This is a genomic window from Nocardia sp. NBC_00511, assembly GCF_045161165.1.
Taxonomy (GTDB): Bacteria; Actinomycetota; Actinomycetes; order Mycobacteriales; family Mycobacteriaceae; genus Nocardia.
In genome coordinates this window covers 4,652,940-4,709,069 of sequence record NZ_CP107849.1, presented here as the reverse complement: position 1 = coordinate 4,709,069, position 56,130 = coordinate 4,652,940, and the positions used below count along the sequence as shown (strand labels likewise).

The 56,130-nt window shown below is 68.1% G+C and carries 54 protein-coding genes (2 of these 54 running past the window's edge); 34 read left to right on the top strand and 20 right to left on the bottom strand.

From position 1 onward, the window contains the following. Window positions 1-907: the 3' portion of a cyclase family protein gene (locus tag OG300_RS22090; protein WP_405484479.1), read on the top strand. It extends 77 nt beyond the left edge of the window; the window shows 907 of its 984 coding nt (coding positions 78-984); its start codon lies beyond the left edge, outside the window; it ends in the stop codon at window positions 905-907. A gap of 3 nt (window positions 908-910) precedes the next feature. On the opposite strand, the gene OG300_RS22085 is transcribed toward OG300_RS22090, so the two are convergent. Then, the gene (locus tag OG300_RS22085; protein WP_405484477.1) at window positions 911-1,345 is read right to left on the bottom strand and encodes a DoxX family protein; all 435 of its coding nucleotides are present in this window, start codon (window positions 1,343-1,345) and stop codon (window positions 911-913) included. 98 nt (window positions 1,346-1,443) lie between these two features. On the opposite strand from OG300_RS22085, the gene OG300_RS22080 reads away from it, so the two are divergent. Both OG300_RS22080 and OG300_RS22075 read left to right on the top strand, forming a co-directional pair. Beyond that, a complete protein-coding gene (locus OG300_RS22080; protein ID WP_405484475.1) occupies window positions 1,444-2,025 on the top strand; it encodes a TetR/AcrR family transcriptional regulator in 582 nt (193 codons plus the stop codon). Between the two features lie 74 nt (window positions 2,026-2,099). Then, window positions 2,100-2,963: an AraC family transcriptional regulator gene (locus OG300_RS22075; RefSeq protein ID WP_405484473.1), complete on the top strand. Its 864-nt coding sequence runs from the start codon at window positions 2,100-2,102 to the stop codon at window positions 2,961-2,963. A 34-nt stretch (window positions 2,964-2,997) separates the two neighbouring features. Here OG300_RS22075 and OG300_RS22070 read toward each other — a convergent pair whose 3' ends face one another. After that, the gene (locus OG300_RS22070) at window positions 2,998-3,432 is read right to left on the bottom strand and encodes a MarR family winged helix-turn-helix transcriptional regulator (protein WP_405484471.1); all 435 of its coding nucleotides are present in this window, start codon (window positions 3,430-3,432) and stop codon (window positions 2,998-3,000) included. 58 nt (window positions 3,433-3,490) lie between these two features. Between OG300_RS22070 and OG300_RS22065 the strand changes: the two genes are divergently transcribed. Both OG300_RS22065 and OG300_RS22060 read left to right on the top strand, forming a co-directional pair. After that, window positions 3,491-4,357: an alpha/beta hydrolase family esterase gene (locus OG300_RS22065; RefSeq protein ID WP_405484469.1), complete on the top strand. Its 867-nt coding sequence runs from the start codon at window positions 3,491-3,493 to the stop codon at window positions 4,355-4,357. Window positions 4,358-4,383: 26 nt separating this feature from the next. Beyond that, window positions 4,384-4,947 carry a YbhB/YbcL family Raf kinase inhibitor-like protein gene (locus OG300_RS22060; RefSeq protein WP_405484467.1) on the top strand — a complete coding sequence of 188 codons (564 nt, stop codon included), beginning with the start codon at window positions 4,384-4,386 and terminating at the stop codon, window positions 4,945-4,947. Window positions 4,948-5,021: 74 nt separating this feature from the next. Here the strand turns inward: OG300_RS22060 and OG300_RS22055 are convergent, their stop codons facing one another. Beyond that, window positions 5,022-5,807 carry a hypothetical protein gene (locus tag OG300_RS22055; RefSeq protein ID WP_405484465.1) on the bottom strand — a complete coding sequence of 262 codons (786 nt, stop codon included), beginning with the start codon at window positions 5,805-5,807 and terminating at the stop codon, window positions 5,022-5,024. A gap of 63 nt (window positions 5,808-5,870) precedes the next feature. Next, window positions 5,871-6,437, bottom strand: coding sequence for a lipoprotein LpqH (locus tag OG300_RS22050; protein WP_405484463.1), 567 nt, complete (start codon window positions 6,435-6,437; stop codon window positions 5,871-5,873). A gap of 150 nt (window positions 6,438-6,587) precedes the next feature. On the opposite strand from OG300_RS22050, the gene OG300_RS22045 reads away from it, so the two are divergent. The 5 genes from OG300_RS22045 to OG300_RS22025 all read left to right on the top strand — a co-directional run bounded on the left by OG300_RS22045 (window position 6,588) and on the right by OG300_RS22025 (window position 13,311). Then, window positions 6,588-8,009 (top strand): hypothetical protein, encoded by a 1,422-nt coding sequence (locus tag OG300_RS22045; protein WP_405498629.1) that lies wholly within the window; start codon window positions 6,588-6,590, stop codon window positions 8,007-8,009. Beyond that, the gene (locus OG300_RS22040; RefSeq protein WP_405484461.1) at window positions 8,006-9,031 is read left to right on the top strand and encodes a hypothetical protein; all 1,026 of its coding nucleotides are present in this window, start codon (window positions 8,006-8,008) and stop codon (window positions 9,029-9,031) included. The genes OG300_RS22045 and OG300_RS22040 overlap by 4 nt, the downstream gene beginning before the upstream one ends. Further along, window positions 9,032-10,573 (top strand): tetratricopeptide repeat protein, encoded by a 1,542-nt coding sequence (locus OG300_RS22035; RefSeq protein ID WP_405484459.1) that lies wholly within the window; start codon window positions 9,032-9,034, stop codon window positions 10,571-10,573. 43 nt (window positions 10,574-10,616) lie between these two features. After that, entirely contained in the window at window positions 10,617-11,888 is a 1,272-nt protein-coding gene (locus OG300_RS22030; RefSeq protein WP_405484457.1) for a hypothetical protein, read from the top strand. Between the two features lie 97 nt (window positions 11,889-11,985). Further along, window positions 11,986-13,311 carry a serine hydrolase domain-containing protein gene (locus OG300_RS22025; protein ID WP_405484455.1) on the top strand — a complete coding sequence of 442 codons (1,326 nt, stop codon included), beginning with the start codon at window positions 11,986-11,988 and terminating at the stop codon, window positions 13,309-13,311. 15 nt (window positions 13,312-13,326) lie between these two features. On the opposite strand, the gene OG300_RS22020 is transcribed toward OG300_RS22025, so the two are convergent. Both OG300_RS22020 and OG300_RS22015 read right to left on the bottom strand, forming a co-directional pair. Next, window positions 13,327-13,977 carry a double zinc ribbon domain-containing protein gene (locus OG300_RS22020; protein ID WP_405484453.1) on the bottom strand — a complete coding sequence of 217 codons (651 nt, stop codon included), beginning with the start codon at window positions 13,975-13,977 and terminating at the stop codon, window positions 13,327-13,329. A gap of 123 nt (window positions 13,978-14,100) precedes the next feature. Next, a complete protein-coding gene (locus OG300_RS22015) occupies window positions 14,101-14,823 on the bottom strand; it encodes an SDR family NAD(P)-dependent oxidoreductase (protein ID WP_405484451.1) in 723 nt (240 codons plus the stop codon). Between the two features lie 109 nt (window positions 14,824-14,932). Between OG300_RS22015 and OG300_RS22010 the strand changes: the two genes are divergently transcribed. From OG300_RS22010 to OG300_RS21995, 4 genes are all read left to right on the top strand, one after another. Next, entirely contained in the window at window positions 14,933-15,568 is a 636-nt protein-coding gene (locus tag OG300_RS22010; RefSeq protein ID WP_405484449.1) for a TetR/AcrR family transcriptional regulator, read from the top strand. A gap of 99 nt (window positions 15,569-15,667) precedes the next feature. After that, entirely contained in the window at window positions 15,668-15,979 is a 312-nt protein-coding gene (locus tag OG300_RS22005; RefSeq protein WP_405484447.1) for a hypothetical protein, read from the top strand. An 86-nt stretch (window positions 15,980-16,065) separates the two neighbouring features. Beyond that, entirely contained in the window at window positions 16,066-16,518 is a 453-nt protein-coding gene (locus OG300_RS22000) for a hypothetical protein (RefSeq protein WP_405484445.1), read from the top strand. 110 nt (window positions 16,519-16,628) lie between these two features. Next, window positions 16,629-17,015, top strand: a complete 387-nt coding sequence (locus OG300_RS21995) for a hypothetical protein (protein ID WP_405484443.1) — start codon at window positions 16,629-16,631, stop codon at window positions 17,013-17,015. 8 nt (window positions 17,016-17,023) lie between these two features. On the opposite strand, the gene OG300_RS21990 is transcribed toward OG300_RS21995, so the two are convergent. Further along, complete coding sequence (locus tag OG300_RS21990; RefSeq protein ID WP_405484441.1) at window positions 17,024-17,653, bottom strand: TetR/AcrR family transcriptional regulator; 630 nt, start codon at window positions 17,651-17,653, stop codon at window positions 17,024-17,026. 179 nt (window positions 17,654-17,832) lie between these two features. Here OG300_RS21990 and OG300_RS21985 point away from each other — a divergent pair, with 179 nt between their 5' ends. Further along, window positions 17,833-19,170: a DHA2 family efflux MFS transporter permease subunit gene (locus OG300_RS21985; RefSeq protein WP_405484439.1), complete on the top strand. Its 1,338-nt coding sequence runs from the start codon at window positions 17,833-17,835 to the stop codon at window positions 19,168-19,170. Between the two features lie 879 nt (window positions 19,171-20,049). Here the strand turns inward: OG300_RS21985 and OG300_RS21980 are convergent. Further along, on the bottom strand, window positions 20,050-21,516 hold the full coding sequence (locus OG300_RS21980) for a DUF222 domain-containing protein (RefSeq protein ID WP_405484437.1): 1,467 nt from the start codon (window positions 21,514-21,516) through the stop codon (window positions 20,050-20,052). A 289-nt stretch (window positions 21,517-21,805) separates the two neighbouring features. Between OG300_RS21980 and OG300_RS21975 the strand changes: the two genes are divergently transcribed. Both OG300_RS21975 and OG300_RS21970 read left to right on the top strand, forming a co-directional pair. Beyond that, on the top strand, window positions 21,806-24,280 hold the full coding sequence (locus tag OG300_RS21975) for a heavy metal translocating P-type ATPase (protein WP_405484435.1): 2,475 nt from the start codon (window positions 21,806-21,808) through the stop codon (window positions 24,278-24,280). Between the two features lie 453 nt (window positions 24,281-24,733). After that, on the top strand, window positions 24,734-25,387 hold the full coding sequence (locus OG300_RS21970; protein WP_405484433.1) for a DUF3159 domain-containing protein: 654 nt from the start codon (window positions 24,734-24,736) through the stop codon (window positions 25,385-25,387). On the opposite strand, the gene OG300_RS21965 is transcribed toward OG300_RS21970, so the two are convergent. Next, window positions 25,373-25,957: a QsdR family transcriptional regulator gene (locus OG300_RS21965; RefSeq protein WP_405484431.1), complete on the bottom strand. Its 585-nt coding sequence runs from the start codon at window positions 25,955-25,957 to the stop codon at window positions 25,373-25,375. The two genes, OG300_RS21970 and OG300_RS21965, sit on opposite strands and share 15 nt — an antisense overlap. Next, window positions 25,954-26,928: a patatin family protein gene (locus OG300_RS21960; RefSeq protein ID WP_405484429.1), complete on the bottom strand. Its 975-nt coding sequence runs from the start codon at window positions 26,926-26,928 to the stop codon at window positions 25,954-25,956. The genes OG300_RS21965 and OG300_RS21960 overlap by 4 nt, the downstream gene beginning before the upstream one ends. A 76-nt stretch (window positions 26,929-27,004) precedes the next feature. Here OG300_RS21960 and OG300_RS21955 point away from each other — a divergent pair, with 76 nt between their 5' ends. The 5 genes from OG300_RS21955 (at window position 27,005) to OG300_RS21935 (ending at window position 32,923) form a co-directional block, all read left to right on the top strand. After that, the gene (locus tag OG300_RS21955; protein ID WP_405484427.1) at window positions 27,005-28,171 is read left to right on the top strand and encodes an acyl-CoA dehydrogenase family protein; all 1,167 of its coding nucleotides are present in this window, start codon (window positions 27,005-27,007) and stop codon (window positions 28,169-28,171) included. A gap of 9 nt (window positions 28,172-28,180) precedes the next feature. Beyond that, window positions 28,181-29,305: an acyl-CoA dehydrogenase family protein gene (locus OG300_RS21950; RefSeq protein ID WP_405484425.1), complete on the top strand. Its 1,125-nt coding sequence runs from the start codon at window positions 28,181-28,183 to the stop codon at window positions 29,303-29,305. Continuing rightward, on the top strand, window positions 29,305-30,417 hold the full coding sequence (locus tag OG300_RS21945) for a zinc-binding dehydrogenase (protein WP_405484423.1): 1,113 nt from the start codon (window positions 29,305-29,307) through the stop codon (window positions 30,415-30,417). The genes OG300_RS21950 and OG300_RS21945 overlap by 1 nt, the downstream gene beginning before the upstream one ends. 106 nt (window positions 30,418-30,523) lie before the next feature. Then, a complete protein-coding gene (locus OG300_RS21940; RefSeq protein ID WP_405484422.1) occupies window positions 30,524-31,840 on the top strand; it encodes a hypothetical protein in 1,317 nt (438 codons plus the stop codon). A gap of 132 nt (window positions 31,841-31,972) precedes the next feature. Further along, window positions 31,973-32,923: an ARPP-1 family domain-containing protein gene (locus tag OG300_RS21935; protein ID WP_405484420.1), complete on the top strand. Its 951-nt coding sequence runs from the start codon at window positions 31,973-31,975 to the stop codon at window positions 32,921-32,923. A 202-nt stretch (window positions 32,924-33,125) separates the two neighbouring features. Here the strand turns inward: OG300_RS21935 and OG300_RS21930 are convergent, their stop codons facing one another. Then, complete coding sequence (locus OG300_RS21930; RefSeq protein WP_405484418.1) at window positions 33,126-33,482, bottom strand: hypothetical protein; 357 nt, start codon at window positions 33,480-33,482, stop codon at window positions 33,126-33,128. Window positions 33,483-33,706: 224 nt separating this feature from the next. Between OG300_RS21930 and OG300_RS21925 the strand changes: the two genes are divergently transcribed. From OG300_RS21925 to OG300_RS21910, 4 genes are all read left to right on the top strand, one after another. Next, entirely contained in the window at window positions 33,707-34,840 is a 1,134-nt protein-coding gene (locus OG300_RS21925) for an LLM class flavin-dependent oxidoreductase (RefSeq protein ID WP_405484416.1), read from the top strand. A gap of 8 nt (window positions 34,841-34,848) precedes the next feature. Continuing rightward, window positions 34,849-35,505, top strand: coding sequence for an FMN reductase (locus OG300_RS21920; RefSeq protein WP_405484414.1), 657 nt, complete (start codon window positions 34,849-34,851; stop codon window positions 35,503-35,505). A 74-nt stretch (window positions 35,506-35,579) separates the two neighbouring features. Continuing rightward, window positions 35,580-36,578 carry a DUF5996 family protein gene (locus OG300_RS21915; RefSeq protein WP_405484412.1) on the top strand — a complete coding sequence of 333 codons (999 nt, stop codon included), beginning with the start codon at window positions 35,580-35,582 and terminating at the stop codon, window positions 36,576-36,578. A gap of 111 nt (window positions 36,579-36,689) precedes the next feature. Continuing rightward, window positions 36,690-38,063, top strand: coding sequence for a bifunctional lysylphosphatidylglycerol flippase/synthetase MprF (locus OG300_RS21910; protein WP_405484410.1), 1,374 nt, complete (start codon window positions 36,690-36,692; stop codon window positions 38,061-38,063). 5 nt (window positions 38,064-38,068) lie between these two features. On the opposite strand, the gene OG300_RS21905 is transcribed toward OG300_RS21910, so the two are convergent. The 3 genes from OG300_RS21905 to OG300_RS21895 are packed head-to-tail and all read right to left on the bottom strand — an operon-like array spanning window position 38,069 to window position 40,068. After that, on the bottom strand, window positions 38,069-38,821 hold the full coding sequence (locus OG300_RS21905; RefSeq protein WP_405484408.1) for an alpha/beta fold hydrolase: 753 nt from the start codon (window positions 38,819-38,821) through the stop codon (window positions 38,069-38,071). 59 nt (window positions 38,822-38,880) lie between these two features. Beyond that, window positions 38,881-39,630 (bottom strand): SDR family oxidoreductase, encoded by a 750-nt coding sequence (locus OG300_RS21900; RefSeq protein WP_405484406.1) that lies wholly within the window; start codon window positions 39,628-39,630, stop codon window positions 38,881-38,883. A 57-nt stretch (window positions 39,631-39,687) separates the two neighbouring features. Continuing rightward, window positions 39,688-40,068 carry a hypothetical protein gene (locus OG300_RS21895; protein WP_405484404.1) on the bottom strand — a complete coding sequence of 127 codons (381 nt, stop codon included), beginning with the start codon at window positions 40,066-40,068 and terminating at the stop codon, window positions 39,688-39,690. Window positions 40,069-40,195: 127 nt separating this feature from the next. Here OG300_RS21895 and OG300_RS21890 point away from each other — a divergent pair, with 127 nt between their 5' ends. The 7 genes from OG300_RS21890 to OG300_RS21860 all read left to right on the top strand — a co-directional run bounded on the left by OG300_RS21890 (window position 40,196) and on the right by OG300_RS21860 (window position 50,178). Next, on the top strand, window positions 40,196-40,753 hold the full coding sequence (locus OG300_RS21890) for a sigma-70 family RNA polymerase sigma factor (protein WP_405484402.1): 558 nt from the start codon (window positions 40,196-40,198) through the stop codon (window positions 40,751-40,753). Window positions 40,754-40,846: 93 nt separating this feature from the next. Next, entirely contained in the window at window positions 40,847-41,293 is a 447-nt protein-coding gene (locus OG300_RS21885; RefSeq protein ID WP_405484400.1) for a ubiquinol-cytochrome c reductase iron-sulfur subunit, read from the top strand. A gap of 269 nt (window positions 41,294-41,562) precedes the next feature. Further along, window positions 41,563-43,152 carry an N-acetylmuramoyl-L-alanine amidase gene (locus OG300_RS21880; protein ID WP_405484398.1) on the top strand — a complete coding sequence of 530 codons (1,590 nt, stop codon included), beginning with the start codon at window positions 41,563-41,565 and terminating at the stop codon, window positions 43,150-43,152. Window positions 43,153-43,411: 259 nt separating this feature from the next. Next, window positions 43,412-44,437, top strand: coding sequence for an Hsp70 family protein (locus tag OG300_RS21875; RefSeq protein ID WP_405484396.1), 1,026 nt, complete (start codon window positions 43,412-43,414; stop codon window positions 44,435-44,437). 175 nt (window positions 44,438-44,612) lie between these two features. Next, a complete protein-coding gene (locus OG300_RS21870) occupies window positions 44,613-45,620 on the top strand; it encodes a diiron oxygenase (RefSeq protein ID WP_405484394.1) in 1,008 nt (335 codons plus the stop codon). A gap of 15 nt (window positions 45,621-45,635) precedes the next feature. Further along, the gene (locus OG300_RS21865) at window positions 45,636-47,222 is read left to right on the top strand and encodes an FAD-dependent oxidoreductase (protein ID WP_405484392.1); all 1,587 of its coding nucleotides are present in this window, start codon (window positions 45,636-45,638) and stop codon (window positions 47,220-47,222) included. A gap of 580 nt (window positions 47,223-47,802) precedes the next feature. After that, window positions 47,803-50,178 carry an Hsp70 family protein gene (locus tag OG300_RS21860; RefSeq protein WP_405484390.1) on the top strand — a complete coding sequence of 792 codons (2,376 nt, stop codon included), beginning with the start codon at window positions 47,803-47,805 and terminating at the stop codon, window positions 50,176-50,178. Between the two features lie 524 nt (window positions 50,179-50,702). On the opposite strand, the gene OG300_RS21855 is transcribed toward OG300_RS21860, so the two are convergent. Continuing rightward, window positions 50,703-51,467 (bottom strand): SDR family NAD(P)-dependent oxidoreductase, encoded by a 765-nt coding sequence (locus OG300_RS21855; protein ID WP_405484388.1) that lies wholly within the window; start codon window positions 51,465-51,467, stop codon window positions 50,703-50,705. Window positions 51,468-51,582: 115 nt separating this feature from the next. Further along, window positions 51,583-52,230 (bottom strand): HAD family hydrolase, encoded by a 648-nt coding sequence (locus OG300_RS21850; RefSeq protein WP_405484386.1) that lies wholly within the window; start codon window positions 52,228-52,230, stop codon window positions 51,583-51,585. 122 nt (window positions 52,231-52,352) lie between these two features. Between OG300_RS21850 and OG300_RS21845 the strand changes: the two genes are divergently transcribed. Further along, entirely contained in the window at window positions 52,353-53,054 is a 702-nt protein-coding gene (locus tag OG300_RS21845) for a TIGR00266 family protein (protein WP_405484384.1), read from the top strand. A gap of 31 nt (window positions 53,055-53,085) precedes the next feature. On the opposite strand, the gene OG300_RS21840 is transcribed toward OG300_RS21845, so the two are convergent. The 4 genes in view from OG300_RS21840 to cysD are tightly spaced (at most 31 nt apart) and all read right to left on the bottom strand, a layout consistent with a single transcriptional unit that may run on beyond the window. Then, window positions 53,086-53,385, bottom strand: a complete 300-nt coding sequence (locus tag OG300_RS21840; protein ID WP_405484382.1) for a hypothetical protein — start codon at window positions 53,383-53,385, stop codon at window positions 53,086-53,088. A 31-nt stretch (window positions 53,386-53,416) separates the two neighbouring features. Then, window positions 53,417-54,325 (bottom strand): sirohydrochlorin chelatase, encoded by a 909-nt coding sequence (locus OG300_RS21835; RefSeq protein WP_405484380.1) that lies wholly within the window; start codon window positions 54,323-54,325, stop codon window positions 53,417-53,419. Between the two features lies 1 nt (window position 54,326). Further along, on the bottom strand, window positions 54,327-55,628 hold the full coding sequence (locus tag OG300_RS21830; protein WP_405484378.1) for a sulfate adenylyltransferase subunit 1: 1,302 nt from the start codon (window positions 55,626-55,628) through the stop codon (window positions 54,327-54,329). Beyond that, window positions 55,628-56,130 carry the 3' portion of a sulfate adenylyltransferase subunit CysD gene (gene cysD / locus OG300_RS21825; RefSeq protein ID WP_405484376.1) on the bottom strand. Its footprint extends 424 nt past the window's final position, so the window shows 503 of its 927 coding nt (coding positions 425-927); the start codon falls outside the window, past its right edge — the gene reads right to left on this strand; the stop codon is at window positions 55,628-55,630. The genes OG300_RS21830 and cysD overlap by 1 nt, the downstream gene beginning before the upstream one ends.

Genomic DNA, 56,130 nt, shown 5'->3' with positions numbered 1-56,130 from the left:
GCTGAACCTGATCACCCCCGCCCGAATCGCCGCCGGCGCCGCCTGCGCGCGGGCCGGGCGCAGCATCCCGCTCGGCATTCCTTTCGACGCCTACGGACCGCAGGGCGCGAGCGGCTTCCGCCGCAACCCCATCCACCTCATGGCCGTAGACGGCGGCGACGCGAACTTCGCGGCGAACCTCGAGGGCTGGGGCGGACACACCGAAGCGCAGATCGCGGGAATGTACGCCGCCGGTCCCATGCGCTTCAACGACGACTACATCATGATGCCGTTGCAGTCGGCCACCCAGTGGGACGCGCTGTCGCACGTGTACTACGACGGGCTGCTCTACAACGGCGTCCCGGCCGCCGCCGTCACCAGTTTCGGAGCGACGAAGCTGGGGATCGAGCACTTCGCCGATCGCGGCGGAATCATCGGCCGCGGCGTACTGCTGGATGTCGCAAGACATTTCGGGGTCGAGCGGCTGTCGGCCGGGACGGTCATCACGCCGCAGGATCTCCAGGCTGTGGTGGATGCCCAGGACGTCGAGCTGGCGGGCGGCGACATCCTGGTGATCCGAACCGGCTGGTGGACAAGGTTTCTGGAAACCCACAAGCATTCGGAGTGGTTCGCGGGCAGTCCCGGACTGAGCTGGCGCTGCGCACAGTGGCTGCACGAGAACGAGATCGCGGCCGTCGCGGTGGACAATCCGGCCGTCGAGGTGATGGTGCCCGAGGACGGGGTGCTGCTGCCCCTGCACATGATCGCACTGCGCGATATGGGCACGCCGCTCGGGGAGATCTGGGACCTGGAAGCCCTCGGCCGGGACTGCGCCGAGGACCAGATCTACGAATTCCTGCTCTGCGCACCGGTTCTGAAGATCCCGGGGGCCGTCGGATCCCCGATCAGCCCCGTCGCGATCAAATAGCCTTCAGAACGCGGCCAGTACGCAGGCCCCGACGAACATCATCTGAACCGCGGCGCGCAGGGGCAGCGGCATCGACTTGACGCCGACATCCTCGCGCGCGGCCCGGATGTTCGCGGGGAACATCAGCATCAGCATCAGCGCCAGGCAGGTGGCGGCCAGCGGTGCGGCCCAGGGGACGAGAAGCCCGGCGGCACCGGCCAATTCGAGCACGCCGGTGGCGGTCACCAGAGCGGTCGGGTTCGGCAGCCGGGGCGGGACCATGGCGATCAGGCCGTCACGGCGCGGCGACAGGAAGTGCGCGGAGGCGGTGAGGGTGAACATGGCCGCCAGCCCGATGCGGGCGGCGTGCGGCCAGGAGTTCAGCCAGTCGGTGGCGTGCAGCCACCCGGCCAGCCGTGCCAGCCCGGTGACGACGATGAGAACGATGAGCGGTGCCATCAGTGCGGCTCCTGTGCGATCGAGCAATCTAGACAGTGGCCAGATTAGGTCCGGCCAGGAAACTTGTCAACGTCTAGATTCTGGGCCACCATCGAGGCATGACCAAGAGCGTGTACCACCACGGAGACCTGCGAGCGACGCTGCTGAACGCGGCCGCCGAGCAGATCGCGGCCGAGGGCGTCGACTCGGTATCGCTGCGAGCCCTGGCCCAGCGCGCCGGGGTCTCGCACGCCGCACCCGCCCACCACTTCGGCAACCGGCAGGGCCTGCTGACCGAACTCGCCATCGCGGGCTTCGACCTCCTCGATGCCGAACTGCGCGCCGCCACCGGCGATTTCCGCGAGGTCGCGGTCGCCTACATCCGCTTCGCCCGCAACCATCCGGGACATTTCGACGTCATGTTCCGGCACGATCTGGTGCGCGCCGACGACGAGCGGCTGATCACCGCCCGCCGCAACTCCGGTACCGAATTACGTTCCGGTATAGCCGGACTCGGCGTCGCGGCCAGCTCCGCCCCGGCCGCCGAACTGGCGGCCTGGTCGGTGGTGCACGGCTTCGCCACCCTGTGGCGTGAAGGGGCCCTGGCGGATTCGGAAATCGGCGACGGCGACCCCGAGCAGCTGGCCCGGGCCACCATCGCCGCCATCGATTTCACCGCCGCGACCGCTGGTCATAAGTGACTATCCGGCCGCGGAGGCGAGTCCGCCGTTTTGGATCCGCACCGGGGTCGGACGGCGTATTCTGACCACCGGTCATGGTAAAAAATGGACAAGAAATCCGAAGCCTGTGCTACGCGCCGAGTGCCGCCACGCCCCTCGGGCTGGAAGTGCTGACCTTCGATCAGCTGCGCACCATGCCGGTCGCGCACGGTCAGGTGGTGCGCGGAGACTTCCACGTGCTCGCCCACTGCACCACCGGAACCGGTCGCCTGACCGTCGATTTCGTCACCAGGGACCTGGTCCCCGGCACCGTCGCCTGGGTGCGACCCGGCTGGACCCACCGCTGGGACGACATCACCACGGTCGACGGCCACCTCATGCTCTGCCGACCCGAACTGGTGCCCGCCGCCGCGGTGGGTCACGCGCCCGCACCGTCGACCCCGCCCCTCTCGCCCGCGGACCTGTTGACGGACCTGGCCTTCGAGCACCTGGTGCGTGAGTACGCCGCCGTCGCGCCGGTGGAATCGATCCTGCGGCACCTGGTCAGCGCCCTCACCCTGCGGGTCGCCGCGGCCCTGCCCGCCCCGGCCGCCGCCACCGACCTGTTCGATCGCTTCGCCCGGCTGACCGAGCGCTACCACACCGAAACCCGCGAAGTCTCCTGGTACGCGGCCCAACTCGGCTACTCGCCGCGCACCCTCACCCGCGCCGTCCACCTCACCACCGGCCGCAGCGCCAAGCAGTACCTCAACGACCGCGTGGCCCTCGAGGCCAAACGCCTACTGGCGCAAGCCCCGCCGCTGCCCACCGCCACCTGCGCCCGCCGGCTCGGTTTCGAGGACGCCGCCAACTTCACCAAGTTCTTCCGCACCCACACCGGCACCACCCCCACCCGCTTCCGCCGCGCCAATACCAACGGCGTGGTCGAAGAGCCAGTCGAGGAACCGGTCCTCGTCTGATCCCGGTTCCGTTGCACCGCAGTCGGATTCGGGGTCACTCGAGCAGGCGGTGCAGTAAACCCAGCGATTCGGTCAGCTGCCGCTGCTCGGCGTCGGTGAGGTGTTCGGCGAGCAGGGTGGCGAGCCGTCCGGAACCGGCCTCCCGGCGTTCGTCCAGCAGGGCGCGACCCGCCGGGGTGATCTCTAGAACCTTGCGGCGCTGATCCGCGGGATCGGCGGTGCGGCACAGCAGTTCGCGCTCGGCGAGCACCGCGACGGTCGCGGCGACGGACTGGTGGCGGATCTTGTCGGCGCGGGCCAGTTCCGCGACGGTCGTGGGGCCTTCGCGGTCCAGTCGCTTGAGGACCGACACCTGTGACAGCGACAGCTCGCGGTCCGGGGATGCTGCCCGCATGCGACGCACCAGCGCGCCGACCACCGCCTGCAAATCCTCTGCGAGGGCTTCGATTTCACTTGTCGGATCCGTCATGACTCATTAAAGTACAGGATGCCTGCGCAGTTGGCCTGTATATCTGGGAGGGATGACGATGAGCGATCAGCTGATCGAAGCGAAACTGATGGTCGACGGCCGCGAACGCACCTTCGCCGTGCGCCCGCCGAACCGGCAGGACGCCCCGCTCGTGTTGGCATTGCACGGAAACCACGGGCAGCCGGTCAATCGAATGATGGTGGACATGACGAGCTTCGCGGCCCACGCCGACAGCTGGGGCATCGCGGTCGCCTACCCGGACGGCTGGGGTGGCTGCTGGGCGGACGGGCGCGGGGCCACCACCGCCGACGACGCGGGGGTCGACGACGTCGCCTTCCTGCGGGCGGTGATCGAGTGGTGCGAGCAGCAATACGGCACTGACCCCGAACGCACGGTCGTCGCGGGGATATCCAACGGGGCGTTCATGTCTCACCGGCTCGCGCTGGAGGCCGCCGACCGGGTCGCCGTCATCGGGGCGGTCGCGGGTGGGATGGCGCGAGCGCTGGCCGAGGTCCGGCCCACCCACGCGGTGTCGGCCCTGCTCATCCACGGCGACGGCGACATCACGGCACCGATCACCGGGGGACACTCGCGCCACCGCGGCCCGAACGGTGAAATACGCGGTCACGTCATGGGATTGGACGACACCGCTCGCCGCTGGCGCGAAGTCGACGACTGCGCCGGAGAGCTCGAGACCGTGACCACCGCGGAAACCAGCCGCGTCACCGCACGCGACGGCGTGGGTGGTACCGCGGTCACCGCCTGGACCGTATCCGGCGGCGGCCACACCTGGCCGGGCACACCGATGCCCGAAGAATGGGCGAGCCGACCCGGTACCGGCGTCACCATGGAATTCGATGCGGCCGAAGAGATCTGGCGCTTCGCCGAACCGCTGCTGTGCCCCGCCGCAGACCGCAAACTCTGACCACCCCGATAGCCGAGGAGAACACGATGGCATTGCTGGGACGAATCCTGAAGAACCGCCGGGCCGGGGAAAGCAAGATGGCCTGGAACCTGCCGAATCTGGCGGGGGACACCGTCTTCGAGATCACCAGCCCCGACTTCACCCACGAGACCACCCTCGACCGTCGTCACGCCTCGAAACGTGCGGGCGGGGAAGACCTCTCACCGGCGCTGGCCTGGACCGGCCTGCCCGAAGCCGCACAGCTGCTGCTGGTCGTCGAGGATCCGGACGCGCCGTCGGGCGCACCCTTCGTGCACTGCGTCGCACTGCTGGATCCCGATGTGAAGGAATTGCCCAGGGGCGCACTGGCTTCCGGCACCGTCACCACCGGCGTCCGGATCCTGCGCTCCGGCTGGGGGCGCGGCTACATGGGCCCCGCGCCGATCGTGGGTCACGGCCCGCACCGCTACGTCTTCCAGCTCTTCGCCCTGACCGAACCCCTCGAATCGGCAGGCGGGAAGCCGCTGGAATCGGCGAAGCCCGCGCAGGTCCTCGCCGCTGCCAAAGCCCACGCCCGCGGTCGCCTGGACGGATTCTACGAACGCCAGTGACCCACTGAAACACTGAGAGCCGCCGGCGACAACGCCTGCGGCTCTTCGTTTTCCGTGCCCTGCGGGGACCGACATCAGTTGGTGTTGACCGGTAGCGACAGCACCACCTCCTGCTCGTTCTCCGGCAGGTAGTGCACCCCGATCACCCGGCCCACCTGGACCAGCGACACCGCGGTCGGCGGCAGGAACTTGTCGGTGCGGGCCTCGAAGGTGGTGCCGTCCGGGCGGGTCACCACCAGCACCAGATCCAGTCGTGAATACCCGTCGCGGATCTCGCCGGGCACCGACAGCGACCGCACCACCGCCTGCGCGGGGACACCGCGCCGTGCGATATCGATCTTGGCCTGGGTGGTGAAACCCTTGCGGATCATGGCCGCGTTCATGGCATCCTGCGCGGCGGAGTTGTCGCCCGACAGGTCCACCTCGACGCGATCGGTGCGATCGGGCAGGTAGCGGACCGGCAGCACCACGCCGGGACGCAGCAGCGCCAGCTGGGTGAGCGGCACGATCATCTTGGCGTGCGACGGGAAGACCTTGCCGTCCGAGCCCTCGACCCGGAAATCCACCCGGACCTGCGGCTGCTCATTGAGGTAGACGCCGGTCTGCCGGACACCCTCGACGGTGCCCAGCCCGACCAGACCGTTGCGGAAAGCCGAACTGTTGTTGCCGGTCATCGCCGACATGATGCCGTCGCCAGTGAACGCGAAGGCGATGGGAACGATGGTCGCGGCGATGATCGGCAGCGCCATCTGCGGGCCGACCCAGCCGAACACATCGTTCGAAGTGAGCCCGTGCCAGACGTAGTAGCCCACACCCAGCACCGCGAGAACGACGACGGCGAGGCGGATTTGATTCTTCATTTGTATTCCAGAAGGTCGAAGGGCCCGCTCATGCCCGAGCGGCACGAGCGGGTGAGCGGGCGACTAGGAACCGACGACGGTCGTGCAGGCGAAGACGATCTCGAACTTGGAGCTCTTCGGGCCCGCGGTCGGGTTGGTGAGATCGGGGGTGCCGACGCCGGTGCCGCTGACGGTGTAGGTGTTGCCGGACTTGGTGACGCTGGCCGAACCACCGGGCATGCCGTTGCCGAAGCCGATCGCGTAGGGCTGGCCGTTGTCGCCGCCCTTGGTGCCGGTGATGCCGACCGCCTGCACGGTGCTGTCGCCGGTGATGGTGGCGCTCGCGGCCAGGGTGCCGTAGGTGGAGTTGCTCTGATCGGTCAGCGCCAGCGCCAGATTCCCGGCCTGCTTGGCGCAGGTGGTGGTGAAGTTGGCGGTGATGGCCTTGCCGTCGACCGACGCCTTCGAGCTGCCCCCGGCGGGAGCGGCGGAGGTGGCGCCACCGGTGGACGCGGCCGAGGTGGTGGCCGGGGCGGCGGCGGTGCTGCTGGAACCCGAGCTGGAGTTGCTGCTGCAACCGGTCACCAGCAGGGCGGCCGCGGCGGTGGCGGCGAAGGCAGCGGCGGTCAGGCGGATCGGCTTGCTGTTCATGGTCTTTCCTCGTTCTCTTCTCGGCTGGTTCCGCGGTGGAACCGATGCCAGAACAGTAGGAATCGATACCCGCCCTACCGATCCCAACTTCCTGTCGCGCCGAACCCCTCGAACCTGGGTTAACCTGGGCGAATGCGACGAGCGCGGGCCATGGTGCTGGATGAGGTGTGGCGCCGCCTCGACGGTGTCGAGGCGCTGAGCGGACCACACGGTGGTCCGCTGCGCCGCACCGTCAAACTCGTGCTGGACCCGCTGGTCATCCGCCCGGTACAGCACCCGCTGTGCGCGGGCTCGGTGCTCTCCGCCGACGGCGCGGTGCTGCTCGCCGCCCGGGTGCACGCCGCCTCGGATGTGCTGCGCGCCACCGCCGCCTGGTTCAACCTGCTCAAGCAGACCCGCCGCGCCCTGCGCATCACCGAGGGCAACGCGCAGGACCTGTACTTCCAGCGCTGCTTCGAACTCGCGACCGTGCTCGGCACCCCCGATCCGGCCCGCGACCGGGTGGCCGCCGAAACCGCGCTGCGCGAGATCCACGGCGTCACCGCGGGCCGGACCACCCAGGCGCTCAAGGAGTACCTGGCCGACCCGCCGCGCGCCGCCGAACTGACCGAGCTCATCCACACCGCCTGGCGTCGTCGCCCGCTCACCGAGACACCCGACCACGCGCACGCCCTGGTCGAACTGCTGAACGCCTGCGCCGCAACCCGATCCGACGAACCGGTCGACCCGGCCGACATCGACGAGGCGATCGCCGCATCGCTGGGCACCCACACCGGAATTCGACTGTGGCGCTCCGAAAAGGGCGCTACCGCACAGGAACTCGGGCTCACCCACGCGCCCCTGCCCGCGCCGCCCCGCATCGGTGCGTCGGCGGCCACCGCCACCCTGGGCCTGCCCTTCGACCGCACCATCCACGAACGCGTGTTCACCGTGCTGCAGGCCTCCGCCGAACGCTCCGATCTACCGGTCATCGCCGAACTCGTCGCCGCCGAGATCGCCCGCTCCTGCGCGCCCTGGGCCCTGCTCGATGAGTCCCTGCGACTGGCCGCCGCGGCCGGGGCCACCCTGGCGCTGGGTTTGAACCCGCTGGGCACCGCACCAGCCTCGGATACCGCTGCGCGACAAGCCCTTCCCGCGCTCGGGCGCACCCCGGGGCTCACCGTCGGAGCCATCGGACCTGTGGGCGGGGCGGCCGAGTCCCCGCTGGCCGCGGACCACGCCGTCCCCGGCATTCGCGAGTCCGCGGCGGCCCGGTTGATCAACGGCCGCTGGCAGCGCGAGGCATACGTCCTGCAAGCCCGCCGCATGACCGTGCGCGCCGACGCCACCACCGGTCCGCTCGCCGCCGTCGCCGCCGACCTGCGGGTGCCGTGGCAGCCCTACGTGCGGCGACTATGGGCCCGGCTGCACGGCCGGGACGTGCGCGAACTACCGGTCTACGCGGCCGACGAACTCTGGGATCTACTCGACGGCGTCGCCCGATCGGTGATCCTGGACCATCGAATGCGGGTCAAACGCGCCCTGGCGGCCACCGCTGTCGAGGCCGACGCACAGGAATCGAGGGCGGGATGACGAACCCTGCGGTGACCATTCACCGATACCCCGACGGCGTACGCGGCATCGTCCCCGCGGGCGCGCCCACCGTGCTCGACGGCGACGTCGGCGCCGACACCATGGTGCTCGAGGTCGTGGGCGGCCACCTCACCTGGAATGTGCTTGCCGGACAGGAACTCCCGGCCGCCGTGATCGCCGACGTCGATCTCGCCCAGGAGTGGGTGTGGGCCATCTACGGCGAACCTATCGCCCTGGCCCTCGACGACGACCTGGCCGTCGAGGTCCCCGCCACCCCCGGCCTGCCCGCCCTCGCCGTCAGCGCGCGCCGACTCGCGTACGCGCACTGGGCTTCCCGCTGGTGGCCCGCCTCCACCCTGGACGGCATCGCCACCCTCGACCCGGCCCTGCTGGACCGTGACATCGCCACCCTCACCGAGGCCTGCGAAGCCCTCGTCGACGGCGCGGACGCCGAACCGCCGGTGGTCCGTGCCGAAATCCTCGGCCGCGCCTCGGATTACGCCCTCGCAGCCGGTGACGAACCCGAATCCCCGGGCGCGCTGGTGCTGGCGCGCGGCACCGGCGGCTGGGACTGGCGGCACTGCCCGCCCGGCCTCGTCGACGCCTCCGAGCAGGCCGTGGCCTGGCAGCTGATCCGCGACGCGGGCACCACCACCGTCGCCGTCCGCGTCGCCGCCCACCCGGCACTGCCCGCCGACCTCCCCGCCCACCTGCGCCCCTGGGCCCGCATCGAGACCGGAGGTGGCAGTATCGAATCCGAGCTGCACGCCTACGGCGACACCTGGTTCGCCGAAGCCCACCTCACCACCGCGCCCGCCACCGTCACGGTCACCATTCACCTGCCCGGCTTCGGCCCCGAACCAGCCCCGGACGCCGGCCCCGGCACCGAACTGCGCCGCCGCGTCCGCGAATTCGCCACCGCCCGCCTGCGCGACTCCGGTAATCTCAGCGATCCGGACCGCGACGCCTTCTCCCCACTCCTGGCCGAGATCGCCGCCGCGGCAGAGGACTCGGACTTCTAGATGCAGGACCCGCCACCGGGCAACGACGCCCACCCGATCGACCCCGCGCTACGCGGGACAGAGCTGTTGCAGGCGGGCGCGACGGCCATGGAATCCGGGGAACTGCGCGAGGCCCTGCGGATCTTCGAGCACGCCGTGACGGTCGAGACCGGAGACCTGCGCGTGTGCGCGATCGTGGACGCCGCCGTGGTCATCGATCGGCTCGGCGACCACGCGGCCGCGGTCTCCCGTTTCCAGGAAGCGCTGGGCCAGATGCCATCCCATGCGCCGCGACTACATCCCGGTGCGCTGATCGGCATGTCGCAGGCGCTACAGAACCTCGGCGACCTCGACGGCGCGCAGGACGTACTAGAACAGGCCCGCCGACTGCTGTCCGTCGCGGACGCCCCTGAGGACCTGCGACTGGCCTGCCTGGTCTCCTCCACCGCGGTCGCCCTGCACCGCCAGCAGTGGTCGCACGCCATCGACCTGGCCAACGAATCCCTCGATGCCGCAACCCGATTCGCCCCCGAACTGGCGGGACACCCGTTCATGAACCTGGCCGCCGCGCACTTCGAGACCGGCCGCTGGGAACTGGCCCTGGACTTCGCCAACCAGGCACTCGCGGCGTTCGACGCCGCCGAGGACCCCGTCGGCGTCGCCGAAACCCAGCAGAACCTCGCCCTGATGTACACGCGCTCCGGACTTTTCGACGACGCCGAACCGCTACTGACCGCCTCCCAGCGCCACTTCGACGAGGCGGGCGTCGCCCACCGCGCCGGAATCGGCCTGAAGGTCATGGGTTTCATCGCCGACCATCGCGGCAGCGCGGCCGAGGCGAACCTGAACTACCGCGCGGCCCTGTCCCGATTCGAGGAATCCGGCGCGGTCATCGACGCCGCCGACGTCCGAATCCGACTGGCCTCCAGCGCCTTCGCCGCCGGGCGCTACGACGAAGGCGAAGCCGAGCTGGCCTCCGCCCGCGCCACCTACGCCGCCCACGGCCTGGGCCTGCACTGCGCCCAACTCGACTTCTGGCATGCCGGACTGCTCGAACCCCTGGTCACCAACGTCCCCGGATTGCTCGCCAAGGCAGTGGATCTGGCGGTCCCCGCCGCGCTCGCCCTGGACGCCATCCGCTGTGAACTACCCGACGGCGCGCAACGCGACACCTGGAATCGCCGCGTCGTGGACCCCGCGCTGCGCCTCGCGTTCCGCTACTCCTACCTGGCCGGTGACGCCGGACTCGTCGCCGACCTGATCGAAAACCAGTGCGCCGGAACGACCCTGGACATCACGCGGCTGCCCACCGCCCCGGCTCCCGCACCCCTGGACCTGGTCGACCCGCCGACTCCACCCTTCACGGCTTCCGGCCCCGTTCACGCCGCACTGCAACTCGGCACCGCCATGGCGGCGGTGGCGGCCGGTGCGGGCCTGCCGGTCACCCCGCCGCCCCGGGTATCCGTCCCACCCGACGGCCACATCGCCCTCGCGGCCTGGCTGGACGCGGCCGAGTCGCGCTACGGCCGCCGCCTGCGCACCGACCGGGTGATCTCCGCGTGACGGGCCCGCGCCGGGACTCGCTGCCGCCCAGGAGGTCTCGTTGATGGCCGAGCGTCCCACCGTCTTCCTCCGCATGGCCGACGCGGGCGACCTCTACCTCACCTGGCGCTGGATCGACTCCGATGCCGCCCCCGGCGTCGGACTCATCCCCGAGGCACAGGTCGAAGCCGCCGTGGCCCGCTTCGCCGCCGCGCTGCCCGCCCCCGGTGTTCCCGGTGGACTCGAATCCGCGCTCACCACCGGCGAATTGGTGTCCTACCAATCCGAAAACGCCCTCGCACAGTTTCTTTCGTCGGTCTTCCTGCCCTACAACCTCGCCGTTCAACTGCACGAACTCCACCTGACCGGCGTCCGCCCGCGCATTCGCATCCAACCGTCACCCCGCACCGCCCAAATCCCTTGGGAACTACTGGCTCCCGACCCAGACCTGAGGCTGCTCGACCTCGCCGACCTCAGCGTGCTCGCCGCCCCCGGTGTCGTCCACGCCCCCGCCCGTCAGGTCCGCTCCTGGTCGGCGACCCGTCACCTGCCGGTCGTCGCCGTCCTCGACCCGCGCGTCCCCGGCTTCCGCGCCGACTCCGCCCTCGGATCTGTGCTGGGCCGAATGGATTCCGCCGCCCCGCTCACCGAACTCGTCGCCACCCACGCCGCCCGCGATCACCTGACCCCCGCCGTCACCGACCCCCTCGACGCGTTCCGCCGCACCGATCTCGACCGTGACTGGCTCGGAACAGCCCTGCGCGCGGGCGGCTCGCGCCTGCTCTACGTCGGCCACGTCACCGCCGCCGCCCCCGAATCCGGCCGCAGCGAATCAGCCACCCTGCATCTGTCCTGCACCGCCGCCACCCGCGGCTTCGCCCCCGCCCAACGCGACCACCGCCCGCTCTCCGCCCGCGATCTGCTGCTCGGCACCCACGGCCTGCCCGGCGAATCCGCCGACGCCCGAACCGGTCCCGAGCTGTGGCCCATCCCCAGCCGGGTCGCCCTCATCGCCTGCGAGAGCGGCGGCGACCTCCGCTTCGCCGAACCCCTCGGCCTGGTCGCCGCCATGATCACCGGCGGCGCGGAACTCGTCACCGCGGGCCGCTGGCCACTGCCCACCGACCTCGCCTTCCACCGCCTGGCCGGGGTCCCGGCCGACATCCGCCCCTTCCAGACCGCGGTCTGCGCCATCGACGCCGCCCACGAGTCACCCGACCCCGTCGCCGACCTCAACCACTGGCAGCGCACCCGCCTCGACGCCTGGCGCACAACGGGATCCGCCGACCATTCCCCGATCACCTGGGCGGCCTTCGCGACCGTCGACACCCGCTGACACCGAAACCTCCGCCCCAGCAATTCGGGGCTCAGCAACGGATAACGGCGCGACACCACCTCCGATGAGCTGGACGGAAGTTCAGAGCGGAGGATCGATGTCCCGAATCGTGACAAGCCTGGTAGCGGCGGTGCTGACCGTCGCCACCCTGCTGATCACCGCACCGGCCGCGCATGCCGCCCCGGATGCGCTGCGGCACTGCGACGTCGTCGACGGCAGGCAACCGCAGACCGCGACACCCGAAGAGGTGGGCGTGGATTCGGCCGCACTGCACCGGGCGGTCGACTTCGCCGCCAACGATCCCACCCGATTCACCGTGCAGGTCTTCCGCAACAACTGCCTGATCGCCGGGAGCCCCAACAACCAGCGCGCGGGCGGGGTGGCGTGGAACCTGTGGAGCGGCACCAAGAGTGTGGTGTCGCTGGTCGCGGGCCTCGCCGTCGACGACCATCTGTTGTCGGTCGACGACCCGATCGACCGCTACCTGCCCGCCGGGCTCGGTGACGCCGCGCATCGCGCGATCACCGTGCGCAGCCTGCTCACCGAGACCTCCGGCATGGAGATCGCCATCGCCTCCGAGGGCGTCACCGGTCTGGCACAACTGGATCCGAACGTGGTGGCACAGGCGCTGGGCATGCCGATACAGCATCCGCAGGGGACCACCTGGCAGTACAGTCAGCGCGCCGTCGACCTGTTGGTCTACGTGGTGCAGCAGGCGATCGGCGAGGATTTCCAGGCGTACGCGCAGCGAAGGCTGTTCGACCCCTTGGGAATCCATCGATCCGACTACTACTGGGCGCGAGACCGCAGCGGCAACACCTACGGCCACGCCCACCTGGTGATGCCGCCCGACGACTACGTCAAACTCGGGCTGCTGCTGGTGAACCGCGGCAACTGGCATGGGGTACAGGTGGTTTCGACCGACTACCTGACCCAGGCCCTCACCCCCGTCGAGCCCAACCCCTGCTACGGCTTCCTGATCACCGTCAACGGCCCGACCTGCGACGACCTGTTCCCCGGCCTACCCTCGGACGCCATGCAGATGGCGGGCATGATGCGCCAGGACAACTTCATCGTGCCCAGCCTCGGACTGCTCGTCAGTTGGACCGGCGTCACGGTTCCCGGTGGCGCGGTGAGCTTCCCGCACGATGTGCTGCGCGGCATCACCGCCGCGTTCCGGCAGCCCACGCTGCCCGACCCGGGACCGTACGTGGCGCGCCCGGACACCAGCATCACCGATCCCATGCTGATCAACCCGGACGCCACACTCGCCGCACTCGGGCTCGGACCGATGTCCTATCCCGGTTGCGGGCTGTTCGCCTGCCTCGGAAAACCGCTCTACCCGCCGTTCGGCAACTGGCCGGCGGGCTGTTTCATTCTCGGTTGCACGGGCCCGGACCCGGCGACTCCCGGCATTCGGTAGCCGCCGGACCCGGCACTACTGCGGCTGTCCGCAGTGCCCGCAGAACGGCTGACCGACCTGCGTCTGATGCCCGCAGCCGGTGCAGTGCGCGGCCAAAGCCAAAGCGCTGCCGCAGGTGCCGCAGAAACGGCCGCCCGTGGTGTTGGCATTGCAGGTGGGGCACGTCACCCGCGCCGGGGTCGCCACATCATGCTGACTCGCCCAATCCTGGCGGTAGGCCGCTTCCCGGATCTGCACCCCGCGCGCCTCGGCCTGCGCCTGCGCGATCTGATGCCCCACCTGCGGCGAGCATTCGGTGCACTGGCCGACCTGATCGTTCCAGCAGATCCGGTTGCACACCCACTTGCCGCAGCCCGCGCACAGTGCGAAATCATTCTTGACCTGCTCGACGGCGCGCGCGAACGCCTTGTCCTTGGTGCTGGAAGACGAACCGCCCCAATGGTTGGAGTAGCTCTCGGCGGCATTGGAGATCTTGTCGATGGCGCGGACCTGATCGCCGAAGAGGTCGCGCAGCACGCGCAACGCGCCCCGGCCGCGCGAGAAGTAGTTCTGCTCGAACGGGGACTTGTACGACGTGCTGCAACGATCACATCGGAAGTCCCACTGGAATCCGTCGTCGTTGGATTCGTCGTGGTAGAAGGAGGTGAAGACGACCGGTGCGGACATGGGCGTGTCAATCCTTTACGGCTCAACGGAACTCTGCGAACTAGGCGAGCCCGGAACCCCCCGGACCGCGTTTCGTCAGGTTCTTATCGTATGACTCACCCGGTCCGCAACACATCCCACGAATCATTCCGAGAAGCCGACCTCCACTTCAGTGCGGTCGCGGTTGGTGTACATGCCCCAATACCAGCCGCCCAGTTCGTCATTGGTCATCCGAGGTATCTCCACACCGGGCGGCACCAGATCCGGGCGAGTGTCGACGATCCGTTCCGCCTCGCTGTCCCCGATGAGGACGCCGATGTTCAACAGGCCCACGTACACACCGGTATCCCGCAACTCTTCAGCAAGCTGGAGTAGGTACTCGCGCTGAGCCGCCAGCGCCACACCGAAATTCGACAGATACGGCAGCACGACGCTGGGTGAGGAACCCGAGGAGTACAGCAGCGTGCCCTCGCCGCGCGCGATCATCGCGGGCGTGAGCGCGCGGGTCATGAGGATGGGGGAGTAGACCTTCAGGGCCAGGGGGACAGCGAGATCCGGGACCTCGACGGCCAGGGTGGTCGGAATGCGGTCGGACATCTGCCCTGCCGCGCCGTGCAGGGCGACATCGATGCGCCCGAAGGTCTGCTCGATGGTGGCGACCGTATCGGTGAGCTGTGCCGCGTCGGTGACATCCGCGGGGAAGGCCGCCGCCTCGATGCCCTCGGCCTTCAGATCCGCCACATGCCGCGCGGCCTTCTCCGGATCTCGCCCGATGACCGCGACCCGGAAACCCTCCCGGCCGAACCGTCGTGCCGCACCCATGCCCAGGCCGGGGCCGAATCCGAAGATCGCGATGGTGTTCGTCATGCTCTCGCCTCACTAAGTTGAGCAGTGGTTCAAGTTACGGATCGACGGTAGCAGGTAACTTGAACCCATGCTCAACTTAGAATCCGCGCCCGATTTGTAGGATCGGCGCATGTCCGCGAACAAACCCCTGCGCCTCGACGCGCGCCGCAACCGCGACGCGCTGGTCATCGCGGCGCGGGAGGTGTTCACCGAACGCGGACTCGACGCGCCGCTCAAGGAGATCGCCGCGCGCGCGGGCGTCGCCATCGGCACGCTCTACAACCGCTTCCCGGACCGCGACGACCTGATCGCCGCCGCCGTCGAAGACCGGATCGAAGCGGGCGGGCGAATCGCGGAAGACGCACTGGCTCTTGATGATCCGTGGGAGTCCTTCGTCTACCTCGTCGAAAAAGTCTGTGAGCTACAGGCTTCCGACCGACTGCTCAACGAACTCGCACTGCGGGCCGCGCCCAGCCCGGCCATTGCCGCACAACGCGAGCACGGGCACGCGGTGATGCGCGAAATCATCACGCGCGCACAGGAAGCCGGAGTGCTGCGCGCCGACTGGGCGCTCGAGGACATCGCCTTCATCACCTGGTCGCACACCCGCGTCGTCGAGCAGACCGTGCGCGTCGCCCCGGATGCGTGGCGGCGCAATCTGGCGCTCATGCTCGACGGCCTGCGCGCGGCCGCCGCACATCCGCTGCCGGTGCCGCCGATCACCGAGGAACAACTGAATCAGGCTCTGCCCGTGGACCGTCGCTAGCGCTGCCCCGAAAAAACGGCGGAAGCGACTCCGGTTACCGTCGGGGTTGTTCGATTGTTCATCTGTGTTGGAGGTAGTGCTGTGTCGAAGGCAGTGAAAATGGCTGGGATTTCCGCGGTACCGACGTCGCTGCTCGCGGCCGGTGGACTCACCGGCGGGTTCGCACTCGCCCAGGCCACCAAACAGCGGCAGCTCGGCGGCGCGGTCTTCGCCGCGGGCACGGCGGCCGCCTTCCCGCGCTGGCGCAAGGCCGTCGGCACCGGCGGCGCTGCCGCCCTGACCGGTCTCGCCATCGGGGCCATGGGCGCCTCGCATCCGCTGGCCAAGAAGATCGGCGCCTGGCCGTCGGTGGCCGTGGTGTCGAGCGTGGTCGCGGTGGCCGCCTGGGCCGCCGTCGACCGGCGCGCGTGATTCGCTGACCCGAATACGCCACCCGGCGCGGAGAACCGTTTGGTCTCATTCCGTGCCGGGTGGCCGGAAGCGCAATACCGTGGGTTATGCGCACTTTCGTTCATCTGCTGCTGTTCGTCGCCGCCATCGTGATCGCAGTGGGTGCGTTCGGCCCACTGGTCGGATCGGTCGACGCCCGCAATGTTCAATTCGACGACATCCGTAACGGTTTCACCAACGGATGGTCACTGGATCAGATCGGCTCGCACACAGGTGCGTTCCCGACCTCCCTGGCGATCGTGCTGCTCGGCGTCGCCGTCGTCATCCTGCTCGCCGCCCTCTTCGGCTCCCGCCTAGCGGGCTGGGTCGGCGTCCTGGTGGGCCTCGCCACCCTCGGCGTCCTGGCCTGGCGCCTGGACGACCACTTCGACCACCAACTCCGCACCGACTACCACCACCTGCTGCTGAGCGACACCTGGGGGCTCTACCTGGTCGGCGGCGGCCTCGTCGTCACCCTCCTGCTCCTGCTGGTGCCTCGTGAACGCCGCCGTGCCATATAACGATCCGGACGCCCCGTGCCTGTAATGCATTCCGCCCCATGCTGATTCGATCTTGCAGGCGAACCGCGGTGTAACCCGTCGACGTATTCAGTGCGAACTAGGAGGTTCGTATGAATACCAGACAAACACTCACCGCAATCCGGAAACCGCTGACCTGTCTACTCATCGCCGGAGCGCTGGCCGGGGCCGCCACCGGCGTCGCATCCGCGGAACCCCGAGGCCGCGACAACGGCTCCGGCATCGGCGCCGGAGGCTCGCCCACCAGCCCGTCGACCCAGCACAGCCCGACCATCACCTACTCGACCGACCCCTACGGAACCTATTCCTACACATACCAATACACCGAACCCATCGCCCCGGCCCCCGCCTCCACTCCCGTCACGGACCCCCGCACCGCGACCAGCGGTGGCCGCGAAGCCCACACCTGGATCCGGGTCCCTCGAGCCGACGGCCAGGGCTGGGTGGTCTGCCCGGCCGGTAGCGTGCAGTGCGGCTGACCGAGCTGTCACCTCCCGAGCAGTCGCACCAACTCGCGCAGCTGCGCCTCGTAGTACTCCGCGAATTCCGTTGACCCAGGCACCTTCCCAGTAGCCTGCAATGCCGTCTCGGGCAACATGACCGGCGCCAGAATCGCACCCATCAACGCCATGCGAACAAACGCCGGATCGAGCCCCGCCGCGATCTCCCCGCGCTCCTGAGCGCGCCCCAGATTCGCGAGATCGGCATCAACCGTCTCCGCGCCTTCGAGATAGTCGGCTTCCGCACCGGAACCGGTCAGCCCGCGCCACACCAGCAGGCGGGCCGGACGCGGATCATCCAGAATGGCTGCCAGATACCGAGCGGCAGTCTCTGCCAGTGGAAGATTCGGATCGGCCCGCTCGGCCTCGGTAGCAGGCCAGGAACGCTGAATCTCTTGATACAGCCCCTCTTTGCCGCCGAAATAGTAGGTGATCAACTGCTTGTTGACCCCTGCCCGGTCGGCGATCTCCTGTACTCGGGCACCGTCGAATCCCTTGGCGGAGAACTCATCCAACGCCGCGTCCAGCAGTGCCTGCCGTGACCGTTCGGCATCACGGCGGCGCTCGGCGGCGGTGGGTGCTCGGCGCGGACTCCTGGACGGGCCTTCGGTCGTCATGCCGACATGCTACGTCGATGGATGACTGGGTCATCCACCTGTCCACTTTGTCACCCAACTGGATGTCATCCAAGTGGTTGACGTAATTGTATGTGTGGATGACACTACGGAATGTGAATGCCCCCAACGCATCCGGCCAGATCCTCGACCGCCCCGGGCTCACTCCCGAGGCGCGCCGAGTGGTCGTGGTCGTCCTCGTCGGCGCGATCCTCGCGTTCCTCGACGCCACCGTGGTGAACGTGTCCTTGAAATCGCTGTCAACCGACCTGGGAGGTTCGCTCGATACTGTTCAATGGGTCGTCACCGGCTACCTGCTCGCCCAAGCTGCCGTACTCCCCGCAACCGGCTGGGCGGTCCGGCGAGCCGGAGCCAAACGGCTCTACATCGCCGCACTCCTGACTTTCGTCCTTGCGTCTGCGGCCTGCGCGGCAGCCAATTCCATCGAAATGCTCATTGCCGCACGCGTTTTACAAGGACTCGGCGCGGGCGTGATGGTCCCCGCCGGGCAGATCCTCATGGTCACCACCGCGGGCAAACAGGGTATGGCCAGAGCCATGGTCGCCGCGGGCATCCCGATGATGCTGACCCCGGTCATCGGCCCCACCATCGGCGGCCTACTCCTCGAATACGCGGGCTGGCAATGGATCTTCCTGATCAACCTGCCGATCGGCGCACTGGGCCTCATCCTCGCCTGGCGGCTGCTGCCCCGAACCGCACGCGACGAACTCTCCGGTGCACTCGACCTGGTCGGCCTGACCCTGGTTGTCCTCGGCATGATCGGACTCACCTACGGGCTGTCCGAAGCCGCCGACCACGGCCTGAACCAGCCGGGAGTACTCGTACCCCTGTGTGGCGGAATAGCTTTGACGGCCGCATTCATAGCCCACTCTCTTCGAGTCCCACATCCCCTCCTGGACCTGCGCCTGTGGCGAGACCGCTTCTTCGCCCTCGGCGCCGTCACAACCGCCGCCCTCGGCACGGTGACGTTCGGAGCAATGATCCTGCTGCCCTTGTACTTCCAACTGATCCGCCACCTGGACGCCGCGCACACGGGAATGCTGATGGCTCCCCAGGGCATCGGAGCAGCCGCAGCGCTGGCCCTCTCGGCCCCCATATACGAGAAGATCGGCCCCTTGGTCTGCGTCGTGGGCGGCCTACTTTGCTGCGCGGCAACCATCCCATTCCTGTTTCTCGCAGCAGACACGCCCTACTGGGCCCTCGGATCCGCGATGGTCGTAAGAGGACTCGGAATCGGACTCGCGGCAATGCCTGCGATGACGGTTGCCATGCGAGACCTCTCGCCCGGGCAGATCGTTGATGCGACGCCGCAATTGCATGTGTTGCAAAGGATCGGCGGGTCGGTCGGGACTGCGGTGTTTGTTGTTGTGCTGCAACAGCATTTGGTGGGTGGGGGAGTTCGAGGGTTCGACGTCAGCTTCTCTTGGGTGTTGGGGGCGTCTGTTCTGGCGGTGGTTCCGGCGGCGGGGATGGGGGTGCTCTGGTGGCGGCGGACGTGATAGTCGCTGGGCGAGGTTCGCCCTCCTACCCCTGGATAAACCCAGCACCGGTTCACAATGCAGGCTCAGAGATTTAGTTCAGCGTGGTTACCTCGCCTGCCCTACCGGGCTTTGGCTGACGCGACTTGGGAGCCGTGACCCTCGGTCCCGGCCCACGGACTGCACGCATCACCTTTCAAGACCAAGACCGCCCGGACAAGAACAAGCAAAATCAAGACCCTCGAGACAGAACCCGAAAAGACAAAAGCCCCAGGCACTTTCGCCGTGCAGACCTCGCACCCTCGAACATTGATACCGCGGTACGCGAACCTGCGGAGGCGGCGCGGAGCGGACAATCCCGGCGATGGACGAGCTGCTTCCCGGATCGAATGCCGGTGGGAGGGATTGGTGGAACGTAATGCGTGCAGTCCCTGGGCTGGGACGAGAGGATGCGGCTCCCAACCTGGCGTCAGCCCCAGTCCGGTAGGGCACCCGACGCGACCACGCTTCCCTGATCTTTGTGCCTGCATTGTGAACGAGAGTTGGGTTTATAACAGGGTACGAGCTGGCTCGATCGCTGATGCGGAGTGTGCCACAGGGCATTAGGGAGTTCGGTAGTGCCGGAACCGAGGCAGGCTCGGCTGCTCTATTCAGTAGAAGGTTCTTGATCGGGGACTCGTGTGTGGGTGATTGTCCGACGCACAGTCTCGGTACTCCGCGACTGTATGGCCCAAGTTGGTCCTGGCGGTGAGTGATGCGTACCTGACGCGGAGTTGTGGGTTCGGCTGGCAGGCAACGATTCTCCGAGATACCCGGAGCAGTCGAGCCCCACGCACCGGGCAGCCTTCAGTACAGCGGGTGCTGTACTTGGATGTGGCGAGTCGAGCCCGGAAGGACTCTCTACTCCGGTGCGCGGTGGGCGATCCGCGCTTGATAAGCCAGGCGGGCGCGCCGATTGTGGCTGCGTGCCACCGATTGCGCGATCTGCTCCGCCTTGTGATGGAGATGATTCACGCGTGGAGTTTGCGTCGGATCGACATGCACAGGCTTGATCCACCCGGTCCGCCCAGCGAACGGGGAATCCTTACCCATCACAATCGTTTTCCACCCATTCGGGCCGTTGTTCACCAGGGCGTGGCAGTGATCGCACGCCAAGGTCAGGTTCCGCAGGTCCGTGGGTCCGCCCTTGGCCCAGTCGGTGACATGGTGCACGGCGCACATGCTCGGTGGTGCGTCGCATCCCGGTCGGGTGCACCCCTTTTCGGAGGCAATGAGGGCGAGACGCTGTGCGGAGCTGGCCAGGCGGCGAGCGCGACGCAGGTGCAGCGGCATGCCGTGCCGGTCGAAAATCGCCAGAATCGGCTTGGTGCCCGCCGCCATCTTCAACGCCTCGTTGATCGAAAGCTGCGTACCGGTCGCGGTGTTGGCGATACCCGTCCCGTTCTCCAGGTCTTCGAGGCTCATGGTGATGACGGCCTGCACGAGCAGCCCGCGGTGCTTGCCGAGCTTGGCGGCGTCGATGTCCGGGTTCAGGATCATCGCCAGAGCGTCATGAACACGCATCGCGGCAGTACGGGTGTCACGGCGTGCGGCAGCCTCGAGGACAGCCTTGTCGACTTTGCCGTAGAACAGGTTCGGGCTCTGAGGGTCGTCGAGGTTGCAGACGCCAGGGCGCGCGTACTTCGAAATGATTACATCCCACACCGTGCGAACAGTAGGCAGGATCCAGCCTTGAACCCACGACATTCCGTCGGCGCGCTGGCGTCCGATTGTGAGGCCCCGCATACGCTTACGATCCGCATCCGTGGTCAAAGAACCATCCGGATCCAAACGGGCGGTGATTTCACGCCCGATACGCGGCAGGTCATCCGGCCAACCCTCACGTGAATAGTCGAGCAACTGGGTTTCGACCTCGGTACGCGTTTCCGCGTCCACGGCGTCGGGCAGCTGGTGCAGTACTTCGACGATGTTGCGGACATGGTCACGCGAGATCTCACCGATCTCGTAGGCGTGCGCGGTAGCCGCCAACGCAGGCTCGCGCAGATGCCCTGTGGGGTCACGGAATTCACCGACCTGCTCGGTCACCTTCACCCGGCAGGTGGCGTCGTATTTGGTGAGCCGCAACGTATCCCGCAGATACCGAACCACCCCACCCGCACCGGAAGTCTGCGGCATGGACCGGTCGGAGACCTCGATGATCAGGCGTGAATCCATCGCCGACAACACACGCTTGCACATCTCGCACTGCTGCAAGAACTCCGTGAGCTCGTCCTCGGAGAAGTGGGTGAAATCGGTGGAGGCGACAACATTCACCGCGGCGACCAGGTCGGCCATACCGCTCATGTTGGATGATTCCCCCGAATTCATACCCCCATTCTACTCCTCAAATAGGCAATAGAACAGTGAAATATATTGCAGTATAAGGAAATTGGGCATTTCTGAAATTGGAAGACTGAGCATTTCGGGTAGTAGATCGTCCGTGTTCGGCGCGGGGTAGTTCGAAGGGCTTTGCTGGTGGAGCTGGACTGCCCTGATCGGGTCTGCGGGCTGTCCTGGCTGAGAGGTGTGTCCAACCCGTTGCTCCTGGCTAAGTACCCCTACTGGGTATATGGTCGGCGGGAAGGTTCGAGGTTCGCGCTAGTGGAGGAGCTGCGGGATGGGTGAGACTGGCGGATACGGTACTGCGGTACTGGATGTGCGGGGGCTGCACTGGGCCAGCCAGCAGGGGACTGTCACTGCGGTGCTCGGGCGGCGGCCGGGGGTGGTTTCGGTGGAGGCCAATCCGGTTTCGCAGACGGCTACCGTGGTGTTCGATCCGGCTCGGACTTCCGTTGCTGACCTGCGGGAGTGGGTGCGGGAATGTGGGCTGCACTGCTCGGGGCAGTCGGTGCCGAACCATTTGTGCGATCCGATGGCTGAGCCGGTGCGCGATGAATCGCGGCACGCTGCACATTCCGCTGGTGAGGGTGGTGGCAAGCATGCGCACTCCGACCACTCCGGGCACGAGGCCATGGACCACGCCGCTATGGATCACGAAGCCATGAATCACGGTCCCGATATCCACGAACCTATGGATCATGCGGCCATGGATCACGCGTCCATGGGCCACGGTGGTCATGCCGGGCATGCGGGAATGTCCATGGAGGGTATGGCTCGGGATATGCGTAACCGGTTCCTGGTTGCGGCGGTTTTCTCGGTGCTCGTGATGCTCTGGTCGCCGATGGCTACCGATATGTTCGGGTGGCATTTGCCGGTGCCGTTCGGGATGCGGTCGGACATCTGGGAATTGGTGCTGAGCCTGCCCGTGATCGGGTATTCGTCGACGATTTTCTTCACCGGTGCGTGGCAGGCGTTGAAGGCTCGCACGCTGGACATGATGGTGCTGGTCGCGGTGGGGATCGGGGCGGGGTGGCTGTATTCGCTCGCGATCACGCTGAGCGGTGGGGGTGAGGTCTTCTACGAGGCGTCGACGATGTTGGCGACGTTCGTGCTGCTCGGGCACTGGTTCGAGATGCGGGCCCGGGGCGGGGCGAACGACGCGATTCGGACGCTGCTGGATTTGGCTCCGCCTCAGGCCGTGGTGATCCGCGACGGGCAGGAGGTCGAAATCCCCACGGCTGAAGTGGAAGTGGGGGATCTGCTGCTGGTTCGGCCGGGCGCCAAGATCGCGGTGGACGGAACGGTGGAGGAGGGGACCGGCGAGGTCGACGAATCCATGGTGACCGGGGAGAGCCTGCCGGTGCACAAGGAGCCGGGGGCGGCGGTCATCGGGGCGACGCTCAACAAGAACGGGACGCTGCGGGTTCGGGCCACCAAGATCGGGTCGGATACCGCGCTGGCGCAGATCGTGAATCTCGTTCAGCAGGCACAGAATTCGAAGGCGCCGGGGCAGCGGCTGGCGGATCGGGCCGCCTTCTGGCTGGTGCTGGTGGCGTTGGTCGGTGGTGCGCTCACGCTGGTGGTGTGGTTGCTGGCGGGGGCGACGTTCGCCAAGGCCATGCTGTTCGCGATCACCGTCGTGGTGGTCACCTGCCCGGACGCGCTCGGGTTGGCCACGCCGACCGCCATCATGGTGGGTACGGGGCTCGGGGCGAAACGCGGTGTGCTGTTCAAGAATGCGATGGCGCTGGAGAGTTCGGCTCGGATCCGGACCGTTGTGATGGACAAGACTGGAACCCTCACCAAGGGGGAACCCGATGTCACCGAGATCGTCATGGCCGCAGTCGCTTCCGAGGAGGAATTGCTGCCGCTGCTGGCGGCGGTCGAGCGAGAATCCGAGCATCCGCTGGCGGAGGCCGTGGTGCGCTACGCGGAATCCCTTGGTGGGCAGACGATTCGGGCCGAGAACTTCGAGAATGTGCCCGGTCACGGTGCTATCGCCACGGTGAGCGGCCGCCGCGTCGTCATCGGAAACCGTCGCCTGTTCGAGCGTGAAGGCATCGAACTGGGTGAGTTGGCGGAGGCTCGGGAGCGGGTCGCGGGTGCGGGGCGGACTGCCGTGCTGGCCGCTGTGGACGGTAAGGCCGCCGCGGTCATCGGGATCGCCGACGCGGCGCGGGAGACCTCCGCCGCGGCCGTCGCCGACCTGCACGACATGGGCATCGAGGTCGTCATGCTCACCGGCGACAACCAGGCCACCGCGGAACGCATCGCCGCCGAACTCGGGATCGACACCGTGATCGCCGAGGTGCTGCCAGGTGACAAGGCGGCCAAGATCCTCGAATTGCAGTCGGGGGGAAAGAAAGTCGCCATGGTGGGCGACGGAGTGAACGACGCTCCCGCGTTGGCGCAGGCCGATCTGGGGATCGCGATCGGTGCGGGCACGGATGTCGCCATCGAGACCGCCGACCTGGTGCTCATGCGGTCGGATCCCCTGGACATCCCGACCGCGCTGCGCATCGGCCGCGGGACGCTGCGCAAGATGCATCAGAACCTGACGTGGGCGGTCGGCTACAACAGCCTCGCGTTGCCGATCGCGGCCGGCGTGTTCGAGCCGGCCTTCGGGTTCACGCTGCGGCCGGAGATCGCGGCCATGACGATGTCGGGATCCAGCATCATCGTCGCGCTCAACGCGGTGTCGCTGAAGCGGTTGCGGCTGGTGGACCACGAAAGTCGGCACAAATCAGTGTGATTGGGGTCACGGTCCACTCGTTCCGTGGCTGGTCTCATGATGCGGGCGAGCGGCGTGTCTACCTACCGTGGGAACTGATCTCTGTTCCCCGTTAGAAAGACAGGACGTTATGCCGATCATCAACCTCGGTTCCGCCGCCATCGACCTCGCGAACACCCTCACCGGGCTCGCCGCGAACGTCACCTACCTGCTCAAGGCGTGGGGCCTGGCCTGATTCCAGCTTGCGAACTCCCGCCCGCCGATCCGAAAAGGACCGGCGGGCGGAGTCGTTTTCGGGGGACTTCCGGGAGATATCCGCACCCGGGTGGCCCGCCTCACGCCCTCCGCCGTGCGAGTTTCACGTCATAAGCCGATTGCCCGGGGTGTCGATCTTAATTACAGTGAGACTGCAATAGCGACTCTGAACCCAGGTCGACGTCAGGAAGGCGGGCCCGCGTGGCTACAGGAGTGATTGTGAAGACCAGGACACCCCGGCACGCTGCGACTCCGGATCAGCGCTCGGGCATCGCGGAAGTGTGGGGCAAGTTCAGGGCGCTCGGTGGCCCACAGCATCTGCTCGACGGTGCGGCCCCGGCGATCGGGTTCCTCGTCGGATACGCGAGCACCGATGCTGAGACCGGTGTGCTGATCGCGCTCACGGTCGCGGTCCTGCTCGGTGGGTACCGGCTGCTGAAGGGTGACTCGGTGAAGGTGGTGGCCATCTCGGTCGCCGTCGTGGCCGTTTTCTCGCTGTTCGTCGGCATCACCGGGGAAGGGCGCGCCTTCTATCTCCCCGACCTGATGTTCTGTGTGGCCGGGACGCTCGCCTTCGGGCTGACGCTGCTCACCGGTCGTCCGCTCACCCACTGGATCTGCCGTCGCATCGGCCTCGAACCCGCCGAGCATGCCGACCGGGCGCAGCGAATTCGATTGCACCGCAAGGTGAGTCTGGCCTGGTTCGCGTTCTGGGTGGTGCACCTGGTGATCATGGTGCCGCTCTACGTCGGGAACAAAGTGGTGCTGCTCGGGTCCGTGGCGTTGGTGCTGGGCAAGCCCGCGCTGGTGGTGATGATCGCGGTCACCTGGTTGTGGGTACGGCGGTCGCTGGCGCAGTCACGCGCGCAGTAGCGCGGTTTGAACCTGTTGCAGGCGTTCGACATCGCCGCGGAAACCGGCGACGGCGTCGTTGTAGAGGAACGCCTCCCACAGCCGGACCAGCGCGTAGGACAGCGTGTTCCGTTCGATCGGCGGGTGATAGCCCTCGGTCTCGGCGCGGGCGATGAAACGGTCCACGATGGCGACCGCGTGCTGATGCACCTCGCCGTCACCGCGGGTGACCAGACGCAGCGCCGCGGTCGACTCGTTGTCGAAATAGCTTCGCAGCGCGTCGTTTTCGACCAGCAGGTGGATGGTTCGGTCGAGTATTTCGATGAGCCGGTCGCCGCCGGTGCCGTGGCAGCGGCGGTCCGCGTGGGAGACCACGCGATCGAGCTGCTGGGCGATGGCCGCGCCCAGCAGTCCGTCGCGGGAGCCGAACCAGCGGTAGATGCTGGCCCGTCCCACTCCCAGCTGCGCGGCCACGGCGTTCACGTCGATCCGCTTGCCTTCCAGGAACACCGCGATGGCGGCCTCGAGGACATCCTCGCGGCTGGCCGAGGACGGTCGCCCCGGCGCTCTGGTTCCCTCGGCTCGTGTCACGCGGACAGCTTAGGGCTCAGGTACGGGGCCAAAGTGCGGGTGGTGATCGACCGGCCCAGGGTGAGGGCCTGCTGGATCGCTTCCGGATCGCGTGAGGTGCGGCTGATTCCGGGTGCGTCGGCGGGCGGGCGGATCTGTAGCACGGCGGGGTCCGAGTCGAAATCCCGTTCGTCGCTGTGATGCCGTTCGACCCGCGACAGCCATGGACGGACCGCGCCCGGTGCGTGCCGGGACAGGTAGCGCGCCACCACCCGCGTCTCCAAACCCGAAGGGGCACCCATGATTTCGTCCGAACGGCGGGTGCGCAGCACCAGGACCCTCGTCGCGCCCTGCGTCAATGCCGTTCGCACCGGGACGGATTCGGAGAGTCCGGCATCCACGTAGCGGCGATCGCCGAACTGGACGGGGCGCCCGGCCAGGATCGGCAGGCAGGTCGAGGCGCGCAGCGCGGCCTGCACCGAGGCCGGATCGGTGAGCCCCGAGTGCAGGTCTACCGCCGCGCCGGTCTCGGCATCGGTGGCGATCGGGTGGAAAGTGACCGGATTGGCCAGGATGGCCGGGAAATCCATCGGCACGATGCGCTCGTACACGGTGTGCACCAGGTATTCGGTGTCGACCACGCGGCCGCCACGCAGGGCGCGCGACGGGCTGATCACCCGGTTGATCACCTCGGGACTCCAGGCGCGCCGCGACTGCACCGCCCGGCCGCACAGCAGCCACGCGCCGTTCAACGCCCCGGCGGAGGCCCCGTACACGGCGTCGAAGCAGGGCAGCACGCCCAATTCCTCGATGGCCATGGCCATTCCGTGCGAGTACGCGCCGCGCGAGGAACCACCCTCGATGACCAGGGCGAGGCGGTGCGCGTCGGTGCGGTCGGCGGGGGTGCTGCCCTCGCGGTGGCGGCGGGCGATGAGTTCGCCGACGCCGAGGGTGCGGTCGTGGTCGAGCACGGGGCTCCCATCTCTCTCCATTTGAGACATTGAACTCTCTGTGTAACATATTGCGCGACGGCGGGGTCCCTATAGCCCTGAAACTGGAGGTCAACGCATGCAATTAGCGCTCACCGACGACGAGCTCACCTTCCGCGACGAGCTGCGCGCGTTCTACCGGAGCGAGATTCCGGCCGATATCCGCAACCGGCAGCGGCACGGGCAGGAACTGAGCAAGGACGACATCGTCACCACCCAGCGCATCCTCAACGCGCACGGGCTGGCCACGCCGAACTGGCCGGTCGCCTGGGGTGGCAAGGACTGGACGCCGATCCAGCGGCACCTGTGGCACGACGAGATGCAGCTCGCGTCGGTGCCCGAGCCGCTCACCTTCAACACCAACATGATCGGGCCGGTGATCGCGCACTTCGGGTCCGAGGAACTCAAGCGGAAATTCCTGCCCGCGACCGCCAACCTCGACATCTGGTGGTGCCAGGGCTTTTCCGAGCCCGAAGCCGGATCCGACCTGGCCTCGCTGCGGACCGTCGCCGTGCGCGACGGCGACAGCTATGTGATCAACGGGCAGAAGACCTGGACCACCGCCGCGCAGTCCGCCGACTGGATGTTCTGCCTGGCCCGCACCGATCCCGCCGCACCCAAGAAGCAGGCCGGGATCTCGATGCTGCTGTTCCCGCTCGACACCCCGGGCGTCACCGTGCGGCCGATCAAGCTGATCGACGGCGGGCACGAGGTCAACGAGGTGTTCCTGGAGGACGTTCGGGTGCCCGCCGATCACCTGGTCGGACAGGAGAATCAGGGCTGGACCTACGCCAAGTTCCTGCTCGGCAACGAGCGCACCGGGATCGCGGCCGTGGGGCAGACCAAGGTGCGGCTGTGGCTGGCCAAGGAGCACGCCCGGCAGACGCGGCTGGGGGATCGGACGCTGCTCGAGGATCAGCTGTTCGCCACCCGGTTGGCCGAACTCGAAAACGAGCTGCTGGCACTGGAATTGGTGCAGTTGCGGGTGGCGGCGGGGTCAGCGGACGGGAAACCCAATCCGGTGTCGTCGATCCTGAAACTGCGCGGGACCGAACTGCAGCAGGAGGTGACCGCGCTGCTGGTGGATATCGCGGGGCCGGATTCCGTTGCGCGCGAAGACGAGTCGGAGCCGGACTGGGCTCGGCGCAGTACCTCGACCTATCTGAACTATCGCAAGACATCGATCTACGGAGGATCCAACGAGGTGCAGCGCGGCATCATCGCCTCGACGATCCTCGGACTGTGAGGCAGCGACATGGATTTCGAACTCACCCCTGAGCAGGAAATGCTGCGCGACACCGTGCGCGAGGTGCTTTCGCGCGGGTACTCGCCGGAGCGGCGCAACGAGGTCGTGGGGACCACGCTCGGATGGGACCCCAAGATCTGGGCGACATTCGCTGAAATCGGGCTGCTCGGACTGACTTTCGCGGAGGAAGACGGTGGGATGGGCGCGGGGCCCATCGAGGCCATGCTGGTCATGACCGAGATCGGGCGACGGCTGGGGCCCGAACCCGTGCTGGATTGCGCGCTGCTGCCCGGTGCGCTGATCTCGGCGGTCGGCGGTGACGCACAGCGGAAGGATCTGCTGGGGCGGATCGCGGAGGGGGAGTTGAAGCTCGCCTTCGCACACGGGGAACCGGGGGTGCGGTGGCCTGCCGCTGACACCGGGACCCAGGCAGTGCGTGAGGAGGGCGGCTGGCGGCTGACCGGGCGCAAACACCCTGTCTCGCATGGTGATTGTGCTGATCTACTGATCGTCAGTGCTGCGATCGAAGGCGGGATCGGGCTGTTTCTGGTCGATCCCACCGCTCCCGGCGTCCGGCGCACGGCTTACGCCACCCACGATGGGCTGCGCGGCGCTAGCTTCGAATTCGACGGGGTCGCTGCCGAACCGCTCGGTGAGGCGGTCGACGCGAGCGCGGCCGTACAGGGCGCGCTGGCCGGAGCGCAGGCCGCACTGTGCGCCGAAGCTGTTGGTGCGATGGAAGAGTCGTTGCGTCTCACCGCGGAGTATCTGAAGACCCGCAAGCAGTTCGGGGTGGCGTTGCGCAGTTTCCAGACGCTGACCCAGCGGGCCGCCGACATGTACGTGTCGCTCGAGCTGGCGCGCGGGATGAGCATGTACGCGTCCATGTCGTTGGCCGACGGGATCGTCGATCCGGTGGTGGCGTCGCGGGCCAAGTTGCGAATCGGGCGCTCCGCCAAGCACATCGGTGAGGAAGCCATCCAGCTGCACGGCGGGATCGGCATGACCGACGAGTATCCGGTCGGGCATTACACGGCTCGGCTCACCGCCATCGAGCACACGCTCGGGGACTCCACCGACCATCTGCGGTACCTCGGCGGGTATGTCGCCGATTACCAGATGGTCGAGATCTGATGCATATTCGCGGTGCGGTGCTCGAGGAGACCGGACGTGAGCGGCCCTACGCCGACTCGCGGCCGATCAGTGTCGGGCGGCTCGAACTCGGTGATCCGGGACCCACCGAGGTGCTGGTCGCCATCGAGGCGGCGGGGCTTTGTCACTCGGATCTCAGTGTGGTGGACGGGAATCGGCCGCGGCCGCTGCCGATGTTGCTCGGGCACGAGGCGGCGGGCGTCGTGGCGGCGGTCGGTGAACGGGTCGCCGATCTGCGGGTCGGGCAGCGGGTGGTGATGTCGTTCCTGCCGCGCTGCGAGGAGTGTGCGGCGTGCGCGCGGGACGGGCAGTTGCCGTGTACCAGCGGTAGTCGTAGCAATGGCGCCGGTGAGCTGCTGCATCATTCCGGGCATCTGTCGCGGGGTGGGGCGCGTGTGCATCACCATCTCGGGGTGTCGGGGTTCGCCACGCATGCGGTGGTGGACCGGGCTTCGCTGGTGCCGGTGGGGAATTCGGTGCCGCCGGAGGTCGCGGCGCTGTTCGGGTGCGCGGTGCTCACCGGGGGTGGGGCGGTGTTGAACGTCGCCAAGCCTCGGGCGGGGGACAGCCTCATGGTGGTCGGGCTCGGTGGCGTCGGGATGGCGGCGCTGCTGACCGCGAAAGCTGTTGGTGTGGAACGGATCATCGCTGTGGATCGATTGCCTGAGAAGCTCGCCATGGCCGAGGAGCTCGGGGCCACCGAGACGTACACACCGGGCTGGGTGGCCGAGCAGGGGGTGCGGGCGCGGTATGTCATCGAATGTGCCGGGCATCCGGCCGCGTTCGAAACAGCCTATGCGGCAACGGAACCCGGTGGGATGACGATCACGGTCGGTCTGCCCGGGCCGGATGCGACGGTGAATCTGCCGCCGCTGAGTCTCACCGCGGAGGCGCGGACCATCGTGGGTAGTTACCTCGGGTCGGCGGTGCCGGCGCGGGACATTCCACGGTACGAGCAGATGTGGCGGGACGGGCGGCTGCCGGTGGAGAAACTGATCTCCGCGCGGATCCGGCTCGACGAGATCAACGAGGCGATGGATCTGCTCGCCGACGGGAAGGCTGTGCGGCAGATCATCATGTTCGATCAGGAGTGATTTGCCTGCCCGCCGATCCGGTTGGGGACCGGCGGGCGGGTGAAACCGATTGGGGTGGGCGGAAAATGGATGGCTTGTCAAGGGTGAGCGTTCCTACACTTCTGGAGTGAACACCGCAGCGATCCTCGACCACTTCCGCACCCACGGCGCGCCCCTGACGCTGTCCCGGGCCGGTGCCGTGACGTGGGACGACGCGGAATTCCACCGAAACGCGCACGCGGACGATCCGGAGCAGTATCTGCTGCTCGCGCTCGTGCCCGGCGTGCACGAGAGTCAGCGGGCACGGGTGCTGCTGCAGATGTTGTCGAGCACCCGAACGGGGCTCGGACGTGACGCCGCGGACATTCGCGACAAGGCCACGCGGGCACTGCTTTTCGGGCTGCCGCCCGCGCAGGTGGTGACCGTGCTGCTGGTGTTGCGCCGACGGCGGATCAACCACAAGCACGCCACCCGCGCGATCCTAGGCTTCGTGCTGGAGCATCCGGACGCCGAATTGCTCATCGCCGCACGCCGTCCCGCCCTGCGCGACTGCTTCGAGCACGCACTGGGCAAGAACACTGCCCGGGACTGTGCGCGACGGATCGCCGAGGGTGACCTCGATTCGGCCGAGCTGCGTCGAAAGCTGTTGCGGTTCCTGGTGAATCCGGGTGCGGCGGTGGATCGGGTGCGGCAGCTGTACGCGCCGGGCACCTACGGTGTCCCGGTGCTCACCGCGCCCGTGGCGCCGCTGGAGATCGCGCGTGAGCGGGAGCCCATCGTCACCGTCACCAACCGTGGCGATATCGCGGCAACGCTGGTCCATCTGTACCGCGGCGGCCCGGAATTCGAGCTCGGCCCCGCCGTCGCCGGATACATCGCCGATGCCGTGCGTGGTCTGCCGCGCCTGCCCGATCACGTTGCCTTGGTACTGGACACCTCGGAGTCCATGCGCGGGTACGGCGAGCGCGAGTGGGCATTGCTCTCGCAGGCCGAGGCGTTGCGGCTGGTGCTGGGGCACGTGTGCGAACACCTCACCGTCATCGAGGTGGGGGCCAGCCAGGCCGGACCCACCGACCTGGCGACCGGGTTGCTCGATGCGCTCGCGGCGCCGGTCAGTGACAACGGACTACCGCCGGGGCTGGTCGTGATCGTGACGGACGGTTACGAGAACCGCCTGCCCGGCGATCTGGCGCGGGTGGTGGCGACGCTGAAGACGCTCGGCCACCGGACTCCGATCCTGTTGTGCCACGCCATGTTCACCGGAAGTGACGACCGCACCCTGCGCGATCCCGCGCCGGATCTCCCGAGCGCGGGGTTCTGGCACCAGGACGATTTCGCCGCGCTGCTGCCTTGGCTGTTCGCCCACAGCCCGGCCGGTGCCGACTGGATCCGCACGGCCGCACTGAGCTTTCTGGCGCAGCACGGCACATCGGCGGCCGCCTAGCCGGACCCCGAAACCCAGACCGGTCGGCGCGGTCGGGCGACCCCCGGATCGCCGCCGCCCGCCGGATCTGGCGACGAAGTTTCCGATCCGCCGGTCATGACGACCGCGCGGTTCGACGGAAGGAGTGACGTTATGACTCGACTCGACACGCTCGTTCGCGCGCCGGTGGATCTGTCGGGGTACCGGCTGGGTGCGCCGCAGGAGGCGGGGGCGCTGACCATGGTGCCGGTGTCCGGACCGGAGCGGCCGGGGATCGTGCCGCCGCGGTCGGGGCTGAAGCTGAATCGTGTTGTCGGATACGGGAGTGTGGAGCTGCACAACGGTGCGCCCTCCGGCGTGGCGATCGTGCCGCTGCACATCGGCTACATCCAGGAGGGGGCGCAGAATCACGCGCTGTGCTCGGCCGCACTGCTGGGTGCGGGGGAGACGCGGCTCTTCGATGATGCCTGCTGCGTGCAGGCGGCGCAGGGCGGGTATCTCGAGGGGCGCGATCAGTGGTTCTTCGTGCTGCCACTGGAGTTGCGGGCCAAGGCGCTCGCGCTGCGGGGCAAGCCGGGGTATTCCAAGCTGTGGCAGGACATTTCGACGGTGAACCGCGGGTACGGGCTGGCCGAGCGCGGGCATCTCGAGCAGATCCTGACTCGAAAGCGCGCCGTGCTCACCCAGTTCCGCAGCCGCCTCGAGCTGCTGCCCGGGCAGTTGGGTGCGGTGTTCTTCGTCGACGGGAAGTTCGCGGGATTGGAGATCGCACCGGATCCGCGCTACTTCGCCGAGATGTGGATGCCGCTGGTGTGTTTCGCCTATGGTGTCGCGGCCTGGCAGGCCGAGCCGCGGCGTCGGGAGGTCGAGCCGTACCAGGATGTGCGCAGTATCGCCGAGCTGCGGGAGCGGCTGGAGCTCGGCCGGGAGTCGCACGCCGATCACCTGCGGCACGGCATGCCTGCCGACACCGAGATGTACAGCGTCGAGCAGGAGCGCTACCTGGACCTGCGACTGCACACCCTCACCGGTGCGGCGGTCGCCGGGCAGGTGGTCACCGAGCGGGATCGGGTGGTCTACGCCTCGCTCTTCGCGGTCCGTTAAATAGGTTGCGACACAGTCGAACACGCAGTTGAATAGCAGTACGGGAACTGAGCCGGGCACGACGGGATCCACCTTCATTCCAGATGAAGAGCATCGCCTGATAAGCGAATAACCGCCCCGTCATCGCGCCGGCCGCCGGTCCCGTATCAACCACCGAATGCCCGGTGAGACCAAGTCTCGCCGGGCATTCGGCTGTGTGCGCCTAGCGCACCGAGGTCAGTTCACCCGTTCGCTGCCGGGCATCCTCCTCCGCCAGGGTCGCGGCCACCGCGCGGCGGCGACTGGTGCGGACTGCGGCACTGAAAAGCTGGTACTCGGCCGACGGCACACATACCTCGCGGTAGGCGTGTCGCGGCGCGACCCGTTGGTGCGATCCCGGGATAACGACGCCGCGGCGTGCGCCGCCCTCCTGTGCGCGTATCCAGTTCTGCATGACACGAGAGTCGATGCTGGGCAGGTACTCCACCGCACGATCCCATTCCAGGCCCTCCACCTGCATCGGGTCGGCGACCGCGGTGACGACAACGGCGTATGCCGTACCGACGGTGTTTTGCGCCATTGATCTACCCCCTGTCCATGCTCGACATCTCCGGCGTTGCGCGGGGAATGTTCAGGATACGTCGAAAGATCTTGCACTACTGAGTGTTTCGCTGTACCCGCAAGTACTCTGCGGGTGGGAGCCTCGGGGAGTGGTGCGAATCACCCCTGGAATACCGTTCACCAGGGCGATGTTCAACTGGTTGCCATATCCACCAAGATTGGCAAGTGACCTCAGGAGGACCCGTGCAGTTCGGAATTTTCAGCGTCGGCGACGTCACCATGGATCCGACCACCGGCCGGACCCCCAGCGAAGCCGAACGCATCCAGGCCATGGTGGCCATCGCCGAGAAGGCCGAGGAAGTCGGACTCGACGTCTTCGCCACCGGCGAGCACCACAACCCGCCCTTCGTGCCCTCCTCGCCCACCACCATGCTCGGCTACATCGCCGCCCGCACCGAGCACCTCACCCTGTCGACCGCCACCACCCTCATCACCACCAACGACCCGGTCAAGATCGCCGAGGACTTCGCCATGCTGCAGCACCTGGCGGGCGGGCGCGTCGATTTGATGATGGGGCGCGGCAACACCGGACCCGTCTACCCGTGGTTCGGCAAGGACATCCGCCAGGGCCTGCCCCTCGCCATCGAGAACTACCACCTGCTGCGGCGGCTGTGGCGCGAGCAGCGCGTGGACTGGGAAGGCCAGTTCCGCACGCCGCTACAGGGATTCACCGCCACCCCGGCACCGCTGGACGGCACCCCGCCGTTCGTGTGGCACGGATCCATCCGCTCGCCCGAGATCGCCGAGCAGGCCGCCTATTACGGTGACGGCTTCTTCCACAACAACATCTTCTGGGACATGGCGCACACCAAGCAGATGGTGACCCTCTACCGGCGGCGCTTCGAGCACTACGGGCACGGCGCGGCCGAACAGGCCATCGTCGGACTCGGCGGCCAGGTGTTCATGGCGGAGACCGAGGCCGAGGCCAAGCGAATCTTCCGGCCCTACTTCGACAATGCGCCGGTGTACGGGCACGGGCCGTCGCTGGAGGAGTTCACCGAGCTCACCCCGCTCACCGTCGGCACCCCCGAACAGGTCATCGAGCGCACCCTCGGCTTCGCCGACAGCGTCGGTGACTATCAGCGCCAGCTGTTTCTGATGGACCACGCCGGACTGCCCCTCGACATGGTGCTGCGGCAGCTCGAGATCCTCGGCACCGAGGTGGTTCCGGTGCTGCGCAAGGAGTTCGAGGCCCGCCGCCCCGCGGGCGTGCCCAGCGATCCGCCCACCCACGCGTCGCTGGTCGCCGCAGGGCCGGACGCACCGCACCACCTGGTCGAACCCGCCCGCGAGCACGTCCTCGCCGAAAAGAATTGAGGCGCAGCATGAGTCGCACACTGGTCGTGGTGACCGCGGGGCTCTCGCAGCCGTCGTCCACCCGCCTGCTCGCCGATCAGCTCGCCGACGCCGTCAGCTCGGCGGTCGGCGGGCGCGGGGAGAGCGTCGAGGTCGAGGTCATCGAACTGCGGGAACTGGCCGCCGACCTGGCGACCACGCTCACCACCGGCGGGCTGCCGACGCCCGCGGTGGCGCGGGCCCGCGAAAAGGTTTCCGGCGCGGACGGTCTGATCGCGGTGACACCCGTGTTCACCGCGAGCTACAGCGGACTGTTCAAGACGTTCTTCGACGTCCTCGACACCGACGCCCTCAATGGGATGCCCGTGCTGATCGCCGCCACCGCGGGCACCCCGCGGCATTCAATGGTCCTCGACTTCGCCATGCGGCCACTGTTCAGCTACCTGCGGGCCGTGGCAGTGCCGACGGGTGTCTTCGCGGCCACCGAGGATTTCGGTTCGACCGGGCTCACCGAGCGCGTGCATCGCGGCGCCGCCGAGCTCGCCCAGCTGATGGTTGCCGAAAGCACCGGCGTCCAGGGCTTCCTACAGGACGAGCCGGTGCGGCGGCGCAGCTCCGGCAACAGCGTCGGCGCGGTCCGGCCGTTCAGCGAACTCCTCGCCGGGCACACCGGCAAGCGGGAGTAGCAAATACTCGGCTGAGTAGCATGGCGGCTAGCGCCGACCTCGCACCACCGTCACGAACGAAAGTGGGTAGGGCTATGGCAGAGACCGCGGGCGCCACCGCGCCGCGCACCACGACCGGCGACATCCTCCCGGCCCTCCCACTCGAATCGTGGCGGCCCACCAAGGAAACCCTGCACCGCTACGCCCAGATCATCGGCAAGGTGGCACTGGCCAAGGGCATCAGGCGCAACCACTGGTGGCACATGACCTACCGGCTCACCGCGCGCGGATGGACCACCGTTCCGCTCGGCAGCGCCGCCGACGGGCCCGTGTTCACCTGCGAATTCGACTTCTTCGACCATGTGCTGCGGCTTTCGAACGACCACGGCACCCAGGAGGAGATCCCGCTCGGCGGGCAGTCGGTCGCCAGCTTCTACCTCGAGACCATGAACGGGCTGCGCAACCTGGGCGTCGACGTCACCCTCGCGCATCCCACGCCCTTCGACTTGCCCGACCACGGTCGCCCCTTCGACGAGGACGAGCAGCACCACCACTACGACCCGGTGCTCGCCCAGCGTGCCTTCCGGGTGCAGAGTCAGGTCGGGCGCATCCTCGAGCAGTTCAGCGCCAGCTACTCCGGGAAGATCAGCCCGGTGCAGCTGTTCTGGCACACCTTCGATCTCTCGGTGCAGCGCTTCTCGAACCGCAAGATCGACATGACCGACGCGGTGGATCCCGTCACCCGCGAGGCCTACTCCCGCGAGGACATCAGCGCCGGATTCTGGTTCGGTGACGACAAGATCCCGGAGCCCACCTTCTATGCCTACACGGCCCCCGAACCGGCCGGATTGACCGCGCGACCGCTGCGCCCGGACGCCGCCCGCTGGGTGCCATCGGGCTCCGGCCACAACGCCTATCTCGCCTACGATGTGCCCCGGACCAGCGCCGATCCCGTCGGCACGGTCCTCGACTTCTTCGAGTCCGCCTACCGGGCGGGCGCGACGCTGGCCGGGTGGGACGGGCCCGCGCTGGCCTGCCAGGGCGGCATCACCGACCCGGTGCTGTGGACACCCCATGTCGGGTGGCCGGAATAACCAGGTGCTCCGAACCGTCTGTTCTGCATAGTGTGTCGTAGAGGAGATGCGGGAGAATCACCATGGGGAGAGGGCTCGTAAGTCCTTCGCGCGTGGAGAAAAGGGGTCCGAATGCGTGAGGAACGCATACCCAATCCGACGCTGACCGCCTATCGAGAAGCCACCTTCACCGCCGGGCCGAGCACCCGGGTCGGGCTGATGGGAGCTCTCGTTCTGGTGAGCCTGGTGCTGGTGTGGGCCGCCGAGCGCGGCCCGGGAGAGGGCGACGATCGCGGCTGGTTCGTGGCGGTATCCATATCCGGACTTTTCATAGCGCGCGGGCTGCACCTGCGCCGACCCATCACGCTGCCGCATCTCACCGCGGCCGCCATGCTGCTGGTGATCGCCAACTTCAGCTACCGGGCACAGCATCCGGTGGTCGGATTCGTGTTCCTGGCCGCCAGCGGTGCGGCGCTGATGCTGCCGCAGGGCAGCAAACCGCAGCCCGAACAGCTCGCGCGGGTCGCCGACCTGGTGCGGCGCAGCGAGGGAGATCCCTTGGCGCCGTTCGCGATGCACTCGTCGAAGACCTACTTCTTCAATGCCGACAACTCCGCCGCCATCGCCTACCGGGCCCGGCTGGGCATCGCGGTGGTGGCCGGCGACCCCATCGGCGACGCCGAGCGATTCCCCGAATTGCTCACCGAATTCTCGCTTTTCGCGGCCTCGCACGGCTGGCGCATCGCGGTGCTGGGCGCGAGCCCGGAACTCACCGAGATCTGGCAGCGCCGGGCCGTCGACCATCGCGGGTTGCGCGCCGTCGCGATCGGGCGCGACGTGGTGATCGACGTGGCCCGATTCGACATGGTGGGCCGCAAGTTCCGCAATCTGCGCCAGGCGGTGAGCCGGACCAAGAACGTCGGCGTCAGCACCGAGATCGTGCCCGAGGCGGCGCTCACCGAACCGCAGCGCGCGGAACTGCTCGCCATCGTCGACGAGTGGGGACACGGACGGCAGACCCGCGGATTCTCGATGATCCTCGACCATCTGCTCGACGGCAGGCATCCGGGCATGCTGGTGGTGATGGCCCGCGACGGCGACGGACGGCTGGTCGGCTTCCAGCGCTACGGCGTGGCGGCCAACGGTCAGGAGCTCAGCCTCGATGTGCCGTGGCGACGGCACGACGCGCCCAACGGGCTCGACGAACGCATGATCCTCGACCTGGTCGACTACGCCCAGGTGCGCGGCATCAAGCGAATCTCGTTGGCCTTCGCGGCCTTCCCGGAACTGTTCGCCGACAAGGAACGGTCGCGGACGCTGCAGGCGGTGTATGTGGCGGTGCGACTGGGTGATCCGCTGATCCGGCTGGAATCGCTGTACCGGTTCCTGCGCAAGTTCAACTCGTTCGGTGAGCAGCGGTTCGTGCTGATCCGGTTGCGCGAGGTGGTGATTGCCGCGATCGCACTGCTCACCCTGGAGTTCGTGCCGCACCGCAAGCAGTACTGAGGGATTCAACGCAGGAAGTCCACCAGGGCCGCCGAGAAGGCGGGGTCGGCGATCGAGGTCAGATGGTCGCCCGGCACCACCACGGCCCGGGCATCGGGCAGGGCGGCGGCGAGACGTTCGGGTTCGGCCGCGAACGGATCGGCGTCGCCCGCCAGCACGATCGCCGGAATCGTGATGCCGGTGAGGGTTTCGATCGGGGCCTCGTTGAGGCCCGCTGCCACGTTCGCGATGGCTTCGCGGTCCGCGCCGACGGCGTCGGCCAGGAATCGGAACATGGCGGCCTGCGGTGCCGCGCCCGAGCCGTCACCCCGCATGACGGTCACGATGTCGTCGGCTTCGATGACCCGCCAATCGATTCCGCCGCAGTCCACCACGCCGGAACCGATGCCGCCGACCGCCAGCCGCTCGACTCGCTTGTCGGCGCCCGCCACCATCAGTGCGATGATCCCGCCCATCGAATAGCCCACCAGCCGAACCTGATCCAGCTCCAGCTCGTCGAACAGGGCGCGCACGTCACCGGCCATCGCGTGCCAGGAGTAGCGGACCGGATCGTGCGGCTTCTCGGAGCGTCCGTGCCCGCGCGCGTCCAGGGAGATGACGTGATGCCCGGCCTCGCGCAGCGCCGCGACCACGCCGACGCTCATCCAGTTGGCGTTGGTATCGGCCACGATGCCGTGCTGCAGCACCACCGGCACGCCCTCGCCGGGCCAGACGGTGTAGTTGAGTTCCAGCCCGTCCCAGGTGGTGAACTTCGCCATGGCGGCGAGCCTAGTCAGCGCGGGTGCGCGGGCGCGGGTTTTCGTCCGATTCGGCGTGCTCAGCCAATTCGGGCCATGATTGCGCGCGGCAGCAGCGGCATTACCAATCCCAGCACCCGCCAAGGCCATTCGGGCACCGAGGCGCGCACGGTCTCGCGTTCGATGGCGGCGACCATGGCGTTGACGCCCTTGTCCAGCGGCACCACCAGTTTGGCGTCACCGGCCTTGGCGGCCATATCGGTGGCGATGAAACCCGGCTGCACGGTCGTCACCTTGATCGGGGTGCCGCGCAATTCGATGGCCAGGCCTTCGCCCAGCGCCGACACCCCGGCCTTGCTCGCGGCGTAGGCGGCCTTCTTACCGGGCAGGCCGCGCACCGCGCTCATCGAGGACACGAGCACCAGGTGCCCGGCCTCCTGCTGACGGAAGATGCTCAGCGCGGCCTCGGCCTGGGCCAGCGCGCTCACGAAATTCGTGGTGGCGGTGGCGAGATTGGCGTCGGCACGACCGGTGCCCAGGCGCGCGCCCTTGCCGATGCCGGCATTGACGATGATCCGGTCCAGGCCGCCGAGCTCGGTGCGCAACTCCTCGAACACCTTCGGCACGGCCGCGTGGTCGTCGACGTCGAGTCCGCGGACCGCCACGGTGATCCCCGGATGCGCGGCGAGCAGTTCGGCCCGCAGTTCCTCCAGGTTGGCCACCCGCCGCGCGCACAGGGCCAGATCCCTTCCGCGCCGGGCGAATTCGCGAGCCATGCCCGCGCCGAGTCCGGAGCTGGCACCGGTGATGAGAATCTTGCGCCTGGTCATGCCGACACCCTAGCCGCGCGCGGGGACTCCGGCCGCGCGCGGGAAACGGGCGAATCGCTAACCGGCCGAACCGGTGGACGGCGCCGCGGGCTGGAGATGCCAGGCTCCGCAGTTGGTGGTCTTGAACGCCACGTCGGTCGCCTCGATCTGCACCGTGAGCGGGCGCAGCCGGGTGAAGTCACTGGCGATGATGTAGTAATTCGGGTCCGGATAGTCCGCCGCGGTCTGTACCTTCCACAGTCGCTGCCAGAAGCAGCCCGCGGGGGCCGGATCGGTGGTCCCGTCACCGATATAGGTGCCCGGCCGGATATCGACATTCACCAGATACAGCCCGTCCACCGAGATAGTGGTGGCGGGCTCGGCGACGGCCGTTCCCGAGGTTGCCAACACCAGGGCCGACGCGAATGCGCCGGTGATCATGAAAGCGCCTGCACGCATGGATTTCCTCCTTCTCCCGGGTGCGGTCTATCAGAATTTCCGGTCGGTTTCGGGGAAATCGGCGCGATTTCGGTAAAGCAACAATGACGGACGATGCCCTTTGGGCCTCCGCCGCGATATTCAGGGCATGGGAAGACTTCACCCGGTCGCGACCGGCTGCGCCATCCGCTGTGCCCGCCTGTGTACCGAGCCCGGTCTGTCGGCCGTACTGGCCGCCGACAAGGGCCTGCTGCACTGGCGTGCGATGAATCGGCTCGGTGATCCGGGGCTGGCCGAACACGCCGTGCAGGAGACGCTGCTGCGGGCCTGGCGCGCCTGCGCCAGCTATGACCCGGAGCGGGGGAGCGTGCGCACCTGGCTGCTCACCATCGAGCGCAACGTGCTCATCGACACCGCCCGCGCCCGGGCCGCCCGCCCCGGTGACACCCAGTGGGACGAGATCGGTGAACATGCCGAAAACCGCTGCGCCGGACCGGACTTCACCGATAATCTCACCGACGGGATGCTGGTCGCCGGACTGCTGGCCCAGCTGCCCGCGCCGCAGCGCGATGCCGTCGAGCAGGTCATCCTGCGCGATCGCGCCTATCGCGACGTGGCCGCCGAGATGGGGATTCCGGTCGGCACCGTGAAGACGCGAGTGCACTACGCGCTGCGTTCGCTGCGGCGGCTGCCGGTCAGCGCGTGACCTGATTGCGTCAGCGGTGAACCCGTTGCCGGGCCGACTCGTCGAACAAGCAAGGGCGGCCGAGCCCGTCCGCCCCGAGCGAGGAGAACTGAGATGACCGAACACATTCCGCTGCCCTCCCAGCTGCGCATCGATCGCCGCACGGCGCTGGCCGGGACCGCCGTCGCCGCCACCGCGCTCGCGGTCGTGGGGTGCAGCAGCACCTCGAGTCAGCCCGCCGCCGAGGCGGCCCCGAATCCGGCGCCCGCCAAGAAGCAGGACGGCGACGAACTGGCGTACACCAAGGATGTTCCGGTCGGCGGCGGTGTCATCGCCGGGGACACCGTCATCACGCAACCCGCCGCGGGGACTTTTCAGGGATTCTCGTCGACCTGTACGCATCTGGGTTGCAAGGTGAATTCGGTGGCCGACGGTTTGATCAAATGCCCGTGTCATGGGAGCACTTTCAATCTTGACGGCACGGTGGCCGGTGGTCCGGCGCCGCGCGCGCTGGATTCGCGCGCCATTCGGGTGGACGGGGACAAGATCGTTCCGGCGTAACCGCGATTTCGGCCGGTGAATTGCTCGCGTGCGGTGGCGGAAAGGCGCGCGGGCGAGTCGTCGCGGTGACGGCCGGAAATTGCGGGATAGTTGATGAAGTGGTCGATTCGACCGAATCTGGTCCCTTGACCACTGGTAACAGTTCCATCACGACGCTTGCCAGTCGGTAACTGATGTTGTCAGAGTGCTGTGTGGTGTCAGAGTGAACAGTTGGTTCTGGTGTTACTAGTGGGAAGGGAGGGGCGCTCAGCCCCGAGCGCCGTCCGCTTATGAAACCGTCCATCACCAAGGCCGGGATCTACACCGCCGTCACCGCCGCGGCGATCACGACGGTTGCCGGGCTGTTCCCGGTCGCCGCACTGGCAGCGCCCGCAGCGCCGGATCTGCCACAGAAGCTCACCGGGAAAACCGTCTTCCTGGACCCGGGCCACCAGGGCCCCGGCCACACCCAGGACGTCAACAAGCAGGTCAGTGATGGTCGCGGCGGCACCAAGGCCTGCCAGACCACCGGCATGACCAGCCTGCACGGCATCGCCGAGCACACCATCAACTTCAACGTCGCCGAACTGGTGCGCACCTCGCTGGAAACCCTCGGCGCGCACGTGGTGATGAGCCGACCCGACGACACCGGCTGGGGTGGCTGCGTGGACGACCGCGCCGCCGCCGCCAACCAGTCCGGTGCGGATGTCGCCGTCAGCATCCACGCCGACAGCGGGCCCGCCGACGGCCGCGGCTTCCACCTGATCATTCCGCAGCTGCCGGTCGCCGACGCCAAGGCCAACGAGGTGCAGTCGGGAGCCGGGCTCACCGCCAACAAGGCGATGCGCGACGCCTACGTGCAGTCCGGGTACTCGCCCGCCACCTACAACGGTGCGGTCGACGGACTGCAGACGCGCGCCGACATCGCCGGGCCCGCGCTCACCGAGGTGCCGGACATCTTCCTCGAAATGGGCAACGGCGCCAACGTCGATGACGCCCAGCAGCTGGAAACGCCCGAGGGACAGCTGAAGCACGCGGTCACCATCACCACGGGCATCGCCTCCTACCTGCTCGGCGTGCCGGTGCCCACCGACAACGCCGCCAAGAGCGAACCGGCGACCGCGCCTGCGCCGCAAGCGGTTCCGGCGCAGCCCGCGCTCGCACCGCAGGCCGCGCCGCAGGCGTCGGTGCTGCCCGCGCACGCGCGCAACGTGCCGCAGGCGCAGAGCACCCCGCAGGCCCCGCAGCCCGCCGCCCCGCAGCAGGCTCCGGCGCCGACACCGCAGGCGCCGACGCCCGCACAGCCCGCATCGCCGGGGCAGCTGCCCGATCCGCAGACCCCCGCCGAATCCCCGCAGCCCGACGCCATCGGCGGACTGCAGGCCTTCGAGGAGTTGGCCCAGCAGTTCCTGAATTTCGGTCAGCAGCAGGGCAATCCGAATCCGAAGTCGCAGACTGCGCCGCAGTCCCAGCCGCAGACCACCACTCCGGCGGCGCCGCAGGCCGCGCCGCAGCCGGGCGCCAAGCCCGCGACTCCCGGTACCGCGCCCGCGGTGCGTCCGGTCGCCGGTGGGCTGAATTCGGTCAACATTCCGCCCAAGCGCACGCCGAGTACGCCGGGTGCCCAGCCGACCGCGCCGTCCAGCCCTGGCGCACAGTCGAATCCGGGTGCGCAGACACCGTCGACCGACAAGGGCACCAAGGCCGACGGCCTGGACGTGGACTCGCTGGGCTCGCTGGCGCAGACCGCGATCAAGCTGCTCGGCCCGCTGGCCAAGATGTTCCTGGGCACCAACGGTGTCGGCTCGGATCTGATCAATCTGGCCTACACGATGGCGTCCGTGCTCACCTCGTCACTGTTGGCCACGCCCGCCAAGTAGTTCACCGCTCCGAATCGCCCTCGCCCGGATTGTCCGGTGCGGGGGCGATTTTCATTGTCCCGGGCAAACATCGCGCGACCGGGAATCGCCCGGGCGGTATCCGCCGCCGACTCCCTGGACAGCGCGGTCCCGGCGCTGAACAGGAGCACGTGCGGACAACTCCGTGTCCGGTGGTTGGCAAGCATTCGGCGCAGGAGTTGCATGAATGCGGGTCGGGTCAGACGCGCTGACGGTAAAGACTCGTCGATCGAGGTGGATGATGGCGTTCGGTGTGGGTCTGAGTATCGGTACCGTCAATACGGTCTGCGCGACTGCGGCCGACCGATCCGGGAAGAATCCGCCGGGCCGTCGCGGCGCCCCGCCACCGACCACCTGGCGCACCACCCTCACCTTCGACAGTTCCGGTACCGCCCGGGTGGGCCGGATTCCGCGGCACGGGCGGGTGATCACCGACTTCGCCGATCTGGGTCAGCGCGGTGCGCCCATGGCGCGGGTCGGGCATCGGGCGCTCTCGGCGGCGGATCTGGTGGCGACGGTCTGCTACAGCGTGCTGACCGAGGTGCTGGGGAAGGCTCCGACCGGACCGTCGGCGAATCCCGAGACGGCGATCGCGGTGACGCATCCGGCGAGCTACTCCGAGGCCCTGGTGGCGGATCTGCGCACCGCGCTCGACCATGTGGGTCTGAACGAGGCGTCCCTGGTGGCCGAACCGATCGCGGCCGCGGCCTGGTTGGCCGCCGAACGCGGGCCACTCACGCCGGGTCTGGCGCTGGTCTACGACCTGGGCGGTTCGGGGCTGAACGTGACGCTGCTGCGGGTCGGCATGGGTGCGCCGACCAATCCGATCGTCGGAATGTCTTTGCACTCAGCCGATTTCGGTGGCCGGGCCTTCGGTGAGGCGGTGGCGAAGCAGATGCGGCGGGGGGCCGGTACCGCGGTGGTGCCGCGGGGATTGTCGGACGCGGATTCCGGTGAGTTGCGCAGCGCGCATGTGCGGCGGTCGCTGGCGCTGGTCTACAAGTGTCTGCGGATCGCGGACGTGACCATGGCGGATGTGGATCGGATCCTGGTGGTCGGCGGTGCGGCCCGGCCGCCGGAGGTGGCGCAGGTGCTGGCCAAGGAGTTGGCGCGGCCGGTGGTGGTCGGGCCGGATCCGGAGCGGACCATCGCGGACGGGGCGGCCATCGTGGCTCGGCAGGCGGTGCTGGCCCAGGAGTCGGGGTCGCATCGGCATCATTCGCTCACCGGATTGTTCCGGCGTGTCACGCGCGTGGCCGCTCTTTGATATATCTGTCGCACCCCAAGTGATCATTTGTCCTGTTACCGGCAGGTTTGCCCGGCACCCCTCGTCGATCGGCGCTGGCACGTGCAAGCATCTTGCTAGCACTGTGTTGACGGCCACTCAGTTTGGTGTAACTATGGGAAACATATAAACGCCACTGACTGGAGAGGTGACGACGATGTCTCCGACCACGACACCCGTTGACGACGACCCCGTGGTTGCCGAAGCTCTGGAGTACGCGAGCAAGCTGCTGCTGCTCTCGGAAGGATCGGTCAACAAGAGTTTCGATCCCTACGAGGACATCGACTGGGAAAACCCCGACTTCGACGCCAACGCCCGTCCCGAGCGCTGGATTCTGCCCGAGTCCGCCGATCCGCTGGGCCGCCACCCCTGGTACCTGGCGTTGACCGACGAGCAGAAGATCGAGATCGGCAAGTACCGGCAGGCCAATATCGCCAAGGTCGGCCTGCAGTTCGAGTCGATCCTGATCTCCGGCATGGTCAATCACACCTTCGCGCTCGCCAACGGTGACCCGGAATTCCGGTACTGCACCCACGAGATGTCCGAAGAGCTGAACCACACCCTGATGTTCCAGGAGATGGTCAACCGCATCGGCGCGGACGTGCCGGGCATGGGCCCGCTCGTCCGGCAGTTCCGCCTGCTCGGTGTGCCCGTCGCGGTGATGTTCCCGAACCTCTTCTTCATGGCCGTGCTCGCCGGCGAGGAGCCGATCGACCACATCCAGAAGCAGATCCTGCGCTCCGGCGAGGAGGTGCACCCGATCATGCGCGGCGTCATGTCGATTCACGTCGCCGAGGAGGCGCGCCACATCTCCTTCGCGCACGAGTTCCTCAAGCACCACGTGCCGGATCAGCGGGCGGCCAACCGCTTCGTGCTCTCCATCGCCATGCCGATCGTCATGTTCATCCTGGGTCGCTCCATCGCGACGCCGCCCAAGGCGTTCTTCGACGAGTTCGACATTCCGGAGTCGGTCCGCAAGGAACTGTTCTACGGGTCGAAGGAGGCCAAGCAGGTCTTCGCCGACTACTTCATCGATGTGCGCGCGCTGGCCCACGACATCGGCCTGATGAACCCGATCTCCAAGCGGGTCTGGAAGGTGCTGGGTCTCGGCGGCGCGGTGTCGCGGTACCGCTCGGAGCCGATCCGCTCCGGCAAGGCAGCGTAGGAAGGGGCACGTCCAATGCCGTACGTAGTCACCCAATCCTGTTGCAGCGACGCCTCGTGCGTCTACGCCTGCCCGGTCAACTGCATTCATCCGACGCCCGATGAGCCGGACTTCCTGACGGCGGAGATGCTCTACGTCGATCCGCAGGCGTGTGTGGACTGTGGCGCGTGCGCCACGGCGTGCCCGGTGGACGCCATCACGTCGTCGAAAAAGCTCACCGACGAACAGCTTCCGTTCATCGAGATCAATGCCGACTTCTATCGGACCGAGCGGCCGCGCGCGCTGCTGGCCAAGCCGATTCCGGCGGCGGCGGTCAAGCCCGGGCGCGAGCCGCTGCGGGTGGCGATCGTCGGGTCGGGGCCCTCGGCCATGTACGCGGCCGACGAATTGCTCACGCAGCCCGGTGTTTCGGTGACGGTGTTCGACAAGGTGTCCACGCCCTACGGCCTGGCCCGCTTCGGTGTCGCGCCCGATCACACCAAGACCCGCAAGGTCGGCAATCTGTTCGACGTGATCTCGGCGCAGCCGGGGTTCGGGTCGTACCTGAATGTCAATGTGGGCGAGCATGTTTCGCACGACGAGCTGCTGGCGCACCACCACGCGGTGGTGTACGCGGTGGGCGCGTCGTCGGACCGCAAGCTCGGCATCCCGGGTGAGGGGCTGCCCGGCAGCGCGTCGGCGACCGACTTCGTCGCCTGGTACAACGGCCATCCCGATCAGGCGGGCCGCGACTTCGAGCTGTCGCAGCGGCGCGCGGTGATCGTGGGCAACGGCAACGTCGCCCTCGATGTGGCGCGCATCCTGACCACCGATCCGGAGCTGCTGGTCGGCACCGATGTGTCGCAGCGGGCGCTGAAGGCGCTGCGGGACAGTCGGATCGAGGAGGTCGTGATCCTGGGCCGCCGTGGTCCGGCCGAATCCGCTTTCTCCGTGCCGGAATTCGTGGGCCTGCTGGGCGCGGATGTCGACATCGTGGTCGAGGGCGAGATTCCGGAGCCGGTCGAGGGCATGTCGCAGAAGGTCGAGCACAAGCTGAAGCTGTTGCGCGGCTTGGCCGATCGGCCGACCGGCGGACGCAAGCGCATCGTGCTGCGGTACCTGTCTTCGCCCGCGATGTTCACCGGTGCGGAACGGGTGACCGGGGTCGAGGTGCTGCGCAACGAGCTCGTCACCGGCGACGACGGCAAGGTGCACGCCGTGGCGACCGCTGACGCGGAGATTCTGGAGGCGGGCCTGGTGCTGACCTCCGTGGGCTATCGCGGGGTGCCGCTGGCGGGGCTGCCGTTCGACGAGCGGTCCGGGATCATGCCGAATCTCGACGGCCGGGTGCTCGAGGAGTCGGGCGGCGCGGTGGTTCCCGGGGCGTATGTCACCGGCTGGATCAAGCGTGGGCCGACTGGTTTCATCGGTACCAACAAGTCGTGTGCGCAGCAGACCGTGCGTCAGCTGGTGGACGACTTCAATGCTGGTCGGTTGGCTCAACCGGGGCGTGGCGCAGGGGAATTCGACCGCCTGGTCTCCGCGCGGCAGCCGCACGCCATTCGCGGCGGTGCGGTGAACCGGCCGCGGCGGCGACTGCCACTGCTGGTGCGCAACCGCTAGTTCGTTCTGCTTCGAGGCCGTCGTACGTCATGCGCGTACGGCGGCCTCGCTCGTTTCGTACCGGGCATCCGACCTGAAGGCGATGTACCGATCCCGTTGTGCGACTTGTAATGCTGCGTTCGCTCGCGGCGACATGGGTAGTAGTAGAGAAGATTTCATCGCGAATCACGGCCGAAGAAGCGACCTGCGTGGGGTATTCCGGGGTAGCTACCGACCAGTGATCGCTCATTCATTGGTCCGTACTGACGTTGCGGTTTTCTTTTTCGGACAGTACTCGCCTACCGGTTGGTATGAATTTCTGGTTCGCTGCACCTTTGCCATAAAGAAAGACTGTTCGGTTGCTTTTGTCGCGCAGTCTGATTCGATCTTGTTCGATTAGTTGCCTGACCAGTAGATTCGCCAACTTCGCTACTGGACGCGAAATCTTTTCTCCCGATTCGATATTCAGGCCCCGCAAACCACAGCTAACCTGAACGCGCTGTTTGGAAAACGACCGCGACCACATGGTTGGTACGCACAAGCCAGTCGGGCCGTGGTCTCGGTGCGTTTGACGGGATAGCAAATGACTGTTGGCTTTGGCATGAGCATCGGCACAGTGAACTCGGTCTGGGCGACCACGGCCGGTGATCGCAACCGGCCCGCCGTGCGAGTGCGCCGGACCGCTGTCACCTTCGACAGCGCCGGCGGTCCGCACATCGGGGGTATTCCCCGCTTCGCCCCCGTGGTCACCGAATTCGCCGACCTCACCGCCGATCCCGACCCGGTCGTCATCGGCGGCCGCATCTGGTCACCGGCCGACCTGGTCGCCGCGGTCGTCAACGGGCTCATCGAGACCAATGCGCCCGAAGCGCCCGCCGTCGCCACCTATCCGGCCTGCTACACCGAGAAACACGTGACCCGGCTAAGACGCGCGCTGGACTGGTCCGGCGCGGCAGACGTCATCCTGATGCCGGAACCCGTTGCGGCGGTGGAATGGCTGGACAACGAGTACGGCATCTCCGCCTCCGGGCTGACCCTGGTCTACGACCTCGGCGGCAACTGCCTCGACGTCGCCGTGGTGCGCACCGAGGCCGATCGTGAGGAACGCGGCATCCTCGGTCACGCCGAACGTTCCAACGACTTCGGCGGCCGCCCCCTCGGCACCCTGCTGGCCCGCTACGCGCGCAGCATCGCCCCCGACGCCACCCAGCCGGTCTCGGCCGTGGTGCCCGCCTCGGACACGAATCGCCTGCGCAGCTGGCACATTCGCAATTCGCTCAAAGTGGTGCATGCCTGTGTGCACAGCACCGGGCTCGAACTGGCCGATATCGACCGGGTGCTGCTGATCGGCGGCGCGGCGCGGCCCGTCGAGGTGGCGCGGGTGCTCGCCGATCTGGGGCGACCGGTCATCATGTCGCCGGATCCCGCGCACACCGTGGCGGTCGGCGCGGCCATCGCCGCCTTCCGCAGCGTCGACACCGGATCCGCGATCGGGAAGTACGCGCCGCGCGCGGCCGTATTCTCCGGTGCGGCAGTGGCTTCCGCGCTCGCCATGTCGGCGGCGACCGTGCTCGGCGGACCCGTCGCCGGGCCGCCGGGACTGCAGGCCCAGCCCGAACCGGCCGAACCCGCCGCGACCACCAGCCTCGGGCTGGGCGACGTCGTGGTCTTCGACGGCAGCGCGACCCCCGCGGGCAGCCCCGGTGGGCACAGCCACACCATCGCGACCGTGGCCGCCATCCGCAACTACGCGCCCGCGGTGCCGACGGTCACCTCCACCTGGTTCAACGGCAGGCCGGTCGACCACACCGACGGCGGCACCCACTGCGAAACCCGAATCACCACCGACCCGATCGTCACCTACGCGAATCCCGCGCAATTCGTGAACCCGGTCCCGTTCCAGACCTCCTTCCTGCAGGGCTGGACCGTGGGCTCGTTCCCGTCGCAGATTCCGTCGGTGAGCCTGCCGGGTAATACCGCGCAGCCGATCTCCGGAACGATGCCCGGTGCGACCGCGCCCGGAAACACCACCGGGGCAACGCAACCCGGGGCGAGTCAGCCTGGTGCCGGAGCCACCACGCCGGGTACGCCCGGTGGCACGGCTCCCGGAGCGAGTGAGCCAGCGGGGAGCACTTCCGGTGGTGCGACGGGTGGAACTCCAGCCGGTGGCACGAATGCCGGTGGGACCGCGCCGGGTACCGGCGCGACGGCTGAACCGGTCGGGCAGAGCACGGGTACCGGGACCGGGACAGCCGCTGGAAACACCGGCACGGGAACCGATTCCGGCACGGGAACGGGGACCGGGACGGCAGCGGGTACTCCTGCCGGCGGTAGCGGCACGGGTACCGGGACCGGGACTGCGGCCGGTAATACCGGGGCCGGCGATGGAGGCGGAACCGGTACTGGCACAGGCAATGCCAATGGCAGCACCGGAGGCGGCACCGGAGCCGGAAGCGGCGGTGGCACCGGAGCTGGTGCGGGCGGCGGAACCGGAGCAGGCAGCGGGACCGGAACCGGTGGCGGCGCTGGAGCGGGCGGAGGTACCGGAGCTGGTGGCGGTGCCGGAGCTGGCGGAGGTGCTGGAACAGGCGGCGGGAGCGGTGGCGGTGCTGGAGCGGGCGGCGGAACTGGTGCCGGTGGCAGTGGTGCCGGAGCTGGTGGCGGTACCGGTGCTGGAGCTGGCGGTGGTGCCGGTGGAGGCTCCGGCGCTGGAACCGGTGCTGCCGGAGGCGGATCCGGAACCGGCGGTGGATCTGGAACCGGCGGTGGATCCGGGACCGGCGGCGGTACTTCCAAAGGCGGCTCGCAGGCCGGTGGTGGCGGTGCCGGTTCCGGCGGCGGCACGGGCGGTGGCGGCATGGGTGGCGGCGGCCGATCCGGTGGCGGTATGGGCGGTGCCGGTGCCGGTGGCGGCGGAGGAGCCGGTGGTGGCGGTGGCCACGGCGGTGGAGGAGGTGGTGGCGGTGGCCGTCATTAGGCACTCGATGAATGTGTCCCACAGGACGTTTCGCTCCCGGACGCATTTCGCCGCGACCATGCACCGCCCGACAGGTACCACGCCGCCGATCGTCGGTTACGTGATGCGATCGGTGCCGGGGCAACTGATCTCGCCCCGATCTCGCCGGATCTGCGGAACGGCATTCGTGCCGTTCACCGACTGGAGTCGCAGCGAGACACACTGTCTGGAAACACTTTTCGGCATGGCCTCGGCCGGGCGGGATGTCCCACCCCCTGGCCGGGGTTGCGGGGGAGGTGTGGTGACGGGGTCCCACCGTCGGCCTGCTCCCCACGGCGACGTAGGTGGCAGGCGGGCCTGACCAACCCGCCCCACCTCGTCCCCGAGACTCGGCGAGCCCGGCTCGCCCCATGGACCGGTGACGGGGGCGCGCGGAGGACCTGCAACCTCCGTTCGTTCCCGTCGCCGAAAGTGACCGGCCCACCCCGCGTATTCCCAGTGCCCGGGCGCGGGGTGGGCCAGTCGCGAATTTTTTCGGGACGAGGTCAGCGGGCGGTGAATCCGCCGTCGATGGCGAGGGCCGAACCGGTGATGAAGGTGGTCTCGTCGCTGAGCAGGTAGGCGCAGAACGAGGCGATCTCCTCTGGCCGGGAGATGCGGCCCAGCGGATGCAGGTCCGCGATGGCGGCCTCGCCCTCGGGGGTGGCGCCCATCGAGTTGCGGAAGGCCGGGGTGTCGACCGCGCCGGAGACCAGGGCGTTGACCCGGATCGACTGTGCGGCGGCCTCCAGTGCCACCGCGCGGGTCAGTCCGATCACGCCGTGCTTGGCCGCGACGTAAGGCGCGACCTGGGCCATGCCGACCACGCCCAGGTTGGAGGCGTTGTTGAGGATCGCGCCGCCGCCCGAGGCCGCCAGTGCCGGAACCTGGTGGCGCAGACCGTAGTAGACGGAGGTCAGGTTCAGTTCCAGGTCGGCGTGCCAGCCGGCGTCGTCGAGGTCCTGCACCGCGCCGAACGCGTTGATCGCGCCCGCGTTGTTGAAAGCGGCGTCCAGGCGGCCGAATTCGTTGACGGCGGCCTCGGCGAGCCGCTGCACGTCGGCTTCGACGGTGACGTCGGTGGGGACGAACAGGGCGCGACCGCCCGCCGCGCGGATCTCCTCGGCGATCAGGTCACCGGCCTGTTTGCCGCGGGCGCCGAGGACGACGGCACCGCCTTCCGCGGCGATCCGGCGGGCGACGGCCGCACCGATTCCCGATGTGGCGCCGGTGATCAGGACGATCTTGGACTCGAAGCGAGAATCCACCATGATTGCAACCCCTTGCGGTAGAGCCGATTTCGTTGACACGTCATATTCAACGCGGGCAAGGGGCGTGTGGCTGGCGGAAAACCGCCGTCAAGTTTGACGTGTCATGTATTGAAGATCAGGCGGGTGCGAGCAGGTCCGGCAGCTCGTCGAGGCTGTCGATGGTGGTCGTGCCCGCGGCCTCGGGGAGTTCGGCGGTGAGGTAACCCCACGGCCCGCGCCGGATCAGCACCGGCAGCATGCCCGCCGTGCGCACCGGCAGCACATCGTTGTCGACGCGGTCGCCGATGTAGCAGATCTCGGCGGGCTCGACCCCGGCCACCTCGGTCACTCGCGTGAAGAACTCGGGATCCGGCTTCTCCAAACCCCATTCGGCCGAGGTGTACACGGCATCCACCGGCAGGTCCATGCGTTCCAGGGCCGACTTCGCCTGCGGCGGCTGGTTTCCCGCGATGATCACGGTGATCCCGCGCCGCCGCAGCTCGCGCAGGGCCGGGCGGACATCCGGGTACAGGTCGTCGCCGTCGAAGTTGTTGCGCAGGCTCCCCGGTTCGGCGGCGGCCCAGGCGGACTGCTCGGCGTCGAGGTCGAGGCCGGGGCGGACCAGTTCGAAGGCGTCGGTGAGGGGGCGGCCGGTGGCGGCCATGCCGCCGATCACGCCGAGAAACGCGAAGCGCGGCACCGCGAGCCGGTCGGCCCACCGGCACCAGATGCGCGTCTCGTCGATCAGCGTCTCGCCCACATCGAACACCGCAGCCTTGATCATCGGGCCAGCGTATCGGGTGTTGGTCCGGTGTCCGGGAGCCTGGTCGGCACGTCGTTCCCGGCGCGGTCCCAGGATCGCGCGGCACACTGGTGTGAGTCGTGAACGCGGGAGGGGATATCCGAATGGACGCCAGGATCCGGGGAACCGTCATGCCGGTGCTCGAGGTCGCGCTGGACCCCGGCGATCGCCTGATCGCCGAGGCCGGGCAGCTGTCGTGGATGACCGATTCCATTCGACTGCACACCTCCACGCGCGGTGCGGCGGGCGGCATGTTCGGGGCGGTCCGCCGCGCCATGGCCGGTGCGGGACTGTTCATGACCGAGTACACCGCCGACCGCGTGCCCGGTTCGGTGTCGTTCGCGGCCAAGCTGCCCGGCCAGATCCTGCCGGTGCAAGTGAACAAGGGGGCCGAATACATGGTGCACCGGCACGGATTCCTCTGCGCCGCAGGCGATGTGCGAGTCTCGCTGAGCTTCCAGCGCCGACTGGGCGCGGGCATCTTCGGCGGCGCGGGCTTCACCCTGCAGCGGGTCAGCGGTGACGGCTACGCCTGGGTGGAACTCTCCGGCGAGGTCATCACCTACGACCTGGCCCGCGGCGAGACCCTGCGCGTGCACCCCGGCCACGTCGGATTGTTCGAATCCTCAGTAGGTTTCGACATCACCACCGTCCGCGGCGTCCGCAATATCCTTTTCGGCGGCGACGGCCTCTTCCTCGCCGCCCTCACCGGCCCCGGCCGAGTCTGGCTGCAATCCCTGACCATCACCAACCTGGCCCACTCCCTGATCCCGTACCTCCCGTTCCCGGAACCGGGCACCCAATAGGGCTGTGCCGGAACGAGTCAGGACCTGCGGTTCAGGAGTCCCCGACCACCCGGACTCCACTGCCCGGGATCCGTGCCAGCCGATCCAGCAGTTCGGCGGCATCCTGCGCGTACCACTCGGTGAACCCGCACGCCGCACAGATCCAGGTCTCGAACGTCCCCACCGCACTGAGATGCCGCGTCCCCTCCGCCGCCCCGGTGTCCTTCTTCGGATACTTCACGGTCGTCACATGGAACGGCCGCACCACATTCGAATACTCCTCGCTGGGCTGCTGATTGGCGCACACGAAGATCTTCGAACCCTGACATTTTGGACATCGGCCGCTACGCATGGCGCGAGCATAGTGCCCGAACCGCCCCGGTTCAGGCGGAGAGGACGAGGGGGAGGGTGGCCGCCGTATAGCGGTCCAGCGCCACCTCGGCGACAAGCGGGTGTGCGCAGAGGGTTTCGGTGTGCGGCACTCCGGGAAGCGCATCCCGCAGGCGATCGGTGAGCAGGCCGGGGGCCAGGAACCAGGGCGCGACCAGGATCTCGTCACAGCCGCGTGCGCGAAGTCGTGCGGCAGCCTCGGTGACGGTGGGCGCGGTGGTGGCGAAGCAGACCTCGGTGTCCCAGCCGGTCAGTTCGGACAGCATCCAGGCCACACTCGCGGTCCTGTGATTGGCAGCAGCCGAGGAAGAACCCACTGCCGCCACTGCCACGCCGAGCCGAGCGCGATCGGGGGCACCGGGGAGGAACCGGTGGAACGCCGAATCACTCGATGCGAGAGCGAAAGTCGAGATCGAATCCATGGCGGGGGCGGGGATGCCGGGCTCGATCACGTTCGGACCGATCTCGGCCAGGACCCGATCGCGCAGGGCCACTATGAGTCGCACGTCCGACCCCAGGACGTCGGCCTGCGTCAGGCGCAGGCGGGGATGGCGTGAGCGAGCGGCATCGAGCAGCTCGGGCAGGTCCACTCGTGCGTGGAAAGCGCTGCCCAGCAACAGGGGAACCACCACGGCCTGCGAATGGCCCGCCGCCGCAACGGCATCCACCACCTGGTCGACCGACGGTGCGCTCAGGTCCAGGAAGGCCAGCCGCACATCGAGATCCGGGCGCGCGGCCGCGATCTGCTCGACCACCGCGTGCATGGTCGTCGCCGAGCGCGGATCGCGGCTGCCGTGTGCCACCGCGATGAGAGCGGGTTTGCCCGTACGGCCGCGGCGGGCGGCCGTGCCGGATATTCCGCCCAGCACGGCCGGTACTGCGCCGTTGCCGGGCGGGTTCATCTCAGGCTCCGGTCTTCTCGCCGACCTCGACCGCGGTCAGCGCATCGCCGACCAGGCCCGCGGCCAGGGTGTTGCCGCCTGCCGGGTCGATCAGCAGGAAGGAGCCGGTGTGGCGGTTGATGCTGTAGTCGTCGGCGACGATGGGGTCGGCGACGCGCAGGGCGATGCGGCCGATGTCGTTGAGGGACAGCGACTCCGGACTGGGGTCGGCGGCCAGGTGCTGTTCGTCGAAGCGCTCGATGAGGCTGCCGACGATGGCCTGGGTGGTGCGGGTGCCGTGCTTGAGGAGCAGGCGGGCACCGGCGCGCAGCGGCTTGTCGCCGAGCCAGCAGACGGTGGCGTCGAAGGCTTCGATCGGCTCGGGGGCGTCGTTGGCGGCGGCGATCACGTCACCGCGGGAGACGTCCACGTTGTCGGCCAGGATCAGGGTGACGCTGCGGCCGGGCTGCGCCGAGGCCAGTTCCCCGTTGGGGGTGTCGATGCGCTCGATCGTGGTGCGGGTGCCCGACGGCAGCACCACGACCTCGTCGCCCTTCGAAACCACGCCCGCCGCAACCTGTCCCGCGTAACCGCGGTAGTCCGGGTACTCGGCGGTGCGCGGCCGGATCACGTACTGCACGGGGAAGCGCAGCCCGACCTGGTGGCGGCCGTGCGCGTCCGCGTCCACCGGCACCGACTCCAGGTGCTCGATGAGCGAGGGACCGGTGTAGTAGGGGGTGTTGTCCGAGCGCGAGGCGACATTGTCACCGTTGAGCGCGGAGACCGGGATCTCCTGCACGTCCTCGGCCGCCCAGCCGAGTTTCGTTGTCAGCTCGGAGAATTCGGCCGAGATCTCCTTGAACACGGTGGCCGGATCGTCGACCAGGTCGATCTTGTTGACGGCCAGCACCAGCTTCGGCACCCCCAGCAGCGCCATCACGGCGGCGTGGCGGCGGGTCTGCTCGATGACACCCTTGCGGGCGTCGACCAGCAGGATCACCAGCTGCGCGGTGGACGCGCCGGAGACCGTGTTGCGGGTGTACTGCACGTGCCCCGGGGTGTCGGCGAGCACGAAAGACCGCTGCGGCGTGGCGAAGTAGCGGTACGCCACGTCGATGGTGATGCCCTGCTCGCGTTCCGCGCGCAGGCCGTCGACCAGCAGCGACAGGTCCGGAGTGGACAGGCCCTTGTCGACCGACGCGCGGGTGACGGCGTCGATCTGGTCGGCCAGCACGGATTTGGTGTCGTAGAGCAGGCGTCCGACCAGGGTGGACTTGCCGTCGTCGACCGATCCGGCGGTGGCCAGTCTCAGTAGGTCGGACATCAGAAGTAACCCTCTCGCTTGCGGTCTTCCATGGCGGCCTCGGAGACGCGGTCGTCTCCACGGGTGGCGCCACGTTCGGTGAGCCGGGACGCGGCGACCTCGGCGAGGATCGCCTCGTTGTCGGCGGCGTCGGAAATGATTGCGCCGGTGGTGGATCCGTCGCCGACGGTGCGGTAGCGCACCGACTTGACGGTGAGCTCCTCGCCGTCGGCGGGGCCGCCCCAGACGCCGGGGGTCATCCACATGCCGTCGCGCTGGTAGACCGGGCGCTCGTGGGCGTAGTAGATGCTGGCCAGCTCCACGTCCTCGCGGGCGATGTAGCGCCAGATGTCCAGCTCGGTCCAGTTGGAGATCGGGAACACCCGCACGTGCTCACCGGGAGCGTGCTTGCCGTTGTACAGGTTCCACAGCTCGGGCCGCTGCCGCTTGGGATCCCAGCGGCCGAAGGCGTCACGCAGCGAGAAGATGCGCTCCTTGGCGCGCGAACGCTCCTCGTCGCGGC

Excerpts from the sequence above, each read along its gene's own strand:
- OG300_RS22085 (WP_405484477.1), bottom strand. The coding sequence starts at position 1,345 with ATGGCACCGCTCATCGTTCTCATCGTCGTCACCGGGCTGGCACGGCTG.
- OG300_RS22080 (WP_405484475.1), top strand. The coding sequence starts at position 1,444 with ATGACCAAGAGCGTGTACCACCACGGAGACCTGCGAGCGACGCTGCTG.
- OG300_RS22075 (WP_405484473.1), top strand. The coding sequence starts at position 2,100 with ATGGTAAAAAATGGACAAGAAATCCGAAGCCTGTGCTACGCGCCGAGT.
- OG300_RS22070 (WP_405484471.1), bottom strand. The coding sequence starts at position 3,432 with ATGACGGATCCGACAAGTGAAATCGAAGCCCTCGCAGAGGATTTGCAG.
- OG300_RS22065 (WP_405484469.1), top strand. The coding sequence starts at position 3,491 with ATGAGCGATCAGCTGATCGAAGCGAAACTGATGGTCGACGGCCGCGAA.
- OG300_RS22060 (WP_405484467.1), top strand. The coding sequence starts at position 4,384 with ATGGCATTGCTGGGACGAATCCTGAAGAACCGCCGGGCCGGGGAAAGC.
- OG300_RS22055 (WP_405484465.1), bottom strand. The coding sequence starts at position 5,807 with ATGAAGAATCAAATCCGCCTCGCCGTCGTCGTTCTCGCGGTGCTGGGT.
- OG300_RS22050 (WP_405484463.1), bottom strand. The coding sequence starts at position 6,437 with ATGAACAGCAAGCCGATCCGCCTGACCGCCGCTGCCTTCGCCGCCACC.
- OG300_RS22045 (WP_405498629.1), top strand. The coding sequence starts at position 6,588 with ATGGTGCTGGATGAGGTGTGGCGCCGCCTCGACGGTGTCGAGGCGCTG.
- OG300_RS22040 (WP_405484461.1), top strand. The coding sequence starts at position 8,006 with ATGACGAACCCTGCGGTGACCATTCACCGATACCCCGACGGCGTACGC.
- OG300_RS22035 (WP_405484459.1), top strand. The coding sequence starts at position 9,032 with ATGCAGGACCCGCCACCGGGCAACGACGCCCACCCGATCGACCCCGCG.
- OG300_RS22030 (WP_405484457.1), top strand. The coding sequence starts at position 10,617 with ATGGCCGAGCGTCCCACCGTCTTCCTCCGCATGGCCGACGCGGGCGAC.
- OG300_RS22025 (WP_405484455.1), top strand. The coding sequence starts at position 11,986 with ATGTCCCGAATCGTGACAAGCCTGGTAGCGGCGGTGCTGACCGTCGCC.
- OG300_RS22020 (WP_405484453.1), bottom strand. The coding sequence starts at position 13,977 with ATGTCCGCACCGGTCGTCTTCACCTCCTTCTACCACGACGAATCCAAC.
- OG300_RS22015 (WP_405484451.1), bottom strand. The coding sequence starts at position 14,823 with ATGACGAACACCATCGCGATCTTCGGATTCGGCCCCGGCCTGGGCATG.
- OG300_RS22010 (WP_405484449.1), top strand. The coding sequence starts at position 14,933 with ATGTCCGCGAACAAACCCCTGCGCCTCGACGCGCGCCGCAACCGCGAC.
- OG300_RS22005 (WP_405484447.1), top strand. The coding sequence starts at position 15,668 with ATGGCTGGGATTTCCGCGGTACCGACGTCGCTGCTCGCGGCCGGTGGA.
- OG300_RS22000 (WP_405484445.1), top strand. The coding sequence starts at position 16,066 with ATGCGCACTTTCGTTCATCTGCTGCTGTTCGTCGCCGCCATCGTGATC.
- OG300_RS21995 (WP_405484443.1), top strand. The coding sequence starts at position 16,629 with ATGAATACCAGACAAACACTCACCGCAATCCGGAAACCGCTGACCTGT.
- OG300_RS21990 (WP_405484441.1), bottom strand. The coding sequence starts at position 17,653 with ATGACGACCGAAGGCCCGTCCAGGAGTCCGCGCCGAGCACCCACCGCC.
- OG300_RS21980 (WP_405484437.1), bottom strand. The coding sequence starts at position 21,516 with ATGAATTCGGGGGAATCATCCAACATGAGCGGTATGGCCGACCTGGTC.
- OG300_RS21975 (WP_405484435.1), top strand. The coding sequence starts at position 21,806 with ATGGGTGAGACTGGCGGATACGGTACTGCGGTACTGGATGTGCGGGGG.
- OG300_RS21960 (WP_405484429.1), bottom strand. The coding sequence starts at position 26,928 with ATGGAGAGAGATGGGAGCCCCGTGCTCGACCACGACCGCACCCTCGGC.
- OG300_RS21955 (WP_405484427.1), top strand. The coding sequence starts at position 27,005 with ATGCAATTAGCGCTCACCGACGACGAGCTCACCTTCCGCGACGAGCTG.
- OG300_RS21950 (WP_405484425.1), top strand. The coding sequence starts at position 28,181 with ATGGATTTCGAACTCACCCCTGAGCAGGAAATGCTGCGCGACACCGTG.
- OG300_RS21945 (WP_405484423.1), top strand. The coding sequence starts at position 29,305 with ATGCATATTCGCGGTGCGGTGCTCGAGGAGACCGGACGTGAGCGGCCC.
- OG300_RS21935 (WP_405484420.1), top strand. The coding sequence starts at position 31,973 with ATGACTCGACTCGACACGCTCGTTCGCGCGCCGGTGGATCTGTCGGGG.
- OG300_RS21930 (WP_405484418.1), bottom strand. The coding sequence starts at position 33,482 with ATGGCGCAAAACACCGTCGGTACGGCATACGCCGTTGTCGTCACCGCG.
- OG300_RS21920 (WP_405484414.1), top strand. The coding sequence starts at position 34,849 with ATGAGTCGCACACTGGTCGTGGTGACCGCGGGGCTCTCGCAGCCGTCG.
- OG300_RS21915 (WP_405484412.1), top strand. The coding sequence starts at position 35,580 with ATGGCAGAGACCGCGGGCGCCACCGCGCCGCGCACCACGACCGGCGAC.
- OG300_RS21910 (WP_405484410.1), top strand. The coding sequence starts at position 36,690 with ATGCGTGAGGAACGCATACCCAATCCGACGCTGACCGCCTATCGAGAA.
- OG300_RS21905 (WP_405484408.1), bottom strand. The coding sequence starts at position 38,821 with ATGGCGAAGTTCACCACCTGGGACGGGCTGGAACTCAACTACACCGTC.
- OG300_RS21900 (WP_405484406.1), bottom strand. The coding sequence starts at position 39,630 with ATGACCAGGCGCAAGATTCTCATCACCGGTGCCAGCTCCGGACTCGGC.
- OG300_RS21895 (WP_405484404.1), bottom strand. The coding sequence starts at position 40,068 with ATGCGTGCAGGCGCTTTCATGATCACCGGCGCATTCGCGTCGGCCCTG.
- OG300_RS21890 (WP_405484402.1), top strand. The coding sequence starts at position 40,196 with ATGGGAAGACTTCACCCGGTCGCGACCGGCTGCGCCATCCGCTGTGCC.
- OG300_RS21885 (WP_405484400.1), top strand. The coding sequence starts at position 40,847 with ATGACCGAACACATTCCGCTGCCCTCCCAGCTGCGCATCGATCGCCGC.
- OG300_RS21880 (WP_405484398.1), top strand. The coding sequence starts at position 41,563 with ATGAAACCGTCCATCACCAAGGCCGGGATCTACACCGCCGTCACCGCC.
- OG300_RS21875 (WP_405484396.1), top strand. The coding sequence starts at position 43,412 with ATGGCGTTCGGTGTGGGTCTGAGTATCGGTACCGTCAATACGGTCTGC.
- OG300_RS21870 (WP_405484394.1), top strand. The coding sequence starts at position 44,613 with ATGTCTCCGACCACGACACCCGTTGACGACGACCCCGTGGTTGCCGAA.
- OG300_RS21865 (WP_405484392.1), top strand. The coding sequence starts at position 45,636 with ATGCCGTACGTAGTCACCCAATCCTGTTGCAGCGACGCCTCGTGCGTC.
- OG300_RS21860 (WP_405484390.1), top strand. The coding sequence starts at position 47,803 with ATGAGCATCGGCACAGTGAACTCGGTCTGGGCGACCACGGCCGGTGAT.
- OG300_RS21855 (WP_405484388.1), bottom strand. The coding sequence starts at position 51,467 with ATGGTGGATTCTCGCTTCGAGTCCAAGATCGTCCTGATCACCGGCGCC.
- OG300_RS21850 (WP_405484386.1), bottom strand. The coding sequence starts at position 52,230 with ATGATCAAGGCTGCGGTGTTCGATGTGGGCGAGACGCTGATCGACGAG.
- OG300_RS21845 (WP_405484384.1), top strand. The coding sequence starts at position 52,353 with ATGGACGCCAGGATCCGGGGAACCGTCATGCCGGTGCTCGAGGTCGCG.
- OG300_RS21840 (WP_405484382.1), bottom strand. The coding sequence starts at position 53,385 with ATGCGTAGCGGCCGATGTCCAAAATGTCAGGGTTCGAAGATCTTCGTG.
- OG300_RS21835 (WP_405484380.1), bottom strand. The coding sequence starts at position 54,325 with ATGAACCCGCCCGGCAACGGCGCAGTACCGGCCGTGCTGGGCGGAATA.
- OG300_RS21830 (WP_405484378.1), bottom strand. The coding sequence starts at position 55,628 with ATGTCCGACCTACTGAGACTGGCCACCGCCGGATCGGTCGACGACGGC.